This window comes from Polynucleobacter sp. JS-JIR-5-A7 (assembly GCF_018687935.1).
GTDB lineage: Bacteria > Pseudomonadota > Gammaproteobacteria > Burkholderiales > Burkholderiaceae > Polynucleobacter.
In genome coordinates, this window is the sequence record NZ_CP061308.1 from 1553853 (window position 1) to 1610591 (window position 56739).

Sequence of the window (56739 nt, forward strand, 5' to 3'; positions counted from 1 at the left end):
CAGCGAGGTCTCCGCTAAATTTGACCCCGCTTCGATTGATACACTTCGTCCTGCCTTAGCCGGTAAGGTATCCGTCTTTGTTGGTCAATCCGGCATGGGTAAATCTAGCCTGCTCAATGCTTGGGTACCCAATGCTGCTGCACTCACCCAGGAATACTCCGTGCGCTTAGATACCGGTAAACACACTACTACCGCCTGTCGTTATTTTGAATTACCGGAATCTTGGGGGCGAGATGCAGCCGGCAAATTGGGTGCATTAATTGATTCACCAGGTTTTCAGGAGTTTGGTTTAGCACATATGTCTGTGAGCGAGTTACAGCATGCCTTTAGGGAATTTAAAGACTTGCACGGTAAATGTCGCTTTCATAACTGTGCTCATCAATCTGAACCTGATTGCGCGGTACGTGATGCGGTAGACAGAAATGAAATAGCGCCAGAAAGATTGGCGCTATTTAGACAGCTGCGTTCAGATTCGAAAACAGCAGATACGCAAATTCAGGGAATTAGCCAAGCCAAAGAGCGATGGTCAGCATTAGCAACAAAGCCATCCAAGCGATAACCAAGCGCCATACCAAGCCAACCGCGGAACGCATCGTGCGCTCAGTAGGCTCAAGACCCACTTCATAGATTAAAGGTTCACCGGCCTCAGCCATACGCAGTGCCTCATCACTTTCAGGCTCGCTCAAGGGCTCACCGAGTCGCACGCCTAAGGCACCACTACCTGCAGCCAAGATCACAGCCGATAATGAATCAGACCATTTTTGGGTGAGATAGCGCCAACCATATACTGCACCCTCAAAGTTTCCAACAATCGCAAAGCCCATTGCCGTGATACGCGCGGGAACCCAATCCAATACATAAAAGAAATGACGCGCTGCTTCACTTAAGTTGAAGTCACGCTCAGACCAACGCTGAGCAGCAATATCAGCCAAACGATACAGCACCACACCTGCGGGACCCATTGGCATCATGAACCAAAACAGCACGCCAAACACATGGTGGTGTGAACCAATAATAGCTCGCTCTAACGCTAATGAAATCACTTCTGTCTCAGAAAGATTGGCAGTATCTAACTCTGGGCCATACCATTCACCCAGTGCTGCCCGCGCAGCTGGTAGATCATGCGCTTCAATTGCTTCATGCACCAAAGTAAATGAGTGACTGAATTGACGGAAGCCGAAAAATAAATACGCAATGACGACGTTCCATAAGAAACCAAGAATGGGATAAGTCAACATGCAGGTGACATACACCATAAATACCAAAAAGGTAGGTAGCACAAAAGCAACCAAGCAAGCCATGCGTGCGCCAATTGGACTTGCACCTTCTTCAGACTTGCCACCGAATTCACCAGCGACCCAATCTAACCAACGAGCGCTCATACGCGCAATCCAATGGCTAGAGGTTACTGGGCGATATTGCTCAGCAATGAGGGCGAAGAGAATAGAAAAGAAAGTCATACTTTTAATAAATGATATAGGTTCCGCAACATTCCCGCAGTAGCGCCCCAAATAAAGCGGTTCTCATAAGGAATCGAATAAAAACGACGACCACCCTGCTCGCTTTGCCACAGCCTGATCTGATGGTTGGCTGGATCTAGTAAAAAATGTAGCGGCACTTCAAAAACATCCGCCACCTCAAACTCATCTAAAACATATTCTTCCTGAGCTTGCACCAACCCCACTACTGGTGTGACGCTGTAACCAGAAACAGTCAAATACTGCGGAAGATAGCCAATAATTTCCACCCGTTTAGGATCAAGGCCAATCTCTTCCTGACTCTCCCTCAATGCAGTGTCATCGGGACTAAGATCTTCTGGATCCATCCGTCCACCCGGAAAGCTAATCTGCCCTGCATGATCACGCAAATGATTCGTTCTTTGCGTCAGCAATACTGAGAGGCCATTCTCTTTTAACAACAAAGGGATCAATACCGCTGCTCGCGTTATCTTGCCAGCAGCTTGGCGCTTAGAGATGATATCGGTAGCAATCACATGACGATTCTCATCGGTAATCTCTGGTTGCCACTCCGGTGGATATTGAAGACGGGTCTTTAAGCCCTCTGGCTCGAGAAATTCAGGCGCTACTTTTTTGTCATTGACGCAAACCTCATGAATCGGAATGGCTTCCGCATTAAAGCCTGGAGGCGCAGCGACATTGATTACGTCTTCTTCAGGCTGAGAGGTCTTGGGCATAGTCATATTCTAAGGCAACAAAAAAGGCGACCTAGGCCGCCTTTTTTGTTTGCATCAAAGCAGCAATTATTCAGCAGCTGGAGCAGCCACTGTCTTGGTGCGAGCCTGAAGCTTTTCTTTAATACGTGCAGACTTACCAGAACGATCACGCAAGTAGTACAACTTTGCACGACGGACATCACCACGACGCTTTACTTCAACGCTAGCGATCAAAGGTGAGTATGTTTGGAAAGTACGCTCAACGCCTTCACCAGAAGAAATCTTGCGCACGATAAAGCTAGAATTTAGTCCGCGATTACGTTTAGCAATCACAACGCCTTCAAAGGCCTGGGTACGCTTACGTGTACCTTCAACCACGTTTACGCTAACAACCACTGTATCGCCAGGCGCAAAGCTTGGCAAAGTTTTGTTAGCACTTAAGCGAGCAATTTCTTCTTGCTCAATTTTTTCAATTAAATTCATTTTTAATCCTTAAACATCGTATTAGCGTTTAATCCCGAGACCTAAATCAACGGACCTAATAGAGGATGTAGTTAAAACAATTTCACTAAACCAAAAACCAAACCACTCATTCACAACTGCGCACCATTAAAAGTATTCACAGCGAGCGAAGAAATTGTTCATCTTCTCGGGTTAGCAACCCATTGGCTCTAGCCGATTCAATTAAATCCGGCCTTAACCTGAACGTCAGCTCTAAAGACTTCTGCCGGCGCCAATCCGCTATTTTAGCGTGATGTCCGCCTAAAAGCACGTCCGGCACCGATAAATTTTCATAAATCTCAGGCCTGGTGTAGTGCGGATAGTCCAAAAGACCATTCATAAAGCTATCCTGGGTGGCAGATTCGCCATCTCCGAGAGCCCCAGGAATAAGCCTAATAACCGCATCCATGATGGCCATAGCAGGGATTTCGCCCCCAGACAGCACAAAATCGCCTATGGATATCTGTAAATCGACATTGCGATCCACAAAACGTTGGTCTATAGCCTCATATCGACCACAAACTAAGCTCAGATTGCCGTCATTTAAGATATCTGAGGCCATTTTTTGGGAGAAGCGCTCTCCTTGGGGCGCCAACAAGCAAATGGGGCCCGATTGAGTTCCAGCAGCCTGATGAGCCGCCTTAATCCCTGCAATAGTGTCTTCGAGGGGCTTGGCCATCATGACCATGCCTGGACCGCCCCCATAGGCACGATCATCCACCGTCTTACGCGCATCCAAACAAAAGTCTCGTGGATTCCACAAATGAACACTCGCTAATGATTGCTCACAGGCACGACCAGTGACACCCCACTGCGTGAGTGCAGTAAACATCTCGGGAAATAAGGTCACGACATCAAAGCGCATGGGTTGTTTCTTGAATATGGTTTAGTTTTATTGCCAGTCTAATTGCCAATCAAGCGTAATCACTTGATTTGGCAAGTCGACGTTTTGCACCACTTCTTTGACAAAGGGCACAAGATATTTGATTTCTTTAGAAACAGGATCACCAATAGCAATCACACCATGAGCACCATTTTCAGTGACATCGAGCACTTCACCTAGCGCCTCATGTTGCAAATTGATTGCCTGGCAACCAATCAGATCGACCCAGTAATAAGAATCACTATCCGCTTTTGGAAATGCATCACGGGCAACTAATATGCGCGCACCTTTTAATGCCAAGGCCTGATCACGATCAGTAACACCATCTAATGCAAGCACGACATTACCGCTATGCATCTTGGCGCTCTTCACTTTATATTGCGTCAACGAGGCTTGTTCTACAGATACAGAAACGCCAGCATCCCGACGTGGGATCAAGGACAACCAAACTGTCTTAGAAGAGAGAAGCGCCACAGGGTCTGCTGAGTGAGGTCTAACCTTCACTTGCCCCTGCAAACCTTGCGCCTCAGAAATGGCGCCAAGTTCAATCAAATCATTTAGGGAAGGTGTGCTCATTTGCAAGTCACCTTATTTTCCCAAAATAAACCACCAACAATTTCGCCACTAAATGCATCATCTCAAAGATGAAGCATTTAGCAACAGAATATTAAGCAGCAGGATTGTTCTTAATTAAACGAACAACCGTTGGAGATACTTGCGCACCAACGCCAGTCCAATAAGTCAAACGATCTTGAGCAATGCGCATGGCTTGCTCAGATTCAGCTGCTTGTGGATTGAAGTAACCAATGCGCTCGATAAAGTTCGAGTCGCGACGGTTGCGCTTATCAGTAGCAACAATGCTGTAAAAAGGGCGCTTCTTAGAGCCGCCGCGTGCCAGTCGAATGACGACCATACTTATTCCTTAAAATCTAAAAATGAAAACAGGTTGATTACAACCCAATGAAATTTCTACAAAAATCTTGGGGTCCAGCTCACCAACTAAACGTACGGTAAAGCGGAAAACCTCATATTCTAGACGAAAACCCCTACTTCTTCCACCTATTTAAGTACCCAAGACAGTAGAATAGAATCCAAATCAATATAAAAAATACATATAAATCAATTACTTATACCGATATGGCCAATAAAACAACGCGATCCACCCACAATCGTGGCTCTTTAAATCGCCTCTGGATCGCACTTTCTTGCGTGGGACTAGGGCTTTTGAGCGCTTGCGCAAATGTGATTCCGCCTTGTGGCGCCAAAATTAGTCCTCCGAGCAGCGAACTGCGCAATACCCGGTGGGAGCTCACTCGCTGGAACTTACCCCCCAATAGCAATGGTGAAGTTCGTGCACGCCAAATTCCTCAGGGGGAAGCGAGCAACCCTATTCAAATGAACTTTGATGCGAATGGGCAAAGGGTTAGCGGATCTACTGGATGCAATCGCTTTACTGCGGAGCTGAATGAAGATGCACGAGGCTTTAGCTTAAGCAAAATTGCTAGCACCAAAATGGCCTGCACTCCGCAACGCATGGAATTAGAAAATGATTTCCTTTATGAACTCAATGACTATCGCAGCATCGTTCGCAATGGCGATCAATTACTCATGATCGGCACCGATCGTGAAGTGCTGAGTTTTACCCAACGGCCTGTTACCAATAAATAAAATAAATGAGTATTGATATCTTGATGAAAAAATCCAAACTTCTATTTTGCGCACTCGGATTATTTTTTCCGGGCACTGGCCTCAATTGTTTTTACTTGCAGGGACTGAAATCCTTCTGGTCCTGGACACAGTTACTCGCATTATTTGGAGGCTTTGTTGGCTGGGGTCTACTCAAAGATGCGCACTTTCATTCAGGACCTGGCTGGGTACTGCTGACCTTTGGTTTTATTGCGATTGAGGCCAGCTGGCTCACCACGATTACCTTTGGTTTACGCCCCGATGAAAAATGGGATGCGCAATTTAATCCCGGCATTGCAGAACCTGAGCGCAGTCAATCGGGCTGGCTAGTGATTCTTACTGTCATCTTTTCCTTAGTACTAGGTGCGGGTGTCATGATGACCTTTTTGGCTATAGCCTTTGAGCAATTCTTTATTTCTCAACTCCAAGAAGCCAGAAAGCTATCCCAGTAATAGCAAATAGCTTTCGTGATTTACGAATTGCCAATATTTTAGAACTGCTCAAGCTCTAGTGCATTGGTAGAGTAACCACCTTCAATAATCGAGGTGGCCAAGGCCTGTGCCTGTGGTAGTAAGTTTTCCGCAAAGAAGCGCGCCGTTGTAATCTTCGTCTTATAGAAAGTTGGATCGCTATCGCGCAAACGTTCGGCAGCTAATAAGCCACGTGCCATTTGCCATCCTCCGAAGACTAAACCTGATAAACGTAAGTAAGCAAAGCTACCGGCGTATACCGCTTTAGTGTCCGTCTTTGCATGCGCCAAAATATAAGCAACCGCTTCATCAAACGCAGCGCGCCCAACAGTCAATTGCTTGAGAACTGCTTTCGCATCAGCACTAGCACTAGCTGCTAACTCTTTTTCCGTTTCGGCAATTTTTTGTGACAGTACTTTTGCAATAGCCCCACCATCACGGACAGTTTTTCTACCGACCAAGTCATTTGCCTGAATGGCTGTCGTCCCTTCATAAATCGTCAGAATACGAGCATCACGATAGTGTTGTGCAGCACCAGTCTCTTCAATAAAGCCCATACCGCCATGGACTTGTACACCCAGGCTCGCCACCTCAATCGACATCTCCGTAGAGAAGCCCTTCACAATCGGCACTAAGAATTCATAGATTGCTTGATTTGCTTTACGTACTGCTTCATCTGGTGCAGCATGCTGTGCATCGTATGCAGCAGCAGCATAGTATGCCAAGGCACGAGAAGCCTCTACATAAGCGCGCATAGTCATCAACATTCGTTTCACATCAGGCTGATGAATAATCGCTACGGGGCCAGGAGAGCCAGCGAGATCACGACTTTGAACGCGATCTTTAGCATATTGCACGGCCTTTTGATAGGCGCGCTCTGCGACTGCAACGCCTTGCATCCCCACTGCAAAACGCGCAGCGTTCATCATCACAAACATATATTCCAGACCGCGATTCTCTTCACCAACTAAATAGCCGGTGGCGCCACCATGATCGCCAAACTGTAGTACCGCGGTTGGGCTCGCCTTAATTCCGAGCTTATGTTCAATTGATACACAATGCACATCATTGCGCTCACCTAATGAGCCATCTGCATTAACCAAGAACTTCGGCACTACGAATAATGAAATCCCTTTAACACCCTCTGGTGCATCAGGCGTCCTAGCCAAAACTAAATGAATAATGTTCTTGGCCATATCATGCTCACCGTAGGTGATATAGATCTTAGTCCCAAAGATCTTATAGCTACCATCGCCCTCAGGTACAGCCTTAGAACGCACCATCGATAAATCAGAACCTGCTTGGGGCTCCGTCAAACACATCGAGCCTGTCCATTCCCCAGAAATCATGCTCGGGACAAATTGCTCTTGGAGTTCTGGGCTTGCTGCAGTGAGCAATGCCTCAATAGCACCATCAGTGAGCATCGGACATAAAGCAAAAGAGAGGCTGGCTGAGTGAACCATTTCAAAGCAGGCAGTAGCAATGAGTTTTGGCAAACCTTGACCACCAAATTCTGCCGGATGAATGACGCCCTGCCAGCCAGCAGCAGCAAATTGTTCAAATGCTTCTTTGAAGCCAGGAGTCGTAGTCACTACGCCATCTTTGAATGAGCTTGGCTGTTGATCGCCAGGCCAATTGAGTGGGGCAACGACATCCTGATTAAATTTTGCAGACTCTTCTAGAATTGCTGGCGCAAGATCAACATCAGCACCTGCTTCTGCATAGGATGGGTAAGTCACTACATCTGATAGCCCCGCAAGCTCATTCATTACAAACAACATGTCTTTCACGGGGGCTACATATGGCATTACAACTCCTATGGATTCGAATCAGGTGGGCTATTCAAAATTACGAGAGTGCTTTCGTTAATTCTGGAACAGCAGTAAAGAGATCGGCAACCAAACCATAATCAGCAACACCAAAAATCGGTGCTTCTGGATCTTTGTTAATGGCCACGATCACTTTAGAATCCTTCATGCCAGCCAAGTGCTGAATAGCGCCAGAGATACCTACGGCAACATATAACTGGGGAGCAACAATCTTGCCAGTTTGACCCACTTGATAGTCATTGGGTACATAGCCCGCATCTACGGCAGCACGTGAGGCGCCTAAGGCAGCACCTAACTTATCAGCCAAAGGCACTACTAACTCTTGATACTTTTCGCCAGAGCCTAAACCACGGCCGCCAGATACGATGATCTTGGCTGCAGTCAGTTCTGGACGATCTGATTTAGTCAACTCACGACCGACAAAAGCGGATTTACCTGCGCTATCAGTAGCAGCCACTTTTTCAATCACAGCAGACCCACCAGTAGCAGCAACAGGATCAAAGCCCGTCGTACGCACAGTAATCACCTTCACTGCATCACTCGACTTAACAGTAGCGATGGCATTACCCGCATAGATCGGGCGCTCAAAAGTATCTGCGCTCACGGCCTTAGTAATGTCAGAAAGCTGCGCAACATCTAACTTTGCAGCAACGCGTGGCATGACATTCTTACCGCTAGCAGTAGCAGGTGCCAATAAGTGGCTGTAGTTACCAGCTAGTGACAAAATCTGCGCAGCTAAAGGTTCTGCTAATTGATCCGCTAGATTTAAGGCATCAATCTGGATCACCTTGCGGACACCCGCTATTTGGGCTACGGCTGTGGCTACGACATCAGCACCGTTACCAGCAACTAGTACGTCTACTTCGGGAGAGCATTGCAAAGCAGCTGCAACTGCATTGAAGGTAGCCGCCTTTAATGATTGATTATCGTGTTCAGCTATAACAAGAGCAGCCATTTAAACCACCTTCGCTTCATTTTTGAGTTTTTCAACAAGAGCAGCTACATCAGCAACTATCACACCAGCGCTGCGCTTAGGTGGCTCTTCTACCTTGAGGGTTTTCAGGCGAGGCGCAATATCAACACCCAAGTCTTCTGGCTTCACAATATCAATCGTCTTCTTCTTTGCCTTCATGATATTAGGCAAGGTCACATAGCGGGGTTCATTGAGACGAAGGTCAGTCGTGATAACTGCCGGCAATGACAGTGCAATCGTTTCTAAGCCACCATCTACTTCACGAGTCACAGTAGCTTTACCATCCGCAATCACCACCTTAGAGGCAAAAGTTGCTTGTGGAATATCTAACAAGCTTGCCAACATCTGACCAGTCTGGTTGCTATCGTCATCAATCGCCTGCTTACCGAGAATAATAATTTGTGCTTGTTCTTTTTCTGAAAGCGCCTTGAGAATCTTGGCTACTGCCAAAGGTTGCAACTCAGTATCAGCCTCTACCAAAATAGCGCGATCCGCACCAATAGCTAAGGCTGTACGCAAAGTTTCTTGGCATTGAGTTACGCCTGCAGTCACCACTACAACTTCAGTAGCAATACCAGCTTCTTTGAGTCTGACTGCTTCTTCTACTGCGATTTCGTCAAAGGGGTTCATGCTCATCTTGACGTTCGCAATATCGACACCAGAATTATCTGACTTCACACGTACTTTGACGTTGTAATCAACAACGCGTTTCACTGCAACTAAGATCTTCATCTGACTTTCACAATCCTCAAACGCTTCAAAAACGATATTTATCTAAAAAATCGGGTAACCCTTATTTTACCGCCCTCTCTATTGAACTAGACATCAATAGCAGTGGCCGAGCCAGCCTGCTTGCGCAGCTCGAACTTCTGGATTTTTCCAGTTGAAGTCTTTGGCAGCTCTCCAAAAACAATCGCTTTCGGAACCTTAAAGCCTGCTAAGTGCTGTTTGCAATGGGCGATGATGTCAGCCGGGGTTACCTCGACACCAGGCTTGATTTCTAAGAAAGCGCAAGGGGTCTCGCCCCACTTTGGATCGGGTTTTGCTACCACTGCCGCAGCAATCACGGCTGGATGGCGATAGAGCACGTCTTCCACCTCAATCGAAGAAATATTCTCACCCCCAGAAATTATGATGTCTTTGCTACGGTCTTTGATCTTTACATAACCATCGGCACTCTTTACTGCTAAGTCACCTGAGTGAAACCAGCCACCCTCGAAGGCTTCTTGCGTAGCTTTCTCATTCTTCAGGTAGCCCTTCATTGCAATATTGCCCTTAAACATAATCTCACCCATCGTCTCACCATCAGCGGGAACAGGCTCCATCGTTTCTGGATTGAGTACATCGATCGCTTGTTGCATGTGATAGCGCACACCTTGACGCGCATTCAAACGGGCACGCTCGCTGATATCCACATCATTCCATTCATCTTGTTTAACGCAAACAGCAGCTGGGCCATACACTTCTGTTAAACCATAGACATGGGTTAGATCAAAGCCTAACTTCTCCATACCCTCAATAATCGAAGCGGGTGGTGCAGCCCCAGCAATAAGACCTTTGACACCTGCTGGCACTCCAGCCTTAAGTTCATCTGGGGCATTGACCAAGAGGTTATGCACAATCGGTGCTGCGCAGTAGTGGGTCACGCCATGCTCTTTGATAGCAGCAAAGATATGTTGCGCATCTACGCGACGCAAACACACGTTAATACCAGCACGAGCAGCAATCGTCCAAGGGAAACACCAACCATTGCAATGAAACATTGGCAAAGTCCACAAATAGATGGGATGCTTATTCATATCCCAATCAAGTACATTTGAAACAGCATTAATGGCTGCGCCACGATGGTGATAGACCACTCCCTTAGGATTACCTGTAGTGCCAGAGGTGTAGTTCAAACAAATCGCTTGCCACTCATCAGCAGGTACTTGCCACGCAAATTGAGGGTCTCCTTCTGCCAATAATTGCTCATAAGTAAGCTTGCCTAGCCTCTCACCTGCAACGTCGTACTCTTTTTCTTCGACATCAATGACTAAGAATTCACGACCACTTTCTTTCCTGGCAATCTCTAAAGCTATCTTCATCACCCCTGAAAACTCAGGATCAATAATCACGACCTTTGCTTCGCCATGATTCAACATGAAGGCGATGGACTCTGAGTCTAAGCGGGTGTTTAAGGCATTTAATACTGCACCTGCCATCGGAATACCGAAGTGCGCCTCCACCATCGGTGGCGTATTCGGCAACATGACAGCAACAGTATCGCCAAGACCAATGCCATGCTTTTGTAAGGCGCTAGCCAAGCGGCGGCAACGCTCGTAGGTTTGCGCCCAAGTTTGACGTAACTTGCCATGGATAACGGCAACCTTCTTCGGATAGATCTCGGCAGATCTTTCTAAAAACAAGAGTGGAGTAATAGGGGTGTAATTTGCAGGATTACGATCTAAACCTTGCTCATAAATATTTGCCATCTTTTGCTTTCAATCTTTAAATAACCGTTTTTCTTGTAATGCTTTAAATATCAGCCAAGGCTTTGACATGAGCAACAACGCTACGCCCTAAGGCTGATAAGTTATAACCGCCCTCTAAGCAACTGACAATGCGATTGTTAGCATATTCATGCGCAATCTCCTTCAAGCGCTTGGTGATCCAAACATAGTCATCCTCAACCAAACCCATTTGACCAAGATCATCTTCGCGATGCGCATCAAATCCAGCTGAAATGATGATGAGTTGGGGCTCAAAGTTGCGGAGCACTGGTAGCCATTGCTCTTCCACAATCGAGCGCACCACGTCGCCACGAGTCGCTGCCGGCAAAGGTACGTTCACCATATTGTCAGCACGATCAAGACCGCTATAGGGATAAAACGGATGCTGGAAAAAGCTACACATCAAAACACTCGGGTCATTGAAAAATGCGGCTTCTGTGCCATTGCCATGGTGCACATCAAAATCAATAATGGCCACGCGTTCAAGACCGTAGGCTTCCATGGCATAACGAGCGGCAATAGCCACGTTATCAAATAAGCAAAATCCCATTGAACGGGTAGGTTCGGCATGATGTCCTGGGGGTCTTACTGCACAAAAGACATTTTCAACCTCACCCTTCATGACGGCATCGACCCCGGCAATCGCTGCCCCAGCAGCACGCAAGGAAGCCTGCCATGTATAGGGATTCATGATGGTATCGCCATCGAGCATGGCATACCCACTTTGGGGTGCTTTCTCTTTGACGAAAGCAACATGATCAGGACTGTGCACCAGTTCTAGTTGATCTTCGCTAGCCAATGGCGCATCGAGGTGATGTAAGAAGCGATCTACCCCACTACGAATCATCTGGTCATTGATAGCTTGAATCCTTTCAGGGCACTCTGGGTGATGGCTACCCATCTCATGTTTCAGAAAGTCTGGGTGAGTTATGTATCCTGTTGTCATTAGCTGTAATCCTTAATAGCAAAACTGTATTTTTTATACTCTAATTAATGGTGCTTAATTCTCAACAATCCTTGCTCTGGCGCATGAACTTTCGGGTCTGCTACCTGCTGCTCGCACTGTTACTTGGGGCCTGCTCGAGCACTCCTTCGCAACGAAGTAATACCCAACAACCCATCGTAAACCAAGCCGATGATGCGATCACCGAAGCACGTTATAGCCAAAACTTGAGTACCCTATTGAACCAAGTCTCACAAACCCAAGAAATCCCACTGCAGACCCTAGAAAACGGCTTTCTTGATGCTAAAACGATTCCCTCTATCCGCAAATTGGTATTACCCCCATCGGGCACTTTTAAGAAAAATTGGCTAGCGTATCGCAAACGCTTTATTGAGCCAGTGCGCCTCAAGGCTGGTAAGGCCTTTTGGGATGAAAACCGCGCCTTTTTAAGTCAGGTAGAGCAAGACTCAGGGGTGCCAGCAGAGATGATTGTCGCCATTATTGGAATTGAGACTATTTATGGGCGTCAGACTGGTAATTTTCGAGTCAAGGATGTGTTGTCAACACTCGCCTTCAGCTATCCCGATACCCCTAATAAGCCTGCCCGCGAGCAGCTTTTTAAGGATCAACTTCAAGAACTGATCCTGCTGTGCTGGACAGAAGCTGGCGGTAAGTTGCCAGCCAAAAATAGCATCCGAGGCGTAAATGTGACTCGCTTTAATACCTGCCTCAATCAAAACAGCTCCTATGCTGGAGCGATTGGCTTGCCACAATTTATGCCCAGCAGTATCCGCAGTTTTGCTGTTGATGGTGACGGCGATGGACGCATTGATCTTAAACAAAGTCCTAAAGATGCGATCGCGAGCGTAGCGAACTTTATGAAGCAACATGGTTGGCAAGCAGGCATGCCGATTTCTTTTCCTGTACAAGAAAACGCAATACCAGTTGCGAAGCAATGGGCTGATGGTGAACCACAACTGAAATACACCGTTGCAGAACTAATTGAACAGGGCATCCTATTGCCTCAACAAGGCGATCTTCAAAATGGTGGGGTAGCACCCCAAAGTAAAGCCTTGATTGTGGATCTACCCTACCCTGACAAAGACGGACTCGATCAAGCACAGTATTTTGTGGGATTAAATAATTTTTTAACGATTGTTCAGTACAACCGCAGTTATTTCTACGCTCAGAGTGTGGCAGAGTTTGCAGAAGCACTAGGTTATAAGAACCAAAGCGTAGTACCAGCTACCTTATCAAATGAAGCACTAGTGAAAGCAGCAGATCAAAAAAGCTCTGCAGATAAATCAAAGGTTAAGAATTCAAAGAAATCTAACACCAAGAAAAAAACTAAACCAAATTAAGCAGGGAATACGCCTGTTGATAAATAGCGATCACCGCGATCGCAAACTATGAAAACGATAGTGGCATTTTCCACTTGGCGTGCAATGCGCAAAGCTACCACTAGCGCTCCACCTGCCGAGATGCCGCAGAAGATTCCCTCTTCCACTGCCAAACGTCTTGCCATATCTTCAGCATCTGCCTGCGTGACATACTCAATACGATCAACCCGATCGCCTTGGTAAATCTTTGGTAAATACTCTGGCGCCCACTTCCGAATACCAGGAATCTGTGAGCCATCTTCAGGCTGGGCACCAATAATCTGAATGGCAGGATTCATTGACTTGAGATAAGTCGATACACCAGTGATTGTGCCGGTGGTGCCCATCGCAGAGACAAAGTGAGTGACTTGCCCATCGGTATCGCGCCAAATCTCTGGGCCTGTAGTTTCAATATGGGCCCTAGGATTATCCGGGTTGGCAAATTGATCTAACAATCTGCCACGCCCCTCGCGCTGAAGTTGGAGCGCGTAATCTCTTGCAAACTCCATGCCACCAGATGCAGCAGTCAAAATAAGTTCTGCACCATAGGCCGCCATACTTTGACGTCGTTCAATACTTTGGTTTTCAGGCATTACCAAGACCATCTTGTAACCCAGCATGGCTGCAGTCATTGCTAAGGCTATACCAGTATTGCCACTGGTTGCCTCAATCAAGGTATCACCAGGTTTAATTTCGCCACGCTCTTGTGCGCGCATAATCATTGACAGCGCAGGTCGGTCTTTTACCGACCCGGCTGGATTGTTGCCTTCTAGCTTACCTAAAATGACATTGTTACGATTCTCGTTTTCTAAACCGGGAATACGCTGCAAGCGTACTAATGGGGTGTTGCCCACAGTTTGTGAGATCGTTAGGTAAGAAGGTTTGCTCATGAGCCCATTTTAGCCATAAGCAAGCCTACACTCTGAAGGGCTTAATTTCGGCGATGTGGCGTCGTACGCTCCGGCTGATTGCGGCTACCAGCTTGATGACGCGAATTGCGTCGGCCAGAGGCTCCGCCATCCTTCTTGGTGCGACCATTAGGCTCCCGAAAGGAGCCAGGGGCTTCAATAGTTAAACCGTTATCCACCATTTTTTCAACGGATTTCATGCCAATGCCACGGACTCGCTTCTGTAAATCATTAGCATCTTGAAAATGACCGCCATCGGTACGCTCGCTAATAATCGTTCTTGCTTTAGATGGACCAATTCCCTTAATACTTTCTAATTCAGATTGGGTTGCTGTATTGACATTAATGGGTGAAGCGTTAGCAAACCCTAGAGAAGTAATTGCCAAAACTGCAGAAACCAAGGCAGATCTCATCAAACCAGCACTTCTCATATGAAAACTATTCGTCATATATTCTCCGTAGTAAACAAAAAATCCACGGACACAAAGTGCACGTGGATCGCTTATAACGAAGAAAAAAGTATTGGGTTGACTAGCCTACAGTGGGTTGGCTAAGAAACCAGAATTGGCTTCCAACCACTCGATATAACGACTGACGCCTTGCTCAACATTTAGGAAGGGTTCTTTGTAGCCAGCAGCGCGCAGTTTTGTTAAATCGGCTTGAGTAAAACACTGATACTTACCTTTGAGCGCATCCGGAAACGGAATGTACTCAATTGCTTTTTCCTTGACCAACTCTTGTAGGCTGGCAGGTTTTGCCTTATCCAGCTTGCGCATTGAATTTGCAACTGCATGAGCCACATCATTAAATGGCTGAGCACGACCACTACCCAAATTGAAGATGCCACTGATTTCTGGATGATCTAAGAAAAATAAATTCACTTTGACAACGTCCTCAACAGAAACAAAGTCACGACTTTGTTCGCCTGGACCATAACCACCGTATTCGCCAAAGAGTTTGACGTGGCCGTTAGCTTTGTATTGGTGGTATTGATGAAAAGCTACTGAAGCCATGCGGCCTTTATGTGATTCACGGGGACCGTAGACGTTGAAGTAACGGAAACCGACTACTTGGGTGGTATTAGCATTTTCAGCAAAGCGCTTACGCATCACTTGATCGAACAAGAATTTAGAGTAGCCATAGATATTGAGTGGCTTCTCATGTTCACGACTCTCAACAAAAATATCAGATCCACCGTAAGTGGCTGCTGAAGAGGCGTAGAGTAGTTGTACTTTTTGCGCTGTACAGATATCCAACAACCCCATGGTGTAGCGATAGTTATTCGCCATCATAAAAATGCCATCAGTCTCCATGGTGTCAGAGCAGGCACCTTCATGAAAGACTGCTTTTACTTTTCCGAGCCGACCACTTCTAAAAGCTTCTAGAAATTCATCTTTATCAAGGTAATCAATAATGTCTAGATCGGCAAGGTTGCGGTACTTATCAGCAGGACGCAAATCATCTACAGCGATGATGTTTTTCTCGCCACGGGCATTAAGCGCTTGAACAATATTGGCCCCAATAAAACCAGCAGCGCCAGTTACGATAATAGTCACTGTAATTCCTCTGAATTAACGGTAGCAGTACCGAGCTTACCAACCACAATACCACCAGCACGATTGGCTAAGGCCATCGCCTTTTCTAAAGGCCACTTCGCAGCCAAAGCAACCGCTAGAGTTGCAATCACAGTATCTCCAGCACCCGATACATCAAATACTTCACGTGCTTGAGCCTTAACATGACTAACACCTGCTTCGGTATATAAACTCATTCCCTCTTCAGAACGCGTCAAGAGAAGTGCCTGTAAATTAAGTGATCTTCTGAGATCTTGCGCTCTGCGGGTGAGGTCTTCCTCACTCGTCCACTGACCAACCACTTGGCGCAACTCGCTGCGATTCGGAGTTAAGACCGTGGCACCACGATATTTTTCATAATCTTCGCCCTTAGGATCAACCAAGATCACTTTATTTTGCGCTCTAGCTTGCTCAATCATATGCGCCACTTGACCTAAGGCACCTTTACCATAATCAGAGAGAATGACAACGTCAGCAGAGCCAACCAACTTCTCAAAACGCTCTAATTTATGCGCTAAAGCTTTTTCACTCGGCGTTTCTTCAAAATCTAAACGAATTAACTGCTGCTGTCGCGCAATGACACGCAACTTCACAATCGTTGGCGCTTTAGGGTCAATCTCTAATTGACTATCAACGCCACCAGACTTGAGCAAATCAATGACTCGCTGACCTGGCTCGTCTTGACCAACAATACCGAGAATAGTGGTTTGTGCACCTAAAGCAGCGACGTTACGAGCGACGTTTGCAGCACCACCCAAACGTTCATCAATCTTACCCACCTGCACCACTGGGACAGGTGCCTCAGGAGAAATGCGATTCGTATCGCCAAACCAATAACGATCTAGCATCACATCACCGACTACTAGCAGGCGTGCTTTAGAAAACTGTTCGCGATTAGCTTTTTCCATTTGGAGACTTGATATTTTTTGATTTAGCTCAATTATGTCGCCCAATGCCATGGTATTCAATACCTAACTCATCCATGGCTTGTGGTTCATAGAGATTACGTCCATCAAATATGATTGGGTGAACTAATTTTTGCAGAACGGCATCAAAATCTGGGCTGCGGAATGCCTTCCACTCGGTAACAATCACGAGTGCATCACAACCATCTAAAGCAGCCATTGGATCGGCAACCATTGATACTTTCTTTAGACCCTCTGGATTTCCTTTGAAATCCACCTCTAAGCAATGCTTTGCTTCTGGCATCGCTACTGGGTCATGGGCAACCACAGTTGCACCACGCCTCACTAACTCTTGAATAATTACTCGGCTTGGTGCTTCACGCATGTCATCAGTATTGGGCTTAAATGCAAGGCCCCATAAAGCAAATTTCATCTTAGAAAGATCTTTACCGAAGCGCTTTTCAATCTTCTCAACCAAAACATACTTTTGAATCTCATTGACTGCCTCAACCGCATCCAAAATCTTGAGATCACGTCCGTGCTCTTTGGCAGTCTTAGATAAAGCTGAGACATCTTTTGGGAAACAAGAGCCACCATAACCAGTACCTGGATATAAGAAACCAAAGCCAATGCGTGAGTCAGAACCAATACCTTGACGAACTGCTTCAATATCCGCACCAACCAAATCAGCCAAGTTAGCCAATTCATTCATAAAAGAAATGCGAGTTGCTAGCATGGCATTAGCAGCATACTTTGTTAATTCTGCACTTTTGACGTCCATGTAATAGGTACGCTCATGATGGCGGTTAAAGGGCGCATAGAGTTTGCGCATTTGCTCTTTGGCACGCAAACCTGCTGGGGTATTTTCAGTGCCAATCACAATACGATCAGGGCGCATAAAGTCTTCTACGGCGGCACCTTCTTTTAAGAACTCTGGATTCGAAACAACCGAGCAGAGTTCAGCAGACAAACCTCTTTTCTCTAACTCTTCTGTAATCGCTGCCGATACTTTATCCGCCGTACCGACCGGTACCGTAGATTTATCAACAATCACCTTAGCACTGCTCATATGAAGACCAATATTGCGCGCGGCCGCAACAACATACTGTAGGTCAGCAGAGCCATCCTCATCCGGCGGAGTGCCTACTGCAATAAATTGAACATCTCCATGAGCTACAGAAGCAGCGACATCCGTAGAAAACTGCAGGCGGCCAGCAGCGCGATTGCGCTCAATCATTTCCTTTAAGCCCGGCTCGTAAATGGGTACACCACCAGAATTGAGGATCTCAATCTTCTTCGGATCCAAGTCTAGGCAAAAAATATTATTACCTTGCTCTGCAAGACAAGCGCCAGTAACCAAACCTACGTAACCACTGCCTATGATCGTAACTTTCAAAATAGCTCCAACTTTTCTTATGTTTATTGAACAATCATCATTGAACTATAACTTGATGACGATTCCATTAATCTTTACATGGAAGGACCGCTAGGTGCGACACCTTCAGAACGTCTTGGGGAATAAGCCTCCCAATGATTACAGCCAGGACACTGCCAATAAAATCTCCGGGCACGGAAACCACAATTGCCGCAGGTATAGCGCGCCAAACTCGTTGTGCGTTGACGCAAGAGATTGAGGATGGATTGCAACTCAGCAAGTCTTTCTGGTTTGGCACTGCCCTCCTCCAAGGCTAAACGGGTCTCAGCCAACTTAGATAAAGCACTCAAACTAGGTGAATACTGCATCACTTCAGACAACATCACATCAGCAGCTTGGGGGCCCCGTATTTTCATGACCTGCTTGTGAACAATATCCAAGAGCTCACCAGAAGCTTGCGTCTTCAGCAATTCACAGAGGCGCTCAAGCCCCTCGTTTTCTTTACCTAGAGCAGCATGTGCCACCATCCAACGATCTGCCAATAAATGCATGTAGGCAGGATGAGATGCAGCAACCAAACTCCACGCTTCAATAGCTTGCGCTGGACGCTCTAAGGCCATTAAGTAATCGCCCTGCAAAATCAAAGCACGGGCGTGATTAGGCACAGCTTGTAGAGCGCGCTCAATCGATTGTTCAGTATCAGTGAGGTCTTTACGACGCAAGGCGTCTTGCCCCAGTTCGCAATGGAACTGAGCAATCTCAGTTTGATGCGATTTACCTTGCAAGCCCTCAAGCTCAGTAGCGGCGATGATGGCTTTTTTCCAATCACGCTCTACTTGATACATCTCTAAAAGGCTTTCCTTGGCAGGAACCGCAAACTTACCATCACCAACACGATTGAGTGATGCCTCAGCGCGATCCAGTAAGCCTGCACGCAAGAAGTCGCGACCCAACTCATAGGCAGCCTGATCACGATCGCGGGGCTTTAAATCATCCCGATTGGCTAAATGTTGATGAACTTTAATGGCTCGCTCGGTTTCGCCGCGCCGACGAAATAAATTGCCCAGTGAAAAATGCAATTCCACCGTTTCAGGATCTAATTGCGCAATCTTCACCAATGTTTCAATCGCTTGATCGGGCTGCTCATTCAGTAGGAGACTTAAACCCTTAAAGGTAGAACGCTGCTGCAGCATCCGCTCACGCTCATCCATGCGATTCTCAAGGCGCAAATCCCAACGCGATGCTAACCAGCCAATGCCAAACATCACAGGCAGAAGCAATAACCAAGATGTCGCTATCTGAATCATGGCGTACAGAATCTAAATAAAAAAATGGTCCGTATGGACCACTGAGGATGAGCCAGAATACTAGGCACCAGAACCCTCTTTGGGGCCCGCCTGTTTTAATGGCTTGTAATCTACTCGCTCACGCAACTCTTTGCCAGGCTTGAAGTGCGGAACGCGTTTTTCTGGAATCAATACCTTCTCGCCAGACTTTGGGTTACGACCAGTACGTGCTGGGCGATGATGAAGTACAAAACTTCCCACACCGCGTAACTCAATACGCTTACCCTCAGCCAATGCTTGAGTCATTGTGTCCAACAATGTTTTTACTGCCAACTCCACATCCCTTGGCAGAAGCTGCGGAAACTGTTCCGCGAGGCTCTCCACGAGTTCGGAGCGGGTAATTGCTTGTTGCTCTTGATCTGTCATGATCTATCAATAAAAAACCGCCACTCTCCTCATGGAAAGCGGCGATATTGATTTAGCCTTGATTGTCCATTTTTGCTTTCAACAAAGCGCCCAAATTGGTTGTGCCAGACTGCGCATCACCTTGGAGCTTGTTCATTGCATCTTGTTGATCAGAGCTGTCTTTTGCCTTGATTGAAAGATTGATGGCACGTGACTTACGATCAATATTAATGATCATTGCAGTAACGCTATCACCTTCTTTCAACACATTGCGTGCATCCTCAACACGATCTGTTGAGATCTCAGAAGCGCGCAAATAAGCTTCCACTTCATCAGCTAAGTGAATGGTTGCACCTTTAGCATCCACGGCCTTGACAGTGCCAGTGACTAAAGCGCCTTTGTCATTCACAGAGGTGTAGTTGTTAAATGGGTCACCAGACAATTGCTTGATCCCAAGAGAGATACGCTCTTTCTCAACATCAATTGCCAATACAGTGGCTTCAACTTCATCACCTTTTTTGTATTTCTTAACAGCTTCTTCGCCTGGCTCATTCCATGAGAGGTCTGAGAGGTGAACTAAACCGTCGATACCGCCAGGCAAGCCAATGAACACGCCAAAGTCGGTAATAGACTTGATTGCGCCAGAAAGCTTGTCGCCTTTTTGTTGTGAACGTGCAAACTCTTCCCATGGATTTGCTTTGCACTGCTTGATGCCCAAGCTAATACGACGCTTGTCTTCATCGATATCGAGAACCATGACTTCAACTTCGGTACCCAATGCAGTTGCTTTGCTTGGAGCAACGTTCTTGTTAGTCCAATCCATTTCAGAAACGTGTACCAAACCTTCGATACCAGATTCGATTTCTACGAATGCGCCGTAATCAGTCAAGTTAGTAACTTTGCCAAATAAACGGGTATTTGGTGGGTAACGACGCGCGATACCAACCCATGGATCATCACCAAGCTGCTTCACGCCAAGTGAAACACGGTTCTTCTCTTGATCGAACTTCAAGATCTTCGCGGTAACTTCTTGACCAACGGTCAACATTTCGCTTGGATGACGCACGCGACGCCATGCCAAATCGGTAATGTGCAAGAGGCCATCGATACCGCCGAGGTCAACGAATGCGCCGTAATCCGTAATGTTCTTCACGAGGCCAGTAACTACTGAACCTTCTTTTAAGTTAGACATCAACTTAGCACGCTCTTCACCTTGGCTGGCTTCAACTACCGCACGACGTGACAACACAACGTTGTTACGCTTACGGTCAAGCTTAATAACTTTGAACTCCATGGTCTTGCCCTCGTAAGGGCTAGTGTCTTTGATTGGACGTGTATCAACGAGTGATCCAGGCAAGAATGCGCGGATACCGTTCACCATCACAGTCAAGCCACCCTTAACCTTACCAGTAACAGTACCGGTAACGATCTCAGCTTGCTCAAGCGCTTTTTCCAAGTTCAACCATGATGCAAGACGCTTAGCCTTGTCACGAGAGAGGATAGTGTCGCCATAGCCGTTTTCGAGTGCGTCAATAGCAACAGAAACGAAATCGCCAGGAGCTACTTCAATCTCGCCAGCGTCGTTATGGAATTCTTCAACAGGAATAAACGCTTCAGACTTTAAGCCAGCGTTAACAACGACGAAGTTATGGTCGATGCGAAGAACTTCAGCCGAAATAACTTGGCCGGTCTTCATATTCGAGCGGGTTAATGATTCTTCAAATAATTCTGCAAATGATTCAGACATGTGTATTCACTTTGTGCCGTCAGAAGGCCCGACGGGTTAGGTTAAAAAAGCCTTAAAGAAACACGCTAATGAAATAATCGCGTTGTGGAGTTTCTCAAGACGCCAAAACTACTACTTACTTCTCACTACTTTTACTGCTTACAAAGCTAAGCAATCGCAGATTGATACCAATCTAAAACCGTCTTAACTGCTTGATCTATCGATAAATCTGACGTTTCAAGCACTTTTGCACCATCTGCAACTAGCAAGGGTGCGGTACCTCGACTACTATCCCGGGCATCGCGCTCCTGCAAATCCTGCAGTAAGTCAGAAAGTTTAGCAGAAATTCCCTTAGCTATCAATTGCTTATAGCGACGTTCCGCTCTGGCAGCGGCGGTAGCAGTCAAAAAAACCTTCAAAACTGCATCCGGGAATATGACGCTGGCCATATCCCTACCATCCGCCACTAGACCGGGAACCTGGCGAAAACTGCGCTGCAGACCCACCAAAGCTGATCTCACCTCAGGATGAATAGCCACGGCGGAAGCCCTCAAACCGATACTTTCGGTACGAATGGCGTCCGTCACACCCTCACCATTCAAGAAAATTTGTCCATTTTTGAATAAAATCAATAACTTAGGGACTAAAAGGCCTAATTCAGGGCCATTTTTAACGTCTATCCCCTGTTGTTCACTCGCCAAGGCAACTAGGCGATACAAGGCCCCGCTATCCAAATAATGAAAGCCTAACGTTTCTGCCACCAAAGCAGCAACCGTGCCCTTACCTGAGGCAGTAGGCCCATCGATCGCGATGACTGGGTAATTGCTCATGAAATCAATCTTGAATTAACTGACTACTTTCGCAAATTCAGCGAAGTAAGTAGGAAAAGTTTTGGCTACACAATTAGGGTCATTAATCTTGAGCGCGTTTGGACCAAACGCCGCAAGCGAGAAACACATCGCCATCCGATGGTCATCGTAGGTATCAACACCTTCGGTGGGTGACTTCCAATCATTTGATGATGCTGGCGCCTGAACAACAATGTAGTCAGCGCCTTCTTCAACAATCGCACCAAGCTTTTTTAATTCTTTTGCCATCGCGGCGATGCGATCGGTTTCTTTGACACGCCAACTGGCAATGCTATTTAAACGAGTGGGGCCTGCTGCAAATAATGCAGCTACCGCCAAAGTCATTGCAGCATCTGGAATCTCAGTGCAATCCATCGTGATGCCATTGAGCTTGCCGTTTGCATTTTTAACGCCAGCGACCTCAATCCAATCTTCACCAGCAGTAATATTGGCACCCATCAAAGCCAGCGCATCCGCAAAAGCAACATCCCCTTGAATACTCTCTTTACCCACGCCCAGTACTCGCACAGGTCCGCCACCAATGGCACCAAGGGCCAGGAAGTAAGAAGCCGAGGAAGCATCCCCTTCAACAGATAATTGACCTGGACTTTGATACACCGCATCAGACGTTTTTGCGGGAATGACAAATGATTGTGGATTTGGACAAGCAACAATCACGCCGAAGCGCGCCATGAGTTTTAAGGTGATATCAATATATGGACGGGAGATCAGTTCGCCAACGACTTCAATTCGGACAGGCTGGCTCGCTACCAAAGGCAAAGCCATCAATAATGCCGTCAAAAACTGACTTGAAACATCACCGCGTACCTTCACAACATCTTTAATCTGAATATCCGCCGCCAAGATTTTGATTGGGGGATAGCCTTCTTGTAATTCGTATTCAATCTTCGCGCCCACTTGACGCAAACCATCTACTAAATCTCGAATGGGTCTTTCATGCATGCGTGCAACGCCAGATAAGCGATAGTTACCACCTTGCATCGCTAGCGCCGCTGTTAAAGGGCGTATTGCTGTACCAGCATTACCCATAAAGAGGTCGGCATCGCGCACTGGAAATTTGCCACCACAGCCTTCCACTACGCAAACCTTATCAGCCTGATCAGTGACAGACAGGCCAAGCTGACGCAGAGCATTACGCATCACTTGCGTGTCATCCGCATCCAACAAATTCTTGAGCGTTGTTGTGCCGGTAGAGAGAGCTGCCAACAATAAGGCGCGATTTGAAATACTCTTAGAGCCTGGCAACACAATCGAACCTTGTGCTTGCTTGAATGGGCCAATACTAATATCAGGCAAACCACTCATCAAATGGAATCCAAATCTTGACGGGCTTTGCTCGCCTTATTAAATAATTTTTCTAGACCAGCACCATCATTTTCGGCAATGAGCTTACGCATATGATTGACGATCAATAAATACTGATCTAACTCTTTCAAAATAGCAGTGCGATTACCCAAGCAAATATCTCGCCACATCTCTGGGCTAGAAGCTGCAATGCGCGTGAAATCTTTGAAGCCTGCGCCAACATGACCCAATTTTTGATCTGCATCCTCAGAATTCACTACGCTAGCCATCAAGGCATAAGACAAGAGGTGTGGCAAGTGAGAAACAGCTGCATAAATGGCATCGTGCTGTACAACACCAATCTTTTTCACCTCGGAACCAACGGACTCCCAAAAGCCGGTGATCAAGGCAGCATCTTCGGGAGAGTTTTCTTGTAGAGGGCAAATGATGGTTTGCCTACCTTTGAATAAATCTGCCTTGGCAGCGCTAGCACCATGCTGAGCACCACCTGCAATGGGATGGGCTGGTACAAACTGACACGCCTTTTTTCCCAATACTTCTTTAGCAGCCAGAATCACATCGCCTTTGGTACTACCAGCATCAGTAATCATCGTGCGGGGCTCAAGATGAGGCTCCATCAATTCAAACGCTGCGCGCATTTGCGCTACTGGAACACAAAGCACAATCACATCAGACTGCTTGGCTGCTTCAACTAAATCCACCACACTGTCGATCGCACCCATCTTCAGCGCTTGATCTACATTTTCTTTACTGCGACCGACACCCAAGACTCTGGTAACCACACCAGCTTTTTTTAGCGCCAATCCTAATGAAGCACCTATCAAGCCAACACCAACAATGGTGACGGTGCCGTAATTACTTGCAGGATTGATGATAGTCATTAGTATTTTTAAATTCTGATTTTTGCTATCACTTCAGGATCGCTTTTAAGGCATTAATAAATGCCGCATTTTCTTCCGGCAATCCGATGGAGATACGCAACCATTGTGGCAAACCATAGTTACCTACTGGGCGAACAATGATGCCTCGCTTGAGTAATTCCAAATTGATGCGAGCGCCAGCTTGATCGTCATCACCCACTTTCACCAAGACAAAGTTGCCAGCAGAAGGCAAATACTGAAGACCCAGTTGATCGAATGCTTTAGTCAGTTGTTCGTAACCGGCGCAATTGAGCTCAAAACCTTCTTGCAGAAATGCTTTGTCTTGAAACGCGGCAATCGCTGCAGCCTGCGCCAAACTATTGACATTAAACGGTTGACGAATGCGGTTAAGCAAGTCGGTTAAATGGGGTTGGGCAACGCCATAACCAATCCGCAGGCCTGCAAGGCCATAAGCCTTGGAGAAGCTACGAGACAAAATCATATTGGGGAAACGCTTCACCCAAGCAATAGCGTCATACCGCTGCTCAGGTGTTAAATACTCGTTATAGGCCTCATCCAATACTACGACTACATGTGATGGCACAGCCATCAAGAAGTCTTCAATGTCTTTTGCACTGAGATAACTACCTGTAGGATTATTTGGATTAGCCACAAATACTAGCTTCGCTTTATCACCAGCTGCTTTCACTGCAGCTAACATCGCTGGCAGATCGTGACCATAAGTAGTAGTTGCTGACACCTCTACCGCCTTGGCGCCAACAGCTTGCGTAGCCAGGGGATAAACCGCAAATGCATGTTTAGAGAAGATCACCTCATCACCAGCTTGCGCAACTGCGCGGGCAGCCAACTCTAAAATGTCGTTACTACCATTACCTAGAGTAATCCAATCGCTTGGCACACCCAAGGAGGCAGCAAGAACATTCTTTAACTCAAAGCCATTGGAATCTGGGTAACGACCTAAATCGCTTGCTGCCTTAAGCATTGCATCTTGCGCAGACTTGGGCATACCCAATGGATTTTCATTGGAAGCCAACTTCACAATCTTGTTTTCATCTAAGCCATATTCACGTGCAACCTCGCTGATGGGACGCCCGCCAACGTAAGGTGCAATGGCATGAATGTGTTTTAGACCAATCTTAGAAGTCATTTGGATTTAATAATGTGTTTACTAAATTTGCGCTGAATCTTTAACTCGATTAAGCAGAATGTGGATAAGAGCCAAGGTTCTTGTAAAAAGCCGCAACACCCTTGAGCTCATCCAAAGCTTTGATTACCTTTGCATCATCGACATGACCAGCGATATCAATATAGAAGTGATATTCCCAAGTGCCCTTGCGTGCCGGGCGAGATTCAAAACGATTCATGGATACACCATGTTTTGCTAAAGGCGCCAATAAGCGATGTACAGCACCCGGTTGATTATCTACAGAGAGTACTAAAGACGTTTGGTCTTTACCAGTTGGCTGACACACATAGTTACCCACCACTACAAAACGGGTACGATTATGCGGATCGTCCTGAATTTGTGCAGCAACTGCCTGCAGACCATAAGCCTCCTGAGCTGGATCGCCAGCAATAGCGGCCACGCTTGGATCAGCGGCGGCCAAGCGAGCAGCTTCTGCATTGCTGCTCACGGCTTGTCGTTTGAGTTGTGGAGCATGCACACTCAACCATTGCTGGCACTGTGCCAATGCTTGTGCATGAGCACAAACGGTTGTGACGCCATCTAAATTACCACTCTTAGTTAGTAAATGATGACGAATGGGCAATACCACCTCGCCACTAATACGCATCGATGAATCCAATAGTAAATCTAGTGTGCGAGAGATCGCACCTTCGCTCGAGTTCTCGACTGGAACAACGCCAAATTGCGCCGCGCCCTTCTCAACCACTTTAAAAACTTCATCCAAACTTGCGCAAGGCAAAGCAGCAATCGAATGACCGAAGTAGGTCTGCGCTGCTTGCTCTGAAAAAGTTCCGACTGGTCCAAGGTAAGCAATCGTTTGGCGCGCCTCTAGCGCTCTGCAGGCAGACATCACTTCACGCCAGATGGCAGCAATACCATCTGCAAGTAAAGGACCCTGATTGATCTCCTGTAAACGAGCAACTACCTGACGCTCACGCTCGGGACGAAAGACTGGGGAGGAGAAGCCACCTTTGACATGACCAACCTCTTGTGCAGCTTTAGCACGCTGAGTCAGTAAATCTAAAATCTGCGCATCGAGCGAATCAATTTTTTCCCGCAAGGGAGCTAAGCGCTGTTCTTCAGTACTCATTAAGCCCGCCTTTCAAAATCGCGCATAAATTCAATCAAGGCTTTTACACCTTCAATGGGCATTGCATTGTAAATACTAGCGCGCATACCACCAGCGGCTTTGTGGCCTCGCAAAGCAACCAAACCAGCAGCATTAGACTGCGCCAAAAACTCTGCGTTCAGGTTCTCATCTTTTAAGAAGAAAGTCACGTTCATCCGTGAACGGTATTCTTTGGTGACGCGGTTTTCATACAGACTGCTTTGATCTAAGAAGTTGTAGAGCAATTCAGCCTTTTCTTGATTACGCTTCTCAATTACCTTCACGCCACCTTGCTTTAACAACCACTTAAAGCCTAAACCAGCCATGTAAATCGAGAATGTCGGCGGAGTATTAATCATAGATTGGGTATTAGCTTGAATAGCCCAATCCCAGATCGTTGGAGTAATACTCATGCTGTGTCCGATTAAGTCTTTACGGATGATCACGATGGTGACCCCGGAAGGACCGATATTCTTTTGGGCTCCAGCAAACCATACAGCACACCGATTGATATCCATCTCTTTAGAGAGAATATTGCTAGAAATATCGGCAACGAGAGGAGTGCTACCAACATCCGGCACATCTGGAAACTCAACACCACCAATGGTTTCATTAGCACAGTAAAGAACATAAGCAGCATCATTCGATAGTTTCCAAGTACTTCTTAAAGGAATCGTATTGAACTTTTCTGCAGCAGATGTTGCAGCCAGATTGGCTATGCCGTACTTCTGGGCTTCTTTATAGGATTTTTCTGACCATATACCAGTAACGATGTAATCCGCCTTTGGACCATTCTTGGCCAGAGGCATGAGGTTCATTGGGATGGCTGCGTTTTGGCCGAGCCCACCACCTTGTAACAACAAGATTTCGTAAGCATCTGGAATATTCATCAAGGTACGCAAATCTCGCAACACCTCTTCATACACTTCCATGAACTCTTTACTGCGATGGCTGATTTCCATCACACTGGTGCCCAGTCCACGCCAATTGAGCATTTCATCAGCCGCTTGCTTTAACACCTCTTCGGGCAAAGTAGCAGGCCCCGCAGCGAAATTGAAAATGCGGCGGTCAAAAGTCATAGTGTTACTAGTCTTGTGATGACGCCTTAAGCGTCACCTGCCGCATCAGAATTGGTATCAGTTGCTGGATCTGCAGATACATCACCCTCTTCTGCATCATCAACATCATCGTCCGAATCGCTTTCAGCAATGCGTTGCAAACCAGATAAACGAGTACCTTCATCTACATTGATCAAAGTCACGCCTTGCGTAGCGCGACCCATCTCCCGAATTTCAGATACCCGAGTACGAACCAAGACGCCACCAGTGGTGATCAACATAATTTGATCTTCCGGTGATACCAATGCTGCTGCAACAACCTTACCGTTACGTTCGGTTGTCTGAATTGCAATCATGCCCTTGGTACCACGACCATGACGAGTGTATTCAGCGATTGGAGTCCGCTTGCCATAACCATTCTCAGTAGCAGTTAAGACACTACTTGGAATCGCCATGTCATTCGTATCAACAACCACCGCTTCAGTACCCTCAGCAGCCTCTGCTGGAGCGACTAGCATAGCAATAACCTGATGGTCTTCACCTAAGTTCATGCCACGCACACCACGTGCAGTACGGCCCATTGGACGCACATCATTCTCATCAAAGCGTACCGCCTTGCCAGCGTCAGAGAACAACATCACATCATGCTGACCATCAGTAATCGCTGCACCAACTAAGAAGTCGTTCTCATTGAGATCGACCGCAATAATGCCGGCCTTACGTGGATTAGAGAAGTCAGACAAACGGGTCTTCTTCACGGTACCCAAACTAGTAGCCATGAAGACGTATTGATCATCTTGATAGCCTTTGATTGGAAGAATCACGGTGATCTTTTCGCCTTCAATTAACGGGAACATGTTGACGATGGGCTTACCACGAGAGGTACGGCTTCCTTGCGGAACTTCCCACACCTTGAGCCAGTACATACGACCACGATCCGAGAAGCACAGAATCGTATCGTGTGTATTCGCTACGAATAAAGTATCAATCCAATCTTCATCTTTAGTAGCTGCAGCTTGCTTGCCACGACCGCCACGTTTTTGTGCGCGGTATTCGCTGAGAGGCTGACTCTTCATGTAACCAGTATGCGAAAGTGTGACCACCATATCTTGTGGAGTAATTAAATCTTCTGTGAAGAGTTCGGTTGCATTCATTTCAATAAATGAACGACGACCACTATCACCGCCGGCTTTGCCAAACTCTGCTTGGACTTCTTTTAATTCAGTCTCAATTACAGAAGTAACGCGCTCTGGTTTGGCCAACAAATCGAGCAAGTCAGAAATCTCTGCCATGACTTCTTTGTATTCATTCACAATCTTGTCTTGCTCAAGACCAGTCAAGCGTTGCAAACGCATCTGCAAAATTTCTTGCGCTTGACTATCTGACAGGCGATACAAGCCAGTCGTTTGCATACCGTACTCAGGCAATAAACCTTCTGGACGATAAGCGTTACGACCGCCGGGTGTATCCGTCTCAGCACGCGCTAACATCTCACGCACCATCGATGAATCCCAAGCCTTACCCATCAACTCTTGCTTCGCAATCACAGGATTTGCAGCAGCTTTAATAATCGCGATGAATTCGTCGATATTTGCTAATGCAACAGCAAGACCTTCTAAGACGTGGCCACGCTCGCGTGCTTTGCGCAACTCGAAAATAGTGCGACGTGTCACCACTTCGCGACGATGTTGTAAGAAGTACTCCAGCATTTGCTTCAAGTTCAACAAGCGTGGTTGGTTATCTACCAATGCCACCATGTTCATACCGAAGTTATCTTGCAGTTGTGTGCTCTTGTACAAATTATTGAGAACGACTTCAGGCACTTCACCGCGCTTGAGTTCAATCACAACACGCATACCGGATTTATCCGACTCGTCACGCAAATCAGAAATACCTTCTACTTTTTTCTCATTCACCAACTCAGCAATACGCTCGAGTAAGTTCTTTTTATTCACCTGATATGGCAACTCATCAACGATGATGGCTTGGCGGGCACCTTTATCTAGGTCTTCGAAGTGAGTCTTTGCTCTCATCACTACACGTCCACGGCCGGTGCGATAACCCTCACGGACGCCTTGAACCCCGTAAATGATGCCGGCGGTCGGAAAATCAGGAGCTGGAATGATCTCAATCAGCTCATCAATTGAGCATTCAGGGTTGTGGAGAACGTGTAAACAGGCTGAAATCACCTCATCCAGGTTGTGAGGGGGGATATTGGTCGCCATGCCTACCGCAATGCCTGAACTGCCGTTAATCAATAAATTAGGCACTTTTGCGGGAAGAATCAGGGGTTCTTTCTCGCTACCATCGTAATTTGGCCCAAAATCGACGGTTTCCTTGTCCAAATCTGCCAAAAGCTCATGGGCTATCTTGCGCAGACGGATCTCCGTATACCGCATTGCAGCAGCGTTATCGCCGTCTACGGAGCCAAAGTTACCCTGGCCGTCAACCAGCATATAGCGCAGAGAGAAATCCTGGGCCATCCGAACAATCGTGTCATACACCGCAGAATCACCGTGCGGATGGTATTTACCGATGACATCGCCAACTATACGGGCAGATTTTTTGTAAGCCCGGTTCCAATCGTTGTTTAATTCATACATTGCGAATAAGACCCGGCGGTGAACCGGTTTGAGGCCATCACGCACGTCTGGCAGGGCTCTGCCGACAATGACGCTCATTGCGTAGTCCAAATAGGACCGCCGCATTTCGTCTTCTAGGGATATTGGTAGTGTTTCTTTAGCGGCTTGTTCCATCTAGAAATAATATCATTTTGATGACAGAGGGGCGCTATGCTAAGATTCTGTCAGTTTGTACGAAATTGAGATGTGTCGCTTTGCGGTTTTTTGCTTCAAAGTAGGGCGAATTACATTTAAGTTTGACTTTAATTAAAAAAGAGATTTTTGAGGACTAAAAATGAACAAAACACTAAGAGTGTTGTTAGCTTCTGTTGTTACCGTGTCTGCTTCTGCAGCTATGGCTTCTGATAACTGGGAAAACGGCTCTGGCTTGAACTGGAAAAACGGCGACGGCGCATTGTGCTGGCGTGACAACAGCTGGACTCCTGCAACTGCTGCTAAAGGTTGCGACGGTGCTTTGACTGCTGCTCCTGCTGCTGCTGCTTCTGGCGTTAGCCAAAGCAAGATTACTTTGCAAGCTGACACACTGTATGACTTCAACAAGTCTGATTTGAAGCCAGAAGGCAAAGCAACTTTGGACAAGATCGCTAGAGATTTGGGCAAGATCAAGTTAGAAGTAATTATTGCTGTTGGTAACACTGATAGCGTTGGTTCAGATGCATACAACATGGCCCTCGGTCAGCGTCGTGCGCAATCCGTTAAAGCATACTTGGTAAGCAAGGGTGTTGACGGTAGCCGTATCTACACAGAATCAAAAGGTAAGAGCAATCCAGTTGCAAGCAATGCAACTGAAGAAGGTCGCGCCAAGAACCGCCGTACTGACATCGAAGTTGTTGGTACAGCTGCTAAGTAATTCTTTTTACTTGTAAAAAAGCCCGCTTCTAGCGGGCTTTTTTATTTCCACTATATTCATAAACTTCACAAACAGTCTCACACTGAATGAACCCAATATGAACGTCGATCAATCCGAAATAGCTAAATTTAGCGCCCTAGCCCATCGTTGGTGGGATCCTAATAGCGAATTCAAACCCTTGCACGCAATCAATCCATTACGCCTCAATTGGATTCAATCCATCGTGAATCTTGAGGGTAAGAAGGTAGTCGATATTGGTTGTGGTGGTGGCATTCTAGCGGAATCAATAGCAAAATCAGGCGCCGATACTACTGGTATCGATTTATCTGAAAAGGCATTAAAGGTTGCAGAGCTACACGCATTAGAAGTGGGCGCTAAGCTCACCTATCGCTCTATCTCAGCAGAAGCCTTGGCTGAAGAACATCCCGAACAATACGATGTTGTTACTTGCATGGAAATGCTCGAACACGTTCCAGACCCAGCTTCCGTAGTACGTGCTTGTGCCAAACTCTGTAAACCTGGTGGCACATTATTTTTCAGTACTCTCAATCGCAATCCGAAGTCCTACTTATTTGCCATTATTGGCGCAGAGTACATCCTCAAACTACTGCCTAAAGGTACTCACGAATACGCTAAATTTATTAAGCCATCTGAGTTGGTCGCTTTTACACGACAGGCAGGCTTGGAGATGCTTGGCATGAAGGGTATGACTTACAACCCGCTCACACAAGTCTATAGCTTGAATGATGATGTAGATGTGAACTATATGATTGCAGTGCGAAAGTGATTCAGAGCGTGAATCACTTATCGAGTCCTTACGAGGGAGTCTTCTTTGATCTAGACGGCACTCTCGCAGATACTGCGCCCGACTTGGTGGCTGCAGTGAATCAACTCGTCCTAGCGCGCAAGGCATCGCCAAAACCATATGAACTGCTTCGCCCTTATGCCTCTGCTGGTGCCCGCGGGCTAATTGAAGGTGCATTCGGAATGAGCCCTGATCACCCCGATTACCTCTCTTTGCGAGATGAATTTTTAAGTAATTACGAAAATGCGCTGATGGTGAATAGCACTTTATTTGATGGGATAAGTCAGGTGCTAGATCAACTCGAAGCCGCCAGCATTCCTTGGGGAATTGTTACCAACAAACATGAACGATTTACTAGGCCCATTACTGAACAAATGGGCCTACATCAAAGGGCCATATCGACAGTCTCGGGTGACACTACAGCGCATGCAAAACCCCATCCTGAGCCGATATTGCATGCCGCAAGGATCGCCAGTATTGACCCTGCAAAATCCATTTACATTGGCGACGATATTCGGGATGTGATTGCAGGCAAAGCAGCGGGCATGCAAACCGTTGCGGCTGCCTATGGTTATTGTGGCTGCAAAGAGCCTCCTGAGGCCTGGGGCGCAGATTTCATCATCAATACCCCACTCGAACTAATAAAAATTATCTTCCCCAATCAGGGTTAAGTCAAAGATATTCAACAATTTAAGGCCAGCGGCTTTAAAATAGATCCTCCTATGCATGAACTCTGGGGTCGACATGGTTTCGACGTGGATTACAAAGCATCAAGGGCATACCGAGGACCCGTTATCTCGTAAATCAATGGGAATGTAATAACTGCTAACGACGAACGTTACGCACTAGCCGCTTAATTGCGGTTGCCCCTGAACTGATTCTCTCTTGGGTCAGGTAGCGCAAGCTACATCAGGGTCATTTACAAGAGATAAGACTATTTTGCGTCACGAAGAATAGTACGAAAACCTAGTGAATCGTCAGCGAGGAACGTGTCAATCCGTGCCTAACTGATTAAATCAAACGATATGACTAAGTATGTAGAACTTGTTGTGGAGGATTTGCGGACGCGGGTTCGATTCCCGCCGACTCCACCATTTTGAAGTCTGTAACAGTCTAACGCCACCTAATAGGGTGGCGTTTTTCTTTACAGTGAAGGCAGGTTTACAAGTCTATTGTAGTAAAAAACCTTTGTTCTTATAAATATTTGGTACCTATGGGTATTAAATTAGTTTCATTATTGATACCTGTAAGTTACAATTATGATTATTAATTAATACCCATAGGTATCAATATGAATAAGAAATTCGCTAACCTACAGCTCCATCAAATGGAATCTACCCTTACTAAGTTAAGGGAAACTCACCTTCCAAACCGCCCAGGTAATGGGTGGGCTAAAGCCATTCGAGAATCCTTAGGCATGTCAGCATCTGCATTGGCTCGTAAGCTGGGTGTTACACCCCATAGCATCGCCAAGCTAGAAAAAGCTGAGGTAGATGAAAAAATCACCTTGGCTAGTCTCAGAAAACTGGCTAACGCTTTAGATTGTGAATTGCAATACACCCTGGTGCCACGCAAGTCATTAGAGGAAATCCTGGAAGATCGTGCTATTTCTGTTGCGCGGGAGCGCTTGCGCCCCATTTCTCACTCAATGAGTCTTGAAGATCAGGCGGTGGACAAGTCTGCCAGTGAAAAGCAACTGCAACTACTGGCGAAAGAGATTTTGGATGGTCCTAGAAGGAATCTGTGGTGATTCGTTTTGAATATCCGCTAGGGGCTACTCCGATTGATCCAGATGAAGCCCTTGGTCTTATTCCAAAACACATTAGTACGCAAGCTGATTTAAATGCTTGGGAAGAATTGAATATTGTCGAAGGCGCAAATTGGATCGCGCGTCAAAAGATTATTCAAGGCTTGAATGAAGGGCTGGTACGTGAGCTACATCGCCGTATGTTTAACCAAACATGACTCTGGGCTGGCACGTTCAGAAAGAGCGCTAAGAATATCGGTATTGACTGGACCCAGATTGCTGTTGCCCTTAAGAATCTCTTAGATAACACTAGCTATCAGATTAAAAATAAAGCGATGTCCATTGATGAAATCGTAGTGCGCTTTCATCATCAACTTGTGCTAATCCATGCGTTTCCGAACGGTAATGGTCGACATGCTCGCCTCATAGCAGACGCACTCATTGTCAATCTTGGTGGCAAGAGATTTTCTTGGGGTAGTAATACTGCAATCACCAACCTAGATGTTGTCCGCCAAAACTACTTATCAGCACTGCGCACTGCGGATAAGGGCGATATCGCGCCGTTAATGTATTTTGCTAGACAATAAAACGAAATTCCTGGGTTTCCAGTAAATTAAAGAAAAATCAAGAAACTGGAGACTGAAGTTGGCCAACAATCAATTGCCTACCTACCAATACCTCACCGTTGAGGGTGCGGACTTGGTACGAGTCACTTTAAACCGACCTGAAGTACGCAATGCTTTTAACGCGGGTTTGATTGGCGAGTTGCATGATGTCTTTACAAAGTTAGGGGCTGATGATCACTGTCGAGTGATTGTGCTTCAAGCTTTGGGTAAAAGTTTTTGTGCGGGCGCTGATCTCAATTGGATGAAGAGTATGGCCAAGTTCACCAATGAAGAAAATATTGCTGACTCTAGAAAGATGGCGCTGATGCTCAATGCTATTTATTCCTGCCCAAAACCAGTAATTGCCAAAGTGCAAGGCGATGCCTATGCTGGTGGCGTCGGATTAGCTGCAGTATGCGACATCGTAGTTGCCTCCTCACAAGTTCGCTTCTGCATATCGGAAGCTAAATTAGGTTTGTTACCAGCAACAATCGCCCCTTATGTCATTAGAGCGCTAGGTGAACAAGCATCACGTAGATATTTTGTTACTGCAGAAGTCTTTACTGCTGCTCATGCAAAGGATCTAGGTTTTGTCCATGAGCTAGTTGACCCAGAAGCACTTGACAGTAAAGTCAATGAGATCTGTCAAAGCATTATTAGTAATGGTCAGATGGCGGTGATGGCGTGCAAAAAAATTGTGCAGGATATTTCACATCAAGCTATTACAAATCCTTTAATTGAGGAGACCGTAAAACGGATCGCCAATATTCGCACTAGTGATGAAGCGCAAGCTCGCATGAAAGCCTTTCTCGAGAAAAGCAAATGAAGTCATCACCAAATCTTCCTAAAAAGGTCAAGATCGTTGAAGTAGGCCCTAGAGATGGCTTGCAAAATGAAAAAGAGTTTGTGCCCATTGAGACCAAAGTTGAGCTCATCAATCAACTTTCCAATGCAGGCTTCCCCAATATCGAAGCAGCCTCCTTTGTATCGCCTAAGTGGATTCCACAAATGGCAGGCAGCGCTGAAGTGATGGCTACGATTGCCAGGAAATCAGGCATCATCTATTCGGCCCTCACCCCCAATATGAAAGGATATGAGGACGCATTAGCAGCAAAAACAGATGAGATCGTCATCTTTTCTGCTGCCTCCGAAGTCTTTGCTCAAAAAAATATCAATTGCAGTATCGCTGAATCGGTTGAGCGTTTTATTCCTGTAGTCAATGCCGCCAAACGTGATGGTATTCGGGTTCGCGGCAGCATCTCATGTTCATTTGGTTGCCCCTATCAAGGTTTAGTAGAGCCTAGGCAAGTTGCTGAGGTAGTTAAAAGAATGATGGATTTAGGTTGCGATGAAATCGATATTGCAGATACGATTGGAGTGGGCACTCCCGGACAGGTTGCTGCAGTATTTGAAGAAATACTGGCATTTGCTCCTAAAGAATTATTCTCTGGGCACTTTCATGACACCTATGGGCAATCGCTTGCCAATATTTATGCTGCCATGGAAATGGGTATCAGTATTTTTCACTCCTCCATTGCTGGATTAGGTGGCTGCCCTTATGCCAAAGGTGCAACTGGCAATGTCGCTACCGAAGATGTCTTATATATGCTCAAAGGGTTGAGCATTGAAACAGGTATCGACTTTGACGCCGCAATTAACGCTGGCGAATACATCACCGAAAAAATTGGTAGGCCCAACGCTTCTCGTGCTGGACGCGCCATTACTGCTAAAAAATCAACCGGAGATTAATATGAATAGATTACGTACACTCTTTGCACTCGCGCTTACCGCAGGCTCATTACACTGTGCCGCGCAAAGCTATCCATCCTCGAATATCACGATGGTTGTGCCTTTTGCAGCTGGTAGCGGGACAGATGGAGTCGCTCGTGTGATGGCGACCAAGATGAGCAGTATCTTAGGACAGCCCGTCATCATTGATAACAAACCTGGTGCGAGCGCACAGATTGGCGCTCAACTAGTAGCCTCAGCCAAGCCTGATGGCTATACCCTGTTGATGACTACCAATACTTCGCACTCAGCCAACCCTTGGTTATTTCAAAATCTAAAGTACGACCCCATTAAAGACTTCACACCGATTGCACGCGTTGGTGAACTACCATTCGTGCTTTGTGTGAACAACGACCTCCCCGTTAAAACCGTCCAAGAACTGATTGATTACGCCAAAGCCAATCCTGGCAAACTATCTTATGGCACACCAAACAGTACTTCACTAGTGACAACCGAAACGATCATGCATTTGACCAAAATTAGCATGACACAAATTCCCTATAAATCCAGCCCACAAGCGCTGACTGATCTTATTGGAAATCAAATTCAGGTGTATGTGGCAGATACAGGTTCAGGGATGGCGATGATTAAAGCCGGTAAAGTACGCGCCATTGGTTTAACTGGTAACAGACCTTATGCACAATTACCGAATGTTCCACCTATTGCGAAAACCATCGCAGGCTTTGATCTTGTGTCATGGAATGGAGTTTTTGGTCCAGCCAATCTTCCTAAGCCCATCATAGACAAAATCAATGCTGCGATTCAAGAGGCTACTAAAGATAAAGAAGTGCAAGCCAAATTAGCACAACTTGGCTTTGTCATTTGGCCATCCAAGAACCCACAAGACTTTGCTCAATACGTTAGTGATCAAATGGCCTACTGGGGTAAGTTGATTATTCAATCAGGCATTAAGTCTGAACTTAACTAATTCGTAAATTCTCAAGGAGTATGATGGGCCCATTAGCTGGCGTTCGCATTTTAGATTTGACCTCAGTCATATTGGGACCTTTTGCGACTCAAATATTGGCATCCATGGGCGCAGAAATTATTAAGATTGAAACTCCTGAGGGTGACAATATGCGCGATGTTGGCCCCATGAGAAATCCAAAGATGGGTCACATCTTTTTACAAGCCAATCGCGGTAAAAAGAGTATCGTTTTGGATCTGAAAGATCCCGAATCCAAGCAAGTCACATTAGATCTTGCGAAAACGGTAGATGTCTTTATTTCTAATATCAGACCTCAAGCGCTCGATCGTCTTGGTTTAGGTTATGCAGATGTAAAAAAGGTAAATGAGAAGATTATTTATGTTTCCTGCTCAGGATTTGGCCTGAATGGACCATATGCAGACAAACCTGCTTATGATGACTTGATCCAAGGCGCCACAGGTGTACCCTGGTTAATGCAAGAACATGGGGTACACGAACCTCGCTATGCCCCGACTACTTTGGGCGACAGGGTCACGGGTCTTCATTCAGTATATGCAGTGACTTCAGCCTTATACGCCAGAGAAAAAACAGGTAAGGGGCAACACGTTGTAGTTCCCATGTTTGAATCGATTGCCCAGTTTATTTTAGGAGATCACCTAGGCGGAGAATCCTTCATCCCCCCGATTGGTAAATCGGGATATGCCCGACTTCTATCCCACTACCGCAAACCATATGCCACACAAGATGGCTATATCTCCATCCTGATCTATAACGATAAACATTGGAAAAGTTTTTTTGAGGCCATTGGCCAAGCAGAGCGACTACAGGAAGAAATCTTTTGCACGCACACGAATCGCGCCAACAATATCGACCAGGTTTATAGCGAGGTTGAGAAAATCATTCAAACCAGAACTACTTCGCAGTGGCGTCAACTTCTGGATCAGTACGACCTACCAAATCAGCCCATGAATTCGATTAGCGATTTAATTCAGGATGAGCACCTCAATCAGACTGCATTCATCCATACTGAAAATCATCCGAGTGAAGGACAAATTCGGGTCATGAATAGTCCCGTATCTTGGTCTGAAACGCCTGCAGAAGAAAACCTCAGTCCCGCCCCCACACTCGGTCAACACACTGCCGAGATTTTGCGGGAACTGGGTTACGCAGAAGATGCTATTGCATCCTTAATCCGCTCAGGAATGAAAAAATGAATTTTCAGTTCACGCCAGAGCAGCTGCAAATTCAAGATGCTATTGAAAAACTGTGTAAACCATTCGATGCAGACTATTGGCTTAAAAAAGACCAGTTGGGCGACTTTCCCTTTGATTTCCATCAAACACTAGCCGATGCTGGCTGGCTGGGAATAGCAATGCCCCAAGAATATGGTGGTGCAGGTCTAGGCATTACTGAAGCCGCCTTAATGATGCGCACTATCTCAGGAAGTGGCGCAGGCTTATCCGGGGCCTCTGCAGTGCACATGAATATTTTTGGTTTGCACCCAGTAGTCGTATTTGGTTCAGATGAACAAAAGCAACGCTGGTTACCGCCATTAATTGCAGGCAAAGATCGCGCCTGTTTTGGGGTGACAGAACCTAATGCTGGCCTCAATACCCTTAAGCTTTCGACTAAAGCTGAGAAACAGGAAGATCACTACCTTGTAAGCGGACAAAAGATTTGGATTTCGACCGCTCAGGTTGCTACAAAAATTTTACTGCTAGCACGTACTACGCCTGTTGAAGACGCGAAGGGCACTGAAGGTCTATCCCTGTTTTATACCGACCTCGATCGCTCCTGTATTGATGTGCGTGAAATTGAAAAAATGGGTCGTAAATGTGTCGACTCTAACGAAGTGTTTATTGATCAGCTAAAGATTCCAGTACAAGATTTAATTGGAGAAGAGGGTAAAGGCTTCTCTTATATTCTGCATGGCTTAAATCCCGAAAGAATTTTGATTGCGGCTGAAGCCATTGGTCTTGGTCAAGCAGCCTTAGCTCGCGGAGCTCTGTATGCAAAAGAACGGATTGTGTTTGATCGACCTATAGGTCAAAACCAAGGCATTCAACACCCACTAGCTAAATCTTGGATGGAATTAGAAGCTGCTGACCTCATGGTATTTAAGGCTGCGAGTTTGTATGATGCAAAACTGTCTTGCGCCGCAGAAGCAAATGCTGCTAAGTACCTAGCAGCAGAAGCCTGTTTTCATGCCTGCGAGAATGCCATCATGACTCATGGTGGCATGGGTTATGCCAAGGAATACCATGTAGAGCGCTATCTTCGAGAGTCATGGATTCCACGTTTAGCCCCGGTTAGCCCACAACTCATTCTTTGTTTTATTGCCGAAAAGGTCTTAGGCCTACCAAAATCTTATTGATATTTATTTAGAAAGCACATCGATGAGCAATACTAAATCACGTTACTTCGTTAAAGCTGGAGAAGTTGAAGGCTATCACCCAGCAAACCATCATGGGACCGTCAATCGTCGACTCATCGGTAGTGAGACTGTTGGCGCAAAACAGCTAGAAGTGCTTCATGGCACCATTGAAAAAGGTAAGGGCGCTCTACCCCATGCTCACCCTGGAATAGAACAGGTCTGCTATATGCTCGAAGGACGCGCCAGAGCTGAAGTGAATGGCGAAGTCTGTGAAATGGGCCCAGGTGATGCCTGTTTTTTCCCTGCAGATGCCATGCATGTATTTACCGTCATCAGTGAAGAACCAGTGAAGGTCTTGGTCATCTACTCTCCACCTTATGAAGAGAACCCCAAAAGAGTTATCAGACCAACCTGAGGCAAATGCCACTCACAAGAGTGGCATTTTTCTACCTCGTTAATTGAACTGATAACTCATGCCCGCTTGGAAATTAAGGGGCGCCCCTGGAAAGATTCCATCTGGGCTACGGCTAGCGATATAACGCTTATCGAATAGATTATTCACCACGCCAAATACTTTCCACTCTTTATTGATAGCGTAGTTTGCACTCCAGTTAACCATTGCGAAGGCAGGAATCTCACCCAGCGTTCCAATTGCATTTTGTGTAACTGTATTTGCTGCATCAGCGTATTGAGCAGAAATATAATTGACTGAGACTAAAGTATTGAAGCCATTTTTTTGATAATTGATACCTAAGTTAGAAGTGAGCTCGGGCGTGTAAGGAATTCGTTTGCCATCCCTTCCCATTGAGCTCGTACCAACAAACTTAGCAACAGGTATATAGGTTGCATTAGTGTTGAGACTCCAGCCTCGACCCAGCTCATAGCCTAAAGCCAATTCAAGACCTTGATGCAGACTCTTTCCGCCATTTGCTTTTGATATTCCTGAAGCAAGACTCTGATTGACGATCTGATTACTGAAATCCATACTGAAAACAGCAGAGTCATAAGAAAGAGCTCCCGAGCGGCCCCTCAATCCCAGCTCCATATTTGTAGAACGCTCTGGAGCAAGCTGTTGATCTACTCCTTTATCATCAATTGCTGTAGCTAATTGAGCTGGAGCAAAGCCCTTATAAATGCTGCTATAAATCTGTGCCTCTGGAATGAGTTGCCAAGTGGCGCCAAGCTGGGGAACAGTTTCAATATTCTTGGCATTACCACTTTTACCTGAAATCACATTAGAACGATTTTGGTTATAGCTTTCAATTCGGACCCCAGGAATCAGGGCAAAGTTTTGAGTAATTGAGAATCGGTTTTGAGCGTACATTGCAACTGAGTTAGCCTTATTTTCCTCATGTAATGAAAGCCGTCCAGAATGTGCAAAGGTTTGCGAAGTCACAACTTGATTAGACTGTGACTCTGTATGTAGGCGAATACCAAACTCAGCCTCATTAGAGATGCCAAGAGCTTCATAGGCATATGAAACACGGGAATCTATTCCTAGCATTTGAAACTCTCGATTGCGACCTGCCAAACAATCTGCTCCAACATTGCAGGGCTTAAAAACTGTTGCATCCTGGGTGCGATCTGCAATTGACTGCCTCCAGTAATCTCGCCCCAACCTACTCCAATACACCAATGTATTGATCTTGGTATCAGAGTCAATCTCCAATGAATGGTTGAGGTCTACTGCATTTCTTTGCGTAATAAAGCGATCGTTAGGGGCTGGATTAATGCCCGAGTTCGCTACAAACTGATTTGGACGCAGACCAACATAAGAGGTATTGATGTTGTTGTCGTAGTGGCTATATTTCAGACTTAACCACTGATTCTGAGCAACTTGCATACCTCCTTTGAGCAAGATGTCATACATCTTGAATCCATTATTTTGATAACCATTCGACTCAGCTTGGATGACATTAATCCCTCCAATCATTCCATTGGAATCAGATTTTCCGCCAGCCTCTATTTCTGCCAAATGGTATCCATAATTACCAAGCTTACCGGTTAATTTAAAACCCGAAGCGGGAGTTTTACTCAGGTAATTGATCACACCACCGATGTTGGATGGGCCGTACTGAAGTCCAGAAGCACCCTTTAAGATCTCAATACTGCTAATGCGTTCGACTGGAGGACTATAGTACGAAGCATTGGAAATAAATAAGCTGGGTTGAATGGGTGCCCCATCCTCTAAAAGCAGGACTTTAGAACTGCGACTGGGGTTCAGTCCGCGAATACCAATATTGGGAATAGATCCAAGACCGCCCTCGTCTCCGCGAACGTTCACACCTGGGACTGTTTTTAATACATCTTGAAGAGAAAGTGGCTGAAGTAATTCAATTTGCTTTTCAGTCACAACGTCAACTGTTCCGGGAATCTGACGAGAAGCACCCTCCTCTTTTGCCACAATATCGATTCTGGGTAGTTCAATATCCTTGGCTTTTGCTAAATTTGAAAGTGCACTTCCAAACACTAACGCGATAGATGAAAACCAAACAATCTTATTGCAGGCGCTTCCAATGACGTGATACTTCATATACAACCTCCAGTGATAACAACAAAAAATCGCTGGCTATTTGCATATGAAAATGCTCTTGCTGGCTGCTAATTGATAAACTTCTTATTTTGTGAGAATGAGCTTCCTCAATTTGGTGATACGTAATTGATATCGATGCCCATCATGCTCAATGAATATTAGTTCTTTTGGACCCAGTAAAGTTTTGCTGGAAATAATTTGAGGTAGATCTCGACAAGATGCGTTGGGCTTTAGCTCAGAATTAGCCATACTGTTATCCATTGAGATTAAGCCTCTAAGGTAAATTGCACTGGCAAACGGAAACAGTCAACTGCATTGCTATCAAATGAATCCGCAGAAGATGAAAACTTCCATTTTGCTAATGCATTCAATGCCGAATTATCTAAACTTGGATATCCAGAGCTCCTAAGAACATCGACTTTTTCTACCGTACCCCTTGGGTTAACGCAGAGTTTCACTAGAACGACGCCCTCCTGCTTAAGACGCCTACTAATTAAAGGGTAAGTAGGTTTTGAACCATCAATTTTTTGTCGACTGATGGCGCCAGGTATTAGGGCATCTTGGGTAAGAGGAAGAGAGGCTTGCTTGCCAGGAGAACCTGATTGAATACTGGTAGATGATGTATTTGATGTGCTGGCTTGTAGTGTTATCGCGGATTTTCGCTGCAGCGATGAACCCTGATCTAAATCTCGTAAATCCATAATCATCAGTTCAGAGGGTGATTTCAAACCTCTCGAAGAATAAGAAATAAATGAGCCAACCAACAGAAGGGCATGAGCAATCAGGACAAATAAAATAAGATAAAAATTTCTGATTTGCAAGCCGCAATACACATTTCTTCCTTAAAAACCAATGAGCAGAACATCACAATATATTTACTGACGATTGTGTAAAACACATCGCAAATAAAAGTAGTACCGAATGATTTTAGGGATGAAGCTTGCCATTAACAACCCTGACGCAAATGAGGATAGATGCTGTAGGGATATTTTTACTAATGAGTATTGCCAAATATTGCTAGACGCCAGAGAGATGTAGTCTCTTGAGATCGGGCTTTATGTAATGCATCCGTCTTATCAAATACCTTTTGATGTTGTGGCTTGGCATCCAATCGAGCAATCACCTTGAGACCAGCAGCATCAATCCAAGCAAGTAACTCTTCTCTGGTACGCAAGCCTAAGTGCTCGGCTAGATCTGACAGAATCAACCAACCCTCACCTTTTGGGAGTAAGTGATCTTTCAATTGACTTAAGAAACCCTTGAGCATCTGACTATCTGGATCATAAACCGCATGCTCCAGAGATGAACTTGGTCTTGCTGGTAGCCAAGGTGGGTTACAGACAACCAAGGCCGCGTTTCCTTCAGGGAATAAATGCCTTTTTTGAATTTCAATCTGATTGTCCAGATTCAGGCAATCAATATTTTCCTGTGCACAAGCAATGGCGCGATCATCTTGATCAGTGCCAATGATCTTTTTGATTTCTCGCATTGCTAATACTATTGATAGGACGCCTGTACCCACACCGATATCAAAAGCAGTCGAATTTTCTTTGAGGGCGCTTGGAAGTGGTGCCTTGAGAACAAGCTCAATATATTCCCCGCGAATTGGTGAAAAAACGCCATAGTGTGGATGAATGCGAATCTCTTCATCATCTCTTGCCAAAATCGGCACGCCCTTCTTGCGCCACTCATGCGCACTGATAACACCGAGTAATTCTCGTAAGGAGATGACATACGACTCATTCTGATCCCCATATGCCTCAAGACAAGCTTGTGCTACATCTGGAGCACGCCTTAAGGAAATGGTGTGATCTGCATTCACTTGAATGAGCAACATTCCTAAAATACGAGCACGCTGTGATTGAGAGAGACGATGCAAATTGAAAGTATCTAGAGAACTTTTCGTTTTGTCTTTTTCGATACGATCCACCCGTTTAGATTTTTTGGATGGCTTATCTACTCTTCTGACTAAAGCTTGTAGTAACTGGCGTGCATTCTGAAAGTCGCCTCTATAGAGAATTGCAGTACCTTCGCATGCCATACGGTATGCAATATCTGCCGTTAGCGTATCGTCGCCAATCTGAATTTTTTTATGCGAAGCAATACCATTTTCGGAATGCCATTTAGCAGCGCAAGATTGACCCGCCTCGTCCCAATGGATCATCACGAATGAATCATTCAAGAGGTCACAAAGCGATTGTTTTGGTAATCGTCGATGGCCTGCTCAATCTCAGAGCGTGTATTCATTACAAAGGGGCCGTATTGAACAATCGGCTCATGCAAAGGTAGTGCTGCAAGCACAATAAACTGGGCGCCTTCAGCACCGGCTTTCGCCTTGAGTAAATCACCATCACCTAATACGATCGCAGCCTGCTTGGGCGCAGCCTTCATGGGACCACCAAGCTCAAGGTTGCCCTCATAGATATACACAAATGCGTTGAGTTCCTTGGCAACGCGATGCTCAAACTCTGCATTAGGAGGCAAATGTACATCTAGAAATAAAGGCGTAGTAGTAATCCCCTGAACAGGCCCTTGAATACTTGCAACCCCGTCCTCATAAGAGCCTGCAATCACCTTCACAGATCCACCATTCAGCAACGATGTCCTTGGAATATCTTCTACTTGAATGTCTTGATAGCCAGCTGGCTTCATTTTTTCTTTAGCAGGTAAATTAATCCATAGCTGAAAGCCTCGCATTGCGCCGCTTACTTGCTGTGGCATTTCTGAGTGGATGATTCCGCGTCCTGCCGTCATCCACTGCACTCCGCCTGTTTTGAGATGCCCTTGATTGCCCAAGTGATCCTCGTGCAACATGTGCCCTTCAAGCATATAAGTCACCGTCTCAAAACCACGATGAGGATGCGCTGGAAATCCTGCCACATAATCATTCGGATCATTCGATGAAAACTCATCGAGCATCAAGAAGGGATCAAGCCTGACTTGCTGTTGACCCCCCAAGCTGCGCCGCAACTTCACGCCTGCGCCATCAGTAGTAGCGATACCTGGAATAATCGTTTGGATATTGCGGATCATTGAAGAATTGTTATCTTCGCTTCAGGCTGGTGGATGATCTTCAGGATTCACATCCAAAGCAATCAAAAAGCGTGACACCATGTTGTAAGCAGCAATCACTGTTACTAATTCGACTGTATCAGTGCTACCCAGCTCTTTTTGCAAACGCTTCATCAATTCAGAATCTACTTTGATATTACGAGTCATTTGGAAAGTCAGGTCTGCAGCATCATTCTCCACCTGGGAGAACAGATTTCTAGGGAAGCTAGACTGACCAATTAAACGCAAAGCCTGAACTTGTTCTTCTGTACCACCGGCTTTCTTAAAAGGGGGTGCATGATGAAAGAACTCATATTCAGCGCCGTTCAATACCGCAACACCACACATCGCCAACTCACGCAACTTGGGATCTAGTGAAAGATTGTTCCGAATCTCGCCGATGAAATGATTCCAACCCTCGGCAACCGGCACGCTATGCAATAGCATACGATCCAAATTAATAAACTGACCGCCACGACGCTGACGAATGGCGGCAACTAGCTCAGCTGGTTCAGCCAAGTCCATGGGCTGATAGGGAATTAAACGTTCTGACATAAATACTTTCTATTGAGTAGTTTCTTTAATATTGTTTTCAATCACGAACTTACCCCAGATACCAATTTGCTTGCCAATAAATTCGCGCGCAGTTTCAGGAGTGCCACCAATGATTTCAATGCCTTGAGATTTAAATTTCTCAGCTACAACTGGGGCCTTTAAGGCTTTATTCAAAGCCTTATTCATAGCATCCACAATGGCTGGTGGTGTTTTGCCTGGCGCCAATATTGCCCACCATGCTGGCGCACTAAAGCCAGGGAAACCACTCTCAGCAATGGTTGGAACATTTGGCAAGGCTGGAGATCTCTTTGCAGTAGTAATCACCAAAGGAATGACGCCGCCACTTTCAATGTGCGGCTTTACCAAGAACTCTGAACCAATTGCTAGCTCAACTTGACCACCCAAAACGTCTTGCATTAAAGGACCACCGCCACGATAAGGAATGTGGTTCCAATCAAAGCCTGCCTGCTTTGCCAAACGCGCCATCGCTAAGTGCCCTAAGCTACCTATACCAATAGAACCGTAGCTAAATTTCTTACCTGCTTTAGATTGCTCAACAATTTGTTTAAAACTGGTAATGCCGGAGTTTTTGCTAGCAACCAGCACCATTGGCGAAGTACCTACCAAAATGATCGGCGCAATATCTTTAATCGTGTCGTAGGGGAGCTTATCTTTGAGACTTGGGTTCACGCCATGGGTATCAAAAACTGCTGCGAAGGTGTAGCCATCAGGATCAGAGCGTGTCATGGCAGATGTACCAATCACGCCTGAAGCACCGCCGATGTTTTCAACGATCACATTTTGTTTTAGTTCGGCCTGTAGTGCGGGAGCCAAAATTCGGGCTACCTGGTCTACAGATCCACCAGGAGGAAAAACAGCAATCAAGCGAATAGGTTTCTGGGTTGGCCAAGCACCGGTGCCAGCAGTTTGTGCCAAGCCATGGTTACTGGCCCCGAGAGCTAATAAAGCCAGGATCAGGACTCTTTTAGCCTTTTTTGCCATATCTAGCATGGATTCGTCTCCTTTGAATAAGACCTCAAGATTACCACCCTCAAGCCCTATTTGCTCGATAATGCTGGGGTAGCTTGAAGAGAAAAAACATGAAGTCGATTTTGAACATTGCCGCCTATTTATTTGTCAGCTTAGATGAGCTGCCAGAACTACGCGCCAAAATGCTCGATGAATGCAACGCCAGAGAACTCAAGGGCACCATTCTGCTCACTGGCGAAGGCATCAATCTATTTCTCGCAGGTAAAACAGATGCCTTACGTGGATTTTTAGATTGGCTACGTACCGACTCTCGCTTTGCACCTTTGCAGGCAAAAGAAAGTTGGTCGGATGAGCAGCCGTTTAAAAAAATGCTCATCAAACTCAAGAATGAAATTATTCGCATGAATCATCCAAGCATTCAGCCAGAGAAAGGTCGAGCGAATTTTATTTCCCCAAAAAAATTACAAGAGTGGTTAGATCGAGGCACTGATGATTTAGGCCGCCCGGTAGTGATGGTCGATACGCGCAATGCATTTGAAGTGGACTACGGCACTTTTGAAAATGCCCTGCACTTTAATATTGAGAAGTTCACCGAATTTCCTGCGGCCATCTCTGCGCATAAGGAAGAGTTGGCCGATAAAACCCTAGTCAGTTTTTGCACTGGCGGAATACGTTGCGAAAAATCAGGACTCTACATGCGAGAAATCGGCATGGAGCATAGCTACCAACTGGAAGGTGGAATCCTCAGGTACTTCGAAGAGGTTGGTTCTGCCCACTATCAGGGCACCTGCTTTGTGTTTGATGAGCGTGAAGCGCTAGAACCCAATCTAGATACCATACCCATAGAGCGATCGATTCGTAAAAAGCTCAAAACTGGCTGACTTGATAGCCAGTTTTGAGCATCGATAGTAAAATGATCTACCTGCATTACCTTAATAAGTAACAATCATTCGGACTTGAGACATGTCTAAATCTATTTATCGGCAAACGCCGATTTTTTTATCTTTTCTGTTTGCTTTGATCGGACTCACAACGAGTCTTAGCATTCAAGCGCAGACACCCGCTTATCCGACTAAGCCGATCAAGTTGATTGCACCAGTTGCTGCCGGTGGTGGGCTCGATAACATTGCTCGGGCTGTTGCAGAAAAATTGTCTCGCTCGATTGGTCAAACTATTGTGGTTGAAAATATGGGTGGTGGTGGTGGCACCATTGCTTCTCAAGTAATCGCCAAGGCGCCCGCTGATGGCTACACTCTGATGATTGCCTATGTGGGGACTCATGGCACCAACCCAGCAGTTCGTCGTCTGCCTTATGACGCCATTAAAGACTTCACCCCGATCGGCATGATTGGCGCAACACCAAACGTACTAGTGATTAACTCTGATTTACCGATTAAAAACTTTAAAGAGTTTGTTGATTACGCTAAAAAGAACCCTGCCAAGTTAAGCTATGGTTCTGCTGGTCCAGGAACGTTAACTCACCTCGGAATGGAGCAACTGAAATTAGCAGCTGGGATCTTTATGGTTCACATTCCTTATCGCGGGGTTGGTCCTGCTTACACCGACTTGTTAGCAGGCCAGACACAAGCCATGCTCCCCACCCTGTTTGCTGCTTTACCTTATATCAACACAAATCGTGTTCGTGGACTGGCGGTAACAGGCGCCAAACGCAGCTCCGCTGCCCCCACCATTCCGACTTTTAAAGAGCTAGGTTTCAGCGGTTTTGATGGCCAACAATGGTATGGACTAGTAGGGCCCGCGAATTTGCCACCTGCGATCGTCACCAAGCTCAATAGTGAACTTAACAAAGTTCTCGCCCTGCCTGACTTCTCAGAAAAAATGACGAGCGAGGCGATGACTTTGATGCCAATGACACCGCCCCAGTTTACAAATTACATCAAAGAAGATATTGCACGCTGGGCTAAGGTTGCAAAAGATCGTCATATTGAACTCGAATAAAAAATAACCCATTAAGAATAGGAAATCATATGTCTCACGCTATTGCTGCAGCAGCCGATTTAAATGCACCACCCGTTACCAAAATATTGGCAGAGTTTGTTACCTCCCATCCCAGCCAAGGCTGGACACCAGAGGTAGATCACGAAGCTCACCGGACTTTTCTCAACTGGCTAGGTTGTGCTATTGGCGCTGCCAATCATGAAAGTGTTGAATCGTCTTTAGCCGCTATTCGCGAATTCCAGCCAGCACCGCAAGCCAGCATCTTAGGTCGTAAAGATAAAGTTGATATGGGTGGCGCTGCCTTAATCAACGGCATCAGCTCACATACTTTTGATTTTGATGACACTCACCTCAAAACCGTGATCCATCCTGCAGGTCCAGTAGCTTCTGCAATTTTGGCATTAGGCGAACACATCAATGCCAGTGGTCGCCAAATTATTGACTCTTTAGTTTTAGGTATCGATGTTGCTTGCCGCGTTGGTAATGCGATGTATCCAGATCACTACCACCGTGGTTGGCATATCACTGGCTCAACCGGTATGCTCGGATCTGCTGCAGCTTGCTCACGCTTAATGGGTCTTGATCTACAGAAAACTACCATGGCACTGGGTATTGCCGCATCACAACCAGTTGGAATGCGTGAGCAATTTGGCACAATGACAAAGCCATTTCATCCAGGTGGTGCAGCACGCGCAGGGCAACTCTCTGCATTACTTGCCAAGCATGGGTTCACTTCGAGCCCGAAAGCATTAGAAGCGGGTCGCGGCTATATGCAAACTGTTTCTACGAAATGTGACTGGTCAGAAATTGATCGCGCCCTCGGAAAATCATTTGAGATTTCTTTAAATACTTACAAGCCCTTTGCTTGTGGCATTGTGATTCACCCTGCGATTGATGCTTGCGCACAATTACGCGCCCAAGGCGTTAAGGCAGAGGAAGTGGAGCGTATTGAATTACGTGTGCACCCTCTGGTCTTGGAGCTCACTGGCAAGAAGACTCCGAAAGATGGTCTCGAAGGGAAATTTAGCGTCTACCACGGCTGCGCTGTTGGCTTGATTTTTGGTCAAGCGGGTGAAGGTGAGTATGCTGATGACATCGTCAATCGCGCTGATGTCGTGGCTTTGCGCGCCAAAGTAAATGCTACTACCGACACTTCTATTGACGAAGCTTCAGTTGATGTCAAAGCATTCTTAAAAGACGGTAAAGAAGTACATGTATTTGTGAAGAATGCTATTGGCTCTGTCGAAAATCCAATGAGCGATGCTAATTTAGAACAAAAATTCACAAATTTGGCTGAACCCATCATCGGCAAAGACAAAACTCGTCAACTCATCTCAGCATTATGGAAACTTGGCAATGCATCAGATCTCAAGCAAATCTTGAGTCTTTGCACGCCTGACTAAATTTAAAGAAAGTATCGAGTTATGGCCTCATTACCAAACATCGTCATCCTTGGCGACTACGAACGTGCTCTGGCTCGCTTTTCTGACTGGGAGAAGTTAGAGCAGCAAGCAAGCCTTACCTTTCATCATGAGCCCCTGCGTGATGAGGCACTCTATGAAGCCGTTAAAGATGCTGATGTAATTGCAATCGTACGGGATCGCTCCCCATTTAATGAAGCCATGATTGCGCGCTTACCTAAGCTGAAATTTCTCATGTTTACTGGTGAACGTAATGGCACCTTGGATGCTTCAGCATTAATCGCACGCAATATTCCGATAGCCTGCTCGCCCGGCGGCCCATCCAAAGAAACTACTGCGGAACTCACATGGGCACTCATTCTTGGGGCTTCAAAGCGCCTGATTGAGGAAAACAAACTGATTGCTTCTGGTGGTTGGCGTGATCAACTATCGGTTCTTCCCATGCTCTCAGGTGAGCGCTTAGGCATCATGGGTCTTGGTGCCATTGGTAGTCGCGTTGCACGGGTAGGCGCAGCCTTTGGTATGGAAGTCGTTGCGTGGAGCCCGCGCATGACTCCTGAACGAGCTGCTGTAGAAAATGCAAAAGCAGTGAGCCTAGAAGAATTACTTTCCACATCGAAGATTGTGTCAATGCACCTAGTAGCTGGTCCTGGAACCAAGGGGCTGATTAGCGCAGATCAATTGGCTTTAATGCGCCCTGACTCTATCCTGGTAAATACTTCACGCTCTGCGCTCATCAATATGAGCGATCTGCAAAAAGCATTGACAGCTGGCAGGCCAGGGCAGGCAGCTGTCGATGTCTTTGACATTGAGCCCCTCCCAGAAAAAGATCCTTTACGTAATACCCCCAATCTTTTAGTAACTCCCCATTTAGGATTTATTGCAGAGCCAATTTTTGCCAGCTTCTCAAAAGGCATTACTGAAACTCTAGATGCCTGGTTGAACAACAAACCCATACCTCATCCTTTTAAGCTACAGTAATTTTGAAAACACTCACACCTCTCGAGCTATTTATTAGCTTTAGCAAAATCGGGATGTCTGGGTTTGGTGGGGTCTTACCTTGGGCCAGAAGAACCTTGGTTGAGCGCGATAAGATTTTGACCTCTGAGGAATTTAGCGCCATTCTGGGCATCTGCCAAATTGTTCCTGGGCCTAACATTGTCAACCTCGCAGTGTGTATTGGCTCTCGTTTTGGCGGCGCCAGAGGCGCTATTGCCGCCGTATTGGGTTTAACTCTAGGGCCCATCTCGATCGTCATGGTGTTAGCCCTTTTGTATGAACACTATCGATATCTTGACTCCGTCCAAGGTGTACTTCGAGGAATATCGGCCGTGGGTGTTGGCTTGATTGCGTCTACAGGCTTCAAAATGCTCAAGGATGAGTTTCGATATCCAGCGATGTTGATTGTGGTCATTGTCACCATACTTGCCGCTAGCTATTTCCATCTTGGCTTAGGTTGGGTGGTGCTCATCTCCTCACCATTAGCATTGGTCTTAGCCTGGAAAAAGGCCCATTCAGAATGAGTATTCTCATCAGTCTTTTTCTAAAACTGTCTGCATTCTCTTTGATTGCATTTGGTGGGGTGAACGCCCTGCTTCCGGTGCTATTTAACTTGGCTGTAAACCAAGAGCATTGGGTTGATGTGCAAACTTTCTCAGACTATTTTGCAATCGCCCAAGCAGCACCCGGCCCCAATTTTATGACCGTCACTCTATTGGGTTGGCATATCTATGGTGTCATTGGTGCACTCATTGCCACGTTTGCTATTGCATGGCCATCTTCTATTTTGATCTTCTACTTACAGCGGCTCATTATGGGCATCAAAGATCCTCTGAAAAAGAAATCGATTCAATATGCTGCGGCAGCGCTAGCCATTGGCTTGGTACTTTCTTCAGCCTGGCAAATTTCTTTACAAATCAATCAAAGTGTCGCGGCTTATATATTGACGATGACTACGATTGCGATTACCTTCTTTACACGTTGGCACCCTTTGTACCTGATAGTCATCGGAGCCGCACTAGGTTTATCGGGTATCGTCTAATAAGGATCAAAATGAAACCAACCCATTTTCTTCTGAGCGTAATTGGCTTAACTAGTCTCTTGAATGCTGGCATGACACAGGCACAGTCTAGCTACCCTAATAAGCCGATTAATTTTGTAGTGCCTTATGGTGCTGGTGGTGGTGCAGATTCTCGTAGCCGTCAGATTGCACAAAAGATGAGTGTCATTCTGAAGCAGCCGATCGTTGTCGATAACAAGCCCGGTGCCGGTGGCAATATTGGCACTGAATTTATTTCTCGTGCTGCTCCGGATGGTTACACCATTGGTATGGGCAACTTTGCACCCATGGCAGTAAACAAAACACTGTTTGGTAATTTACGCTACGACCCTGAAACTGATATCACCCCAATTGTGTTGGTTGAAAAAGGTCCTTTGGTATTAGTAGTCAATCCAAGCTCATCTTATAAAACCATCCAAGATGTTGTGGCTGCAGCCAAAGCGAAGCCAGGTGAACTCACATTCTCATCCGGTGGCATTGGTGGTAGTCACCAGCTTTCTGCAGAGCTCTTTGAGCAAAATGCCGGTATCGATATGATTCACGTGCCATACAAAAGCGGCTCTGCTGGCCTCACCGATTTGATGGCAGGCAATGTCACGATGATGTTTGATCAAATGTATTCGGCTATGCCGAGCATCAAAGCAGATAAGCTCCGTCCAATTGCCATTACCAGTAAGAAGCGTTCTCCGCTTCTACCTAATGTGCCAAGCTTTGCTGAGAATGGCTACCCCAAGGTTGAGGTGCTGAATTGGCAGGGATTAATTGCCCCTAAAGGCACACCGAAGATCATCATCGACAAACTCAACGCCGCAGCCAATGAAGCCTTAAAAGATCCTCAATTACGAGAACTCATGCTTTCACAAGGAAATGAAATCGGTGGTGGCAGTCCTGCAGACTTTGCAGCGCTGATTAAATCAGAATCCATCAAGTGGAGTGCCGTCGTCAAGACGGCTAATATCAAGCCAGAGTAATTTACTCTTGACTCACTTGAGGGCTTGGTAAGTCAAGATACCCAAGAAGGTTAGTACCAATGAGCCAATCAGGTGCAGTAGTGCAGTGCCCAGCGCCCAAGTAAATTCTCCGCGCTGAATAAAACTCACTACTTCCGCGGAGAAACTAGAGAAAGTAGTGAGACCCCCAAGGAAACCTGTAATCACAAAAAGTTTCCATTCCGGTGAGAGTTGTGGATTGCTACCAAAGAACGCTACTGCTAAACCAACGAGGTAGCCACCGACCATATTCGAGATCAAGGTACCTAAGGGTATGACTGAGGCTGCACTCACGGTCAAAATATTAAAGCCTGCCCGCAACAAAGCACCAAGACCAGCGCCAAAGAAAATTGCAAGAATAGAGAGCCACATAATTTTTCTTTATTGAACAGAAAAGCTGAGCATACTGATCGAACTCATTTCGATACCATCAACAAATACTTTGGCATGCTCACCGTCTTGTTGTAATGCTAGGGTATATAAAGCAGGCCAGTAGTGCTCTGCAGTCGGAATCGATAGATGGGCAGCCTCACCATACTTTTCCCAATCGATCAGAGGTTCATGGTGATTGGCAAGAATCTCGGTAGCAAAGAATTCACTAAATTCTTTCGCCCACGGGTAAGGTTGCGCATTCTCTAGCCAATGAATCGTGCGCAAGTTGTGCACCACATTCCCGCTAGACAGAATCAGAATATTTTCATCACGCAAGGGTCTTAACTGCTTTGCTAACTCATAATGCTCGCGCGCTGACATAGACCCATCTAAGCTCAGCTGCACCACTGGCACATCTGCATTGGGATAGAGGTACTTCAAAACAGACCAGGCGCCATGATCAATACCCCATTCATTCTCTTCAAGTACGACGGGTATATTGAATAACTCTTGAACACGATCCGCGAGAGCAGGACTGCCCACTGCTGGATATTCAATTTCAAAGAGTGCTTGCGGAAATCCGCCGAAGTCATGAATGGTTTTAGGTTTTGCCATTGCGGTAACCCAAGTACCTCGAGTGACCCAATGCGCCGAAATCACCAAAATGGCGTCAGGACGTTTGAGTGATTTTCCTAGAGCAGCCCAAGCCGCAGTAAAACGATTGGGCTCTATAGCGTACATCGGACTGCCATGGCCAGCAAATACAGCAGGTTGGCGATGGCTAGTCATGAAGACTAATTAACCGAATACGTAACCAGTATGAGCAGCTACCAATGCAAACAAAATCGCCAAGCTAGTTGCAGCAGCCAACATCACGATCAAAGTAATGATCTTTTTGTTAACTTCTTCTTTAGATTCGTTGTGCCATTCGTTCATGCTAAATCCTCTGTATGCGCATTAATAATGAGTGCAATTATCCACTATCGACCGCGGCCGGCCTTGCGCATCATCCCTTTTCCGCCGCCAAAGCCTGCCTGAGGCCTACCAGTAGGTCCAGATGGGCCTTTTGGTGCTGGTGGACGGGCTGGGGGTTTAGCCACTACAGGTTTAGCTGGGTTTTTTGGGTCGGGTTTTTTATCGTCAGTCACTTTGAGCTCCTATGGATATCATATTGCCATGATTACTGACTATTCTATCCAAGCCGTCGCCATTAATGCGATTCCCCTCATTTTTGCTATCACCATCCATGAGGCAGCCCATGGGTATGCAGCCCGTAAATTTGGCGATAACACCGCCTATATGCTTGGCCGAGTGAGCCTCAATCCCGCCAAACATATAGATCCCGTTGGCACGATCTTGATTCCCTTGGTCCTTATTTTGACTGGATCGCCCTTCTTGGTTGGCTACGCCAAACCCGTGCCTGTGAATTTTGGACGCTTGCGAAACCCTAGAATGGACTCTATTTGGGTTGCCTTAGCGGGACCTGGCTCAAACTTTTTTCAAGCCCTGATTTGGGCGATCTTGCTTATCCTATTGTTAGGTTTTGGCATGAATGAGAAATTCTTTATCTCAATGGCTCAAGCCGGTATTACCTGGAATTTGGGTCTCCTGGTATTTAATCTTTTTCCTTTGCCACCCTTAGATGGTGGACGTATTCTTTCCAGTCTGCTCCCCGCCCGTCAATCGATTGCTTTAGGCAGACTAGAGCCTTGGGGATTTTTTATCGTTCTCGGGCTGGTCTTTACTGGAATCATCGGTAGCCTCTGGATGGAACCCTTGATGGCTTTTTTCAAATGGATCGTTTACCTACTGACGATCCCGCTGCAAATGATCTTTTCATAGGACGGTCAAACAAAAGTCATCATTCTGGAGTATGCTAATTTCACAGTAGGCGGTCTCCATTAACGAATATATCTCAAGAGGTTCCCATGAAGCTACAGAAAATTATTTTAGCGAGCACGGCAGTAGTCTTGGCAATTGGTGCCGGCGCTGCGATTGCACAATTTCAAAAACCAGAAGATGCTATTAAGTATCGCCAAAGCACCTTCACTGTTATAGGCAACTCTTTTGGAAAAATCGGCGCTGTCGTTAAAGGTGAAGCTCCCTATAACAAAGATGAAGTCGCTAAAAATGCTGCGATCGTTGCTATGCTTTCTACCTTACCTTGGCAAGCATTTGGCCCAGGTACTGAGGGTGGTAAAGCGCAGTCTGATATTTGGTCTGATAACGCCAAGTTCAAAGCTGCTTCTGAAAAAATGCAACTAGCAGCAGTCGATCTCAATAAGGCTGCTCAGTCTGGTGATTTAGAGAGTATCAAAAAGGCATTTGGCGCCGCTGGTCAAACCTGTAAGGGTTGTCACGACGATTTCAGAAAAAAATAATCTGCTTATTTAGTAATGAAATAAGCTACCGCAAGGGCTATAGCACTAAAAAGCACCAAGGCTAGAGTACGTTGCAAGCCTCCATCTTTGGAGGGTTGACCCAAGTCAGAAAGCATATATTTTGCTTCCTCGCTTGGGTCGATTTCTTTATCGCCGCTCAGCATAGGTTTAATTAAGTCTTCATTTTTGTATTTCCTGTAAAACCAAATGGCAGCGATATGAATCGTAATCAAGGTATAGATCACGACTTGATTGCCTTCGTGAATTTGAGATAAAAAAGAAACTACTGCATTGGGCACATATTTAGACAAGGGTCCTTGAAAGGCAATCTCATCATCAACAAATAAGCCCGTTAATACTTGAACGCTTAAAACCAAGAGCAAAGCAAAAACGGAGAGAGCACCTACAGGGTTATGTCCCAAAACGCGGAGAGACTTTCCTTGTAGGTAGTCGAAAATAGCAGCACGCGTAGGAAAGAAGTTGGCAAAGCGGGCATGTCTAGATCCCACAAAGCCCCAGATGACTCTAAAAATCAATAAACTCAAAACGCTGTAACCAAAATAAGCATGCCATTCAATAGCGTTACCACCGAGGTTAACGCTAATCAGACTGCCGGCAATGCAAAGCACTAGCAGCCAGTGAAATAAGCGGATTGGTAAATCCCAAACACGAATTGTTTTCTTCATAGCATGAAGAATAAAGCAGAAACTCCCTTAAACTCATTAAAAATGAACCCAAGTAAAGCCTTTAGAACTCTGCTGCTCTACCGTATTGGCGC

General features: G+C 46.0%; 62 protein-coding genes, 1 other RNA gene and 2 pseudogenes (2 of these 65 running past the window's edge). 27 read left to right on the forward strand and 38 right to left on the reverse strand.

Annotated features, from left to right (window positions below):
* Window positions 1-559: the 3' portion of a ribosome small subunit-dependent GTPase A gene (gene rsgA, locus AOC29_RS08105; RefSeq protein ID WP_215295433.1), read on the forward strand. It extends 455 nt beyond the left edge of the window; 559 of the gene's 1014 nt are visible here — the last part of the coding sequence; its start codon lies beyond the left edge, outside the window; it ends in the stop codon at window positions 557-559.
* Here the strand turns inward: rsgA and AOC29_RS08110 are convergent.
* The 6 genes from AOC29_RS08110 to rpsP all read right to left on the reverse strand — a co-directional run bounded on the left by AOC29_RS08110 (window position 504) and on the right by rpsP (window position 4470).
* Window positions 504-1460, reverse strand: coding sequence for a CobD/CbiB family protein (locus AOC29_RS08110; protein ID WP_215295435.1), 957 nt, complete (start codon window positions 1458-1460; stop codon window positions 504-506). The two genes, rsgA and AOC29_RS08110, sit on opposite strands and share 56 nt — an antisense overlap.
* On the reverse strand, window positions 1457-2194 hold the full coding sequence (locus AOC29_RS08115) for a CoA pyrophosphatase (RefSeq protein ID WP_215295437.1): 738 nt from the start codon (window positions 2192-2194) through the stop codon (window positions 1457-1459). The genes AOC29_RS08110 and AOC29_RS08115 overlap by 4 nt, the downstream gene beginning before the upstream one ends.
* A gap of 66 nt (window positions 2195-2260) precedes the next feature.
* Window positions 2261-2656, reverse strand: a complete 396-nt coding sequence (gene rplS / locus AOC29_RS08120; RefSeq protein ID WP_215295439.1) for a 50S ribosomal protein L19 — start codon at window positions 2654-2656, stop codon at window positions 2261-2263.
* 136 nt (window positions 2657-2792) lie between these two features.
* Window positions 2793-3539 carry a tRNA (guanosine(37)-N1)-methyltransferase TrmD gene (trmD, locus tag AOC29_RS08125; protein WP_215295441.1) on the reverse strand — a complete coding sequence of 249 codons (747 nt, stop codon included), beginning with the start codon at window positions 3537-3539 and terminating at the stop codon, window positions 2793-2795.
* 27 nt (window positions 3540-3566) lie between these two features.
* A complete protein-coding gene (gene rimM, locus AOC29_RS08130; protein WP_215295442.1) occupies window positions 3567-4133 on the reverse strand; it encodes a ribosome maturation factor RimM in 567 nt (188 codons plus the stop codon).
* A gap of 91 nt (window positions 4134-4224) precedes the next feature.
* Complete coding sequence (rpsP, locus tag AOC29_RS08135) at window positions 4225-4470, reverse strand: 30S ribosomal protein S16 (protein WP_068948964.1); 246 nt, start codon at window positions 4468-4470, stop codon at window positions 4225-4227.
* A 224-nt stretch (window positions 4471-4694) separates the two neighbouring features.
* Here rpsP and AOC29_RS08140 point away from each other — a divergent pair, with 224 nt between their 5' ends.
* Both AOC29_RS08140 and AOC29_RS08145 read left to right on the forward strand, forming a co-directional pair.
* Window positions 4695-5225: an META domain-containing protein gene (locus tag AOC29_RS08140; RefSeq protein ID WP_215295444.1), complete on the forward strand. Its 531-nt coding sequence runs from the start codon at window positions 4695-4697 to the stop codon at window positions 5223-5225.
* A gap of 5 nt (window positions 5226-5230) precedes the next feature.
* Complete coding sequence (locus tag AOC29_RS08145; protein WP_251369965.1) at window positions 5231-5695, forward strand: hypothetical protein; 465 nt, start codon at window positions 5231-5233, stop codon at window positions 5693-5695.
* 38 nt (window positions 5696-5733) lie between these two features.
* Here AOC29_RS08145 and AOC29_RS08150 read toward each other — a convergent pair whose 3' ends face one another.
* The 5 genes from AOC29_RS08150 to AOC29_RS08170 form a co-directional block, all read right to left on the reverse strand.
* Window positions 5734-7521, reverse strand: coding sequence for an acyl-CoA dehydrogenase (locus AOC29_RS08150; RefSeq protein ID WP_215295445.1), 1788 nt, complete (start codon window positions 7519-7521; stop codon window positions 5734-5736).
* Window positions 7522-7561: 40 nt separating this feature from the next.
* Window positions 7562-8497 (reverse strand): electron transfer flavoprotein subunit alpha/FixB family protein, encoded by a 936-nt coding sequence (locus AOC29_RS08155; protein WP_215295447.1) that lies wholly within the window; start codon window positions 8495-8497, stop codon window positions 7562-7564.
* Window positions 8498-9247, reverse strand: a complete 750-nt coding sequence (locus AOC29_RS08160) for an electron transfer flavoprotein subunit beta/FixA family protein (RefSeq protein WP_215295449.1) — start codon at window positions 9245-9247, stop codon at window positions 8498-8500.
* An 86-nt stretch (window positions 9248-9333) separates the two neighbouring features.
* Entirely contained in the window at window positions 9334-10986 is a 1653-nt protein-coding gene (locus AOC29_RS08165) for an acyl-CoA synthetase (RefSeq protein WP_215295451.1), read from the reverse strand.
* 43 nt (window positions 10987-11029) lie between these two features.
* On the reverse strand, window positions 11030-11950 hold the full coding sequence (locus AOC29_RS08170) for a histone deacetylase family protein (protein ID WP_215295452.1): 921 nt from the start codon (window positions 11948-11950) through the stop codon (window positions 11030-11032).
* A 47-nt stretch (window positions 11951-11997) separates the two neighbouring features.
* On the opposite strand from AOC29_RS08170, the gene AOC29_RS08175 reads away from it, so the two are divergent.
* The gene (locus AOC29_RS08175) at window positions 11998-13308 is read left to right on the forward strand and encodes a lytic transglycosylase domain-containing protein (protein WP_251369966.1); all 1311 of its coding nucleotides are present in this window, start codon (window positions 11998-12000) and stop codon (window positions 13306-13308) included.
* Here the strand turns inward: AOC29_RS08175 and cysM are convergent.
* The 15 genes and pseudogenes from cysM to gyrA all read right to left on the reverse strand — a co-directional run bounded on the left by cysM (window position 13305) and on the right by gyrA (window position 30668).
* Entirely contained in the window at window positions 13305-14216 is a 912-nt protein-coding gene (gene cysM / locus AOC29_RS08180; RefSeq protein WP_215295454.1) for a cysteine synthase CysM, read from the reverse strand. The two genes, AOC29_RS08175 and cysM, sit on opposite strands and share 4 nt — an antisense overlap.
* A 41-nt stretch (window positions 14217-14257) precedes the next feature.
* Window positions 14258-14683: a helix-hairpin-helix domain-containing protein gene (locus tag AOC29_RS08185; protein WP_215295456.1), complete on the reverse strand. Its 426-nt coding sequence runs from the start codon at window positions 14681-14683 to the stop codon at window positions 14258-14260.
* An 87-nt stretch (window positions 14684-14770) separates the two neighbouring features.
* On the reverse strand, window positions 14771-15790 hold the full coding sequence (gene rfaD, locus AOC29_RS08190; protein ID WP_215295458.1) for an ADP-glyceromanno-heptose 6-epimerase: 1020 nt from the start codon (window positions 15788-15790) through the stop codon (window positions 14771-14773).
* Window positions 15787-16716, reverse strand: coding sequence for a D-glycero-beta-D-manno-heptose-7-phosphate kinase (rfaE1, locus tag AOC29_RS08195; RefSeq protein ID WP_305848920.1), 930 nt, complete (start codon window positions 16714-16716; stop codon window positions 15787-15789). The genes rfaD and rfaE1 overlap by 4 nt, the downstream gene beginning before the upstream one ends.
* Window positions 16717-16744: 28 nt before the next feature.
* Window positions 16745-18109, reverse strand: coding sequence for a UDP-glucose/GDP-mannose dehydrogenase family protein (locus AOC29_RS08200; protein WP_215295460.1), 1365 nt, complete (start codon window positions 18107-18109; stop codon window positions 16745-16747).
* A gap of 74 nt (window positions 18110-18183) precedes the next feature.
* Window positions 18184-19395, reverse strand: coding sequence for a lipopolysaccharide assembly protein LapB (gene lapB / locus AOC29_RS08205; RefSeq protein ID WP_215295461.1), 1212 nt, complete (start codon window positions 19393-19395; stop codon window positions 18184-18186).
* Between the two features lie 66 nt (window positions 19396-19461).
* Window positions 19462-19800: pseudogene (locus AOC29_RS08210) on the reverse strand (integration host factor subunit beta); the annotation flags it as partial.
* A gap of 52 nt (window positions 19801-19852) precedes the next feature.
* Entirely contained in the window at window positions 19853-21526 is a 1674-nt protein-coding gene (rpsA, locus tag AOC29_RS08215) for a 30S ribosomal protein S1 (RefSeq protein WP_215295463.1), read from the reverse strand.
* A gap of 146 nt (window positions 21527-21672) precedes the next feature.
* Window positions 21673-22335, reverse strand: coding sequence for a (d)CMP kinase (gene cmk, locus AOC29_RS08220; protein ID WP_215295465.1), 663 nt, complete (start codon window positions 22333-22335; stop codon window positions 21673-21675).
* Window positions 22336-22350: 15 nt separating this feature from the next.
* Window positions 22351-23670, reverse strand: a complete 1320-nt coding sequence (gene aroA, locus AOC29_RS08225) for a 3-phosphoshikimate 1-carboxyvinyltransferase (protein ID WP_215297457.1) — start codon at window positions 23668-23670, stop codon at window positions 22351-22353.
* Between the two features lie 8 nt (window positions 23671-23678).
* Window positions 23679-24560, reverse strand: a complete 882-nt coding sequence (locus tag AOC29_RS08230) for a prephenate dehydrogenase/arogenate dehydrogenase family protein (RefSeq protein ID WP_215295467.1) — start codon at window positions 24558-24560, stop codon at window positions 23679-23681.
* 28 nt (window positions 24561-24588) lie between these two features.
* Window positions 24589-25707, reverse strand: coding sequence for a histidinol-phosphate transaminase (gene hisC, locus AOC29_RS08235; protein ID WP_215295469.1), 1119 nt, complete (start codon window positions 25705-25707; stop codon window positions 24589-24591).
* Window positions 25708-25756: 49 nt separating this feature from the next.
* On the reverse strand, window positions 25757-26836 hold the full coding sequence (gene pheA, locus AOC29_RS08240) for a prephenate dehydratase (protein WP_215295471.1): 1080 nt from the start codon (window positions 26834-26836) through the stop codon (window positions 25757-25759).
* On the reverse strand, window positions 26836-27933 hold the full coding sequence (gene serC / locus AOC29_RS08245; RefSeq protein WP_215295473.1) for a 3-phosphoserine/phosphohydroxythreonine transaminase: 1098 nt from the start codon (window positions 27931-27933) through the stop codon (window positions 26836-26838). The genes pheA and serC overlap by 1 nt, the downstream gene beginning before the upstream one ends.
* Window positions 27934-27959: 26 nt before the next feature.
* Window positions 27960-30668, reverse strand: coding sequence for a DNA gyrase subunit A (gene gyrA, locus AOC29_RS08250; protein ID WP_215295475.1), 2709 nt, complete (start codon window positions 30666-30668; stop codon window positions 27960-27962).
* 160 nt (window positions 30669-30828) lie between these two features.
* Here gyrA and ompA point away from each other — a divergent pair, with 160 nt between their 5' ends.
* From ompA to AOC29_RS08310, 13 genes and pseudogenes are all read left to right on the forward strand, one after another.
* Window positions 30829-31404 (forward strand): outer membrane protein OmpA, encoded by a 576-nt coding sequence (gene ompA, locus AOC29_RS08255; protein ID WP_215295477.1) that lies wholly within the window; start codon window positions 30829-30831, stop codon window positions 31402-31404.
* Window positions 31405-31501: 97 nt separating this feature from the next.
* On the forward strand, window positions 31502-32191 hold the full coding sequence (gene ubiG / locus AOC29_RS08260; RefSeq protein WP_215295479.1) for a bifunctional 2-polyprenyl-6-hydroxyphenol methylase/3-demethylubiquinol 3-O-methyltransferase UbiG: 690 nt from the start codon (window positions 31502-31504) through the stop codon (window positions 32189-32191).
* Between the two features lie 8 nt (window positions 32192-32199).
* Window positions 32200-32880, forward strand: a complete 681-nt coding sequence (locus tag AOC29_RS08265) for an HAD family hydrolase (RefSeq protein ID WP_215295481.1) — start codon at window positions 32200-32202, stop codon at window positions 32878-32880.
* 64 nt (window positions 32881-32944) lie between these two features.
* Window positions 32945-33303: a transfer-messenger RNA gene (gene ssrA, locus AOC29_RS08270) on the forward strand.
* 197 nt (window positions 33304-33500) lie between these two features.
* Window positions 33501-33959, forward strand: coding sequence for a mobile mystery protein A (locus AOC29_RS08275; RefSeq protein WP_215295483.1), 459 nt, complete (start codon window positions 33501-33503; stop codon window positions 33957-33959).
* Entirely contained in the window at window positions 33956-34174 is a 219-nt protein-coding gene (locus tag AOC29_RS11355) for a hypothetical protein (protein WP_251369967.1), read from the forward strand. Before AOC29_RS08275 ends, AOC29_RS11355 begins: the two co-directional genes overlap by 4 nt.
* A gap of 15 nt (window positions 34175-34189) precedes the next feature.
* Window positions 34190-34543, forward strand: a pseudogene (locus AOC29_RS11360) (mobile mystery protein B); the annotation flags it as partial.
* 58 nt (window positions 34544-34601) lie between these two features.
* On the forward strand, window positions 34602-35387 hold the full coding sequence (locus AOC29_RS08285) for an enoyl-CoA hydratase/isomerase family protein (RefSeq protein WP_371819520.1): 786 nt from the start codon (window positions 34602-34604) through the stop codon (window positions 35385-35387).
* Entirely contained in the window at window positions 35384-36310 is a 927-nt protein-coding gene (locus tag AOC29_RS08290; RefSeq protein ID WP_215295485.1) for a hydroxymethylglutaryl-CoA lyase, read from the forward strand. Before AOC29_RS08285 ends, AOC29_RS08290 begins: the two co-directional genes overlap by 4 nt.
* Before the next feature lies 1 nt (window position 36311).
* Entirely contained in the window at window positions 36312-37277 is a 966-nt protein-coding gene (locus AOC29_RS08295; RefSeq protein WP_251369968.1) for a tripartite tricarboxylate transporter substrate binding protein, read from the forward strand.
* 20 nt (window positions 37278-37297) lie between these two features.
* Window positions 37298-38491 carry a CaiB/BaiF CoA-transferase family protein gene (locus AOC29_RS08300; RefSeq protein WP_215295487.1) on the forward strand — a complete coding sequence of 398 codons (1194 nt, stop codon included), beginning with the start codon at window positions 37298-37300 and terminating at the stop codon, window positions 38489-38491.
* A complete protein-coding gene (locus tag AOC29_RS08305) occupies window positions 38488-39651 on the forward strand; it encodes an acyl-CoA dehydrogenase family protein (RefSeq protein ID WP_215295489.1) in 1164 nt (387 codons plus the stop codon). The genes AOC29_RS08300 and AOC29_RS08305 overlap by 4 nt, the downstream gene beginning before the upstream one ends.
* A 22-nt stretch (window positions 39652-39673) precedes the next feature.
* On the forward strand, window positions 39674-40066 hold the full coding sequence (locus AOC29_RS08310; protein ID WP_215295491.1) for a cupin domain-containing protein: 393 nt from the start codon (window positions 39674-39676) through the stop codon (window positions 40064-40066).
* Between the two features lie 39 nt (window positions 40067-40105).
* On the opposite strand, the gene AOC29_RS08315 is transcribed toward AOC29_RS08310, so the two are convergent.
* From AOC29_RS08315 to AOC29_RS08345, 7 genes are all read right to left on the reverse strand, one after another.
* Entirely contained in the window at window positions 40106-42184 is a 2079-nt protein-coding gene (locus AOC29_RS08315; RefSeq protein ID WP_215295493.1) for a TonB-dependent receptor domain-containing protein, read from the reverse strand.
* 84 nt (window positions 42185-42268) lie between these two features.
* On the reverse strand, window positions 42269-42445 hold the full coding sequence (locus AOC29_RS08320; RefSeq protein ID WP_323481956.1) for a hemin uptake protein HemP: 177 nt from the start codon (window positions 42443-42445) through the stop codon (window positions 42269-42271).
* Between the two features lie 5 nt (window positions 42446-42450).
* Window positions 42451-42912, reverse strand: a complete 462-nt coding sequence (locus tag AOC29_RS08325; protein ID WP_215295496.1) for an energy transducer TonB — start codon at window positions 42910-42912, stop codon at window positions 42451-42453.
* A gap of 266 nt (window positions 42913-43178) precedes the next feature.
* On the reverse strand, window positions 43179-44348 hold the full coding sequence (locus AOC29_RS08330; protein WP_215297462.1) for a class I SAM-dependent methyltransferase: 1170 nt from the start codon (window positions 44346-44348) through the stop codon (window positions 43179-43181).
* 14 nt (window positions 44349-44362) lie between these two features.
* Complete coding sequence (locus AOC29_RS08335) at window positions 44363-45217, reverse strand: pirin family protein (RefSeq protein WP_215295497.1); 855 nt, start codon at window positions 45215-45217, stop codon at window positions 44363-44365.
* A 21-nt stretch (window positions 45218-45238) separates the two neighbouring features.
* Entirely contained in the window at window positions 45239-45790 is a 552-nt protein-coding gene (locus tag AOC29_RS08340; protein ID WP_215295499.1) for a carboxymuconolactone decarboxylase family protein, read from the reverse strand.
* Between the two features lie 9 nt (window positions 45791-45799).
* The gene (locus AOC29_RS08345) at window positions 45800-46801 is read right to left on the reverse strand and encodes a tripartite tricarboxylate transporter substrate binding protein (protein ID WP_215295500.1); all 1002 of its coding nucleotides are present in this window, start codon (window positions 46799-46801) and stop codon (window positions 45800-45802) included.
* A gap of 89 nt (window positions 46802-46890) precedes the next feature.
* Between AOC29_RS08345 and AOC29_RS08350 the strand changes: the two genes are divergently transcribed.
* The 7 genes from AOC29_RS08350 to AOC29_RS08380 all read left to right on the forward strand — a co-directional run bounded on the left by AOC29_RS08350 (window position 46891) and on the right by AOC29_RS08380 (window position 53190).
* Complete coding sequence (locus AOC29_RS08350; protein ID WP_215295502.1) at window positions 46891-47661, forward strand: sulfurtransferase; 771 nt, start codon at window positions 46891-46893, stop codon at window positions 47659-47661.
* 82 nt (window positions 47662-47743) lie between these two features.
* Window positions 47744-48739, forward strand: coding sequence for a tripartite tricarboxylate transporter substrate binding protein (locus tag AOC29_RS08355; RefSeq protein WP_215295504.1), 996 nt, complete (start codon window positions 47744-47746; stop codon window positions 48737-48739).
* Window positions 48740-48768: 29 nt separating this feature from the next.
* Window positions 48769-50142: an MmgE/PrpD family protein gene (locus tag AOC29_RS08360; protein WP_215295505.1), complete on the forward strand. Its 1374-nt coding sequence runs from the start codon at window positions 48769-48771 to the stop codon at window positions 50140-50142.
* Window positions 50143-50163: 21 nt separating this feature from the next.
* The gene (locus AOC29_RS08365) at window positions 50164-51141 is read left to right on the forward strand and encodes a D-2-hydroxyacid dehydrogenase family protein (protein WP_215295507.1); all 978 of its coding nucleotides are present in this window, start codon (window positions 50164-50166) and stop codon (window positions 51139-51141) included.
* A 2-nt stretch (window positions 51142-51143) separates the two neighbouring features.
* The gene (locus AOC29_RS08370; RefSeq protein WP_215295509.1) at window positions 51144-51683 is read left to right on the forward strand and encodes a chromate transporter; all 540 of its coding nucleotides are present in this window, start codon (window positions 51144-51146) and stop codon (window positions 51681-51683) included.
* Window positions 51680-52201 (forward strand): chromate transporter, encoded by a 522-nt coding sequence (locus AOC29_RS08375; RefSeq protein ID WP_215295510.1) that lies wholly within the window; start codon window positions 51680-51682, stop codon window positions 52199-52201. Before AOC29_RS08370 ends, AOC29_RS08375 begins: the two co-directional genes overlap by 4 nt.
* A gap of 11 nt (window positions 52202-52212) precedes the next feature.
* Window positions 52213-53190: a tripartite tricarboxylate transporter substrate binding protein gene (locus tag AOC29_RS08380; protein WP_215295511.1), complete on the forward strand. Its 978-nt coding sequence runs from the start codon at window positions 52213-52215 to the stop codon at window positions 53188-53190.
* A gap of 12 nt (window positions 53191-53202) precedes the next feature.
* On the opposite strand, the gene crcB is transcribed toward AOC29_RS08380, so the two are convergent.
* From crcB to AOC29_RS08400, 4 genes are read right to left on the reverse strand one after another with little or no spacing between them, the layout of a single operon-like run.
* A complete protein-coding gene (gene crcB / locus AOC29_RS08385) occupies window positions 53203-53580 on the reverse strand; it encodes a fluoride efflux transporter CrcB (RefSeq protein ID WP_215295513.1) in 378 nt (125 codons plus the stop codon).
* A gap of 9 nt (window positions 53581-53589) precedes the next feature.
* Window positions 53590-54369: a 4,5-DOPA dioxygenase extradiol gene (ygiD, locus tag AOC29_RS08390; protein ID WP_215295515.1), complete on the reverse strand. Its 780-nt coding sequence runs from the start codon at window positions 54367-54369 to the stop codon at window positions 53590-53592.
* A gap of 9 nt (window positions 54370-54378) precedes the next feature.
* Window positions 54379-54516, reverse strand: coding sequence for a hypothetical protein (locus AOC29_RS08395; RefSeq protein ID WP_172793433.1), 138 nt, complete (start codon window positions 54514-54516; stop codon window positions 54379-54381).
* Between the two features lie 44 nt (window positions 54517-54560).
* Window positions 54561-54728, reverse strand: coding sequence for a hypothetical protein (locus AOC29_RS08400; protein WP_215295517.1), 168 nt, complete (start codon window positions 54726-54728; stop codon window positions 54561-54563).
* A gap of 28 nt (window positions 54729-54756) precedes the next feature.
* On the opposite strand from AOC29_RS08400, the gene AOC29_RS08405 reads away from it, so the two are divergent.
* A complete protein-coding gene (locus AOC29_RS08405) occupies window positions 54757-55422 on the forward strand; it encodes a site-2 protease family protein (protein ID WP_215295519.1) in 666 nt (221 codons plus the stop codon).
* An 86-nt stretch (window positions 55423-55508) separates the two neighbouring features.
* Window positions 55509-55961 carry a cytochrome c gene (locus AOC29_RS08410; RefSeq protein WP_215295521.1) on the forward strand — a complete coding sequence of 151 codons (453 nt, stop codon included), beginning with the start codon at window positions 55509-55511 and terminating at the stop codon, window positions 55959-55961.
* A gap of 5 nt (window positions 55962-55966) precedes the next feature.
* Here AOC29_RS08410 and AOC29_RS08415 read toward each other — a convergent pair whose 3' ends face one another.
* On the reverse strand, window positions 55967-56647 hold the full coding sequence (locus AOC29_RS08415; RefSeq protein ID WP_215295523.1) for a cytochrome b/b6 domain-containing protein: 681 nt from the start codon (window positions 56645-56647) through the stop codon (window positions 55967-55969).
* Window positions 56648-56689: 42 nt separating this feature from the next.
* Here AOC29_RS08415 and AOC29_RS08420 point away from each other — a divergent pair, with 42 nt between their 5' ends.
* Window positions 56690-56739 carry the 5' end (the start) of an MFS transporter gene (locus AOC29_RS08420; protein WP_215295525.1) on the forward strand. 1156 nt of this gene lie beyond the right edge of the window, so only the first 50 of its 1206 coding nucleotides appear in the window; it begins with the start codon at window positions 56690-56692; its stop codon lies off the right edge, out of view.

Excerpts from the sequence above, each read along its gene's own strand:
- rpsP (WP_068948964.1), bottom strand. The coding sequence starts at position 4,470 with ATGGTCGTCATTCGACTGGCACGCGGCGGCTCTAAGAAGCGCCCTTTT.
- AOC29_RS08175 (WP_251369966.1), top strand. The coding sequence starts at position 11,998 with ATGGTGCTTAATTCTCAACAATCCTTGCTCTGGCGCATGAACTTTCGG.
- AOC29_RS08375 (WP_215295510.1), top strand. The coding sequence starts at position 51,680 with ATGAGTATTCTCATCAGTCTTTTTCTAAAACTGTCTGCATTCTCTTTG.
- AOC29_RS08140 (WP_215295444.1), top strand. The coding sequence starts at position 4,695 with ATGGCCAATAAAACAACGCGATCCACCCACAATCGTGGCTCTTTAAAT.
- AOC29_RS08315 (WP_215295493.1), bottom strand. The coding sequence starts at position 42,184 with ATGAAGTATCACGTCATTGGAAGCGCCTGCAATAAGATTGTTTGGTTT.
- AOC29_RS08295 (WP_251369968.1), top strand. The coding sequence starts at position 36,312 with ATGAATAGATTACGTACACTCTTTGCACTCGCGCTTACCGCAGGCTCA.
- AOC29_RS08405 (WP_215295519.1), top strand. The coding sequence starts at position 54,757 with ATGATTACTGACTATTCTATCCAAGCCGTCGCCATTAATGCGATTCCC.
- trmD (WP_215295441.1), bottom strand. The coding sequence starts at position 3,539 with ATGCGCTTTGATGTCGTGACCTTATTTCCCGAGATGTTTACTGCACTC.
- crcB (WP_215295513.1), bottom strand. The coding sequence starts at position 53,580 with ATGTGGCTCTCTATTCTTGCAATTTTCTTTGGCGCTGGTCTTGGTGCT.
- AOC29_RS08335 (WP_215295497.1), bottom strand. The coding sequence starts at position 45,217 with ATGATCCGCAATATCCAAACGATTATTCCAGGTATCGCTACTACTGAT.
- AOC29_RS08350 (WP_215295502.1), top strand. The coding sequence starts at position 46,891 with ATGAAGTCGATTTTGAACATTGCCGCCTATTTATTTGTCAGCTTAGAT.
- AOC29_RS08360 (WP_215295505.1), top strand. The coding sequence starts at position 48,769 with ATGTCTCACGCTATTGCTGCAGCAGCCGATTTAAATGCACCACCCGTT.
- rpsA (WP_215295463.1), bottom strand. The coding sequence starts at position 21,526 with ATGTCTGAATCATTTGCAGAATTATTTGAAGAATCATTAACCCGCTCG.
- AOC29_RS08380 (WP_215295511.1), top strand. The coding sequence starts at position 52,213 with ATGAAACCAACCCATTTTCTTCTGAGCGTAATTGGCTTAACTAGTCTC.
- AOC29_RS08330 (WP_215297462.1), bottom strand. The coding sequence starts at position 44,348 with ATGATCCATTGGGACGAGGCGGGTCAATCTTGCGCTGCTAAATGGCAT.
- AOC29_RS08165 (WP_215295451.1), bottom strand. The coding sequence starts at position 10,986 with ATGGCAAATATTTATGAGCAAGGTTTAGATCGTAATCCTGCAAATTAC.
- AOC29_RS08290 (WP_215295485.1), top strand. The coding sequence starts at position 35,384 with ATGAAGTCATCACCAAATCTTCCTAAAAAGGTCAAGATCGTTGAAGTA.
- cysM (WP_215295454.1), bottom strand. The coding sequence starts at position 14,216 with ATGAGCAAACCTTCTTACCTAACGATCTCACAAACTGTGGGCAACACC.
- AOC29_RS08110 (WP_215295435.1), bottom strand. The coding sequence starts at position 1,460 with ATGACTTTCTTTTCTATTCTCTTCGCCCTCATTGCTGAGCAATATCGC.
- lapB (WP_215295461.1), bottom strand. The coding sequence starts at position 19,395 with ATGATTCAGATAGCGACATCTTGGTTATTGCTTCTGCCTGTGATGTTT.
- ompA (WP_215295477.1), top strand. The coding sequence starts at position 30,829 with ATGAACAAAACACTAAGAGTGTTGTTAGCTTCTGTTGTTACCGTGTCT.
- AOC29_RS08115 (WP_215295437.1), bottom strand. The coding sequence starts at position 2,194 with ATGCCCAAGACCTCTCAGCCTGAAGAAGACGTAATCAATGTCGCTGCG.
- AOC29_RS08345 (WP_215295500.1), bottom strand. The coding sequence starts at position 46,801 with ATGCTAGATATGGCAAAAAAGGCTAAAAGAGTCCTGATCCTGGCTTTA.
- AOC29_RS08275 (WP_215295483.1), top strand. The coding sequence starts at position 33,501 with ATGAATAAGAAATTCGCTAACCTACAGCTCCATCAAATGGAATCTACC.
- AOC29_RS08320 (WP_323481956.1), bottom strand. The coding sequence starts at position 42,445 with ATGGATAACAGTATGGCTAATTCTGAGCTAAAGCCCAACGCATCTTGT.
- cmk (WP_215295465.1), bottom strand. The coding sequence starts at position 22,335 with ATGAGCAATTACCCAGTCATCGCGATCGATGGGCCTACTGCCTCAGGT.
- AOC29_RS08415 (WP_215295523.1), bottom strand. The coding sequence starts at position 56,647 with ATGAAGAAAACAATTCGTGTTTGGGATTTACCAATCCGCTTATTTCAC.
- AOC29_RS08160 (WP_215295449.1), bottom strand. The coding sequence starts at position 9,247 with ATGAAGATCTTAGTTGCAGTGAAACGCGTTGTTGATTACAACGTCAAA.
- AOC29_RS08230 (WP_215295467.1), bottom strand. The coding sequence starts at position 24,560 with ATGACTATCATCAATCCTGCAAGTAATTACGGCACCGTCACCATTGTT.
- ygiD (WP_215295515.1), bottom strand. The coding sequence starts at position 54,369 with ATGACTAGCCATCGCCAACCTGCTGTATTTGCTGGCCATGGCAGTCCG.
- AOC29_RS08155 (WP_215295447.1), bottom strand. The coding sequence starts at position 8,497 with ATGGCTGCTCTTGTTATAGCTGAACACGATAATCAATCATTAAAGGCG.
- hisC (WP_215295469.1), bottom strand. The coding sequence starts at position 25,707 with ATGACTTCTAAGATTGGTCTAAAACACATTCATGCCATTGCACCTTAC.
- ubiG (WP_215295479.1), top strand. The coding sequence starts at position 31,502 with ATGAACGTCGATCAATCCGAAATAGCTAAATTTAGCGCCCTAGCCCAT.
- AOC29_RS08145 (WP_251369965.1), top strand. The coding sequence starts at position 5,231 with ATGAGTATTGATATCTTGATGAAAAAATCCAAACTTCTATTTTGCGCA.
- rplS (WP_215295439.1), bottom strand. The coding sequence starts at position 2,656 with ATGAATTTAATTGAAAAAATTGAGCAAGAAGAAATTGCTCGCTTAAGT.
- AOC29_RS08365 (WP_215295507.1), top strand. The coding sequence starts at position 50,164 with ATGGCCTCATTACCAAACATCGTCATCCTTGGCGACTACGAACGTGCT.
- gyrA (WP_215295475.1), bottom strand. The coding sequence starts at position 30,668 with ATGGAACAAGCCGCTAAAGAAACACTACCAATATCCCTAGAAGACGAA.
- AOC29_RS08300 (WP_215295487.1), top strand. The coding sequence starts at position 37,298 with ATGATGGGCCCATTAGCTGGCGTTCGCATTTTAGATTTGACCTCAGTC.
- rimM (WP_215295442.1), bottom strand. The coding sequence starts at position 4,133 with ATGAGCACACCTTCCCTAAATGATTTGATTGAACTTGGCGCCATTTCT.
- rfaE1 (WP_305848920.1), bottom strand. The coding sequence starts at position 16,716 with ATGGAAAAAGCTAATCGCGAACAGTTTTCTAAAGCACGCCTGCTAGTA.
- AOC29_RS08305 (WP_215295489.1), top strand. The coding sequence starts at position 38,488 with ATGAATTTTCAGTTCACGCCAGAGCAGCTGCAAATTCAAGATGCTATT.
- AOC29_RS08170 (WP_215295452.1), bottom strand. The coding sequence starts at position 11,950 with ATGACAACAGGATACATAACTCACCCAGACTTTCTGAAACATGAGATG.
- AOC29_RS08395 (WP_172793433.1), bottom strand. The coding sequence starts at position 54,516 with ATGAACGAATGGCACAACGAATCTAAAGAAGAAGTTAACAAAAAGATC.
- AOC29_RS08150 (WP_215295445.1), bottom strand. The coding sequence starts at position 7,521 with ATGCCATATGTAGCCCCCGTGAAAGACATGTTGTTTGTAATGAATGAG.
- serC (WP_215295473.1), bottom strand. The coding sequence starts at position 27,933 with ATGACTTTTGACCGCCGCATTTTCAATTTCGCTGCGGGGCCTGCTACT.
- AOC29_RS08185 (WP_215295456.1), bottom strand. The coding sequence starts at position 14,683 with ATGACGAATAGTTTTCATATGAGAAGTGCTGGTTTGATGAGATCTGCC.
- AOC29_RS08310 (WP_215295491.1), top strand. The coding sequence starts at position 39,674 with ATGAGCAATACTAAATCACGTTACTTCGTTAAAGCTGGAGAAGTTGAA.
- AOC29_RS08355 (WP_215295504.1), top strand. The coding sequence starts at position 47,744 with ATGTCTAAATCTATTTATCGGCAAACGCCGATTTTTTTATCTTTTCTG.
- AOC29_RS08410 (WP_215295521.1), top strand. The coding sequence starts at position 55,509 with ATGAAGCTACAGAAAATTATTTTAGCGAGCACGGCAGTAGTCTTGGCA.
- AOC29_RS08340 (WP_215295499.1), bottom strand. The coding sequence starts at position 45,790 with ATGTCAGAACGTTTAATTCCCTATCAGCCCATGGACTTGGCTGAACCA.
- pheA (WP_215295471.1), bottom strand. The coding sequence starts at position 26,836 with ATGAGTACTGAAGAACAGCGCTTAGCTCCCTTGCGGGAAAAAATTGAT.